General features: G+C 62.9%; 57 protein-coding genes and 6 tRNA genes (2 of these 63 cut by a window edge). 37 read left to right on the forward strand and 26 right to left on the reverse strand.

The features are described 5' to 3' along the window. The 8 genes from scpB to NOF55_RS10680 form a co-directional block, all read left to right on the forward strand. Positions 1–129: the final stretch of an SMC-Scp complex subunit ScpB gene (gene scpB, locus NOF55_RS10645; protein WP_306411349.1), read on the forward strand. It extends 570 nt beyond the left edge of the window; 129 of the gene's 699 nt are visible here — the last part of the coding sequence; the start codon falls outside the window, past its left edge; its stop codon occupies positions 127–129. Between the two features lie 202 nt (positions 130–331). Further along, the gene (locus NOF55_RS10650) at positions 332–526 is read left to right on the forward strand and encodes a twin-arginine translocase TatA/TatE family subunit (RefSeq protein ID WP_306411350.1); all 195 of its coding nucleotides are present in this window, start codon (positions 332–334) and stop codon (positions 524–526) included. Between the two features lie 79 nt (positions 527–605). Beyond that, positions 606–1,274 (forward strand): Sec-independent protein translocase protein TatB, encoded by a 669-nt coding sequence (tatB, locus tag NOF55_RS10655; protein ID WP_306411351.1) that lies wholly within the window; start codon positions 606–608, stop codon positions 1,272–1,274. Beyond that, positions 1,271–2,098 (forward strand): twin-arginine translocase subunit TatC, encoded by an 828-nt coding sequence (gene tatC, locus NOF55_RS10660; protein WP_306411352.1) that lies wholly within the window; start codon positions 1,271–1,273, stop codon positions 2,096–2,098. The genes tatB and tatC overlap by 4 nt, the downstream gene beginning before the upstream one ends. A gap of 88 nt (positions 2,099–2,186) precedes the next feature. After that, complete coding sequence (gene serS, locus NOF55_RS10665) at positions 2,187–3,470, forward strand: serine--tRNA ligase (protein WP_306411353.1); 1,284 nt, start codon at positions 2,187–2,189, stop codon at positions 3,468–3,470. Between the two features lie 15 nt (positions 3,471–3,485). Then, positions 3,486–4,259, forward strand: a complete 774-nt coding sequence (surE, locus tag NOF55_RS10670; protein WP_306411354.1) for a 5'/3'-nucleotidase SurE — start codon at positions 3,486–3,488, stop codon at positions 4,257–4,259. Positions 4,260–4,267: 8 nt separating this feature from the next. Next, the gene (locus NOF55_RS10675) at positions 4,268–4,909 is read left to right on the forward strand and encodes a protein-L-isoaspartate(D-aspartate) O-methyltransferase (protein ID WP_370868969.1); all 642 of its coding nucleotides are present in this window, start codon (positions 4,268–4,270) and stop codon (positions 4,907–4,909) included. A gap of 147 nt (positions 4,910–5,056) precedes the next feature. Then, entirely contained in the window at positions 5,057–6,649 is a 1,593-nt protein-coding gene (locus tag NOF55_RS10680) for a peptidoglycan DD-metalloendopeptidase family protein (protein ID WP_306411356.1), read from the forward strand. Between the two features lie 83 nt (positions 6,650–6,732). Here the strand turns inward: NOF55_RS10680 and NOF55_RS10685 are convergent, their stop codons facing one another. Then, entirely contained in the window at positions 6,733–7,602 is an 870-nt protein-coding gene (locus NOF55_RS10685; protein ID WP_306411357.1) for an ATP-binding protein, read from the reverse strand. A gap of 264 nt (positions 7,603–7,866) precedes the next feature. Here NOF55_RS10685 and yajC point away from each other — a divergent pair, with 264 nt between their 5' ends. The 5 genes from yajC (at position 7,867) to NOF55_RS10710 (ending at position 12,741) form a co-directional block, all read left to right on the forward strand. Then, a complete protein-coding gene (gene yajC, locus NOF55_RS10690; RefSeq protein ID WP_306411358.1) occupies positions 7,867–8,220 on the forward strand; it encodes a preprotein translocase subunit YajC in 354 nt (117 codons plus the stop codon). A 130-nt stretch (positions 8,221–8,350) separates the two neighbouring features. Next, positions 8,351–10,909: a protein translocase subunit SecDF gene (secDF, locus tag NOF55_RS10695; RefSeq protein ID WP_306411359.1), complete on the forward strand. Its 2,559-nt coding sequence runs from the start codon at positions 8,351–8,353 to the stop codon at positions 10,907–10,909. Between the two features lie 15 nt (positions 10,910–10,924). Further along, positions 10,925–11,302 carry an Mth938-like domain-containing protein gene (locus tag NOF55_RS10700; RefSeq protein WP_306411360.1) on the forward strand — a complete coding sequence of 126 codons (378 nt, stop codon included), beginning with the start codon at positions 10,925–10,927 and terminating at the stop codon, positions 11,300–11,302. 21 nt (positions 11,303–11,323) lie between these two features. After that, a complete protein-coding gene (locus NOF55_RS10705) occupies positions 11,324–12,187 on the forward strand; it encodes a phytoene/squalene synthase family protein (RefSeq protein ID WP_306411361.1) in 864 nt (287 codons plus the stop codon). 95 nt (positions 12,188–12,282) lie between these two features. After that, on the forward strand, positions 12,283–12,741 hold the full coding sequence (locus NOF55_RS10710) for a hypothetical protein (RefSeq protein WP_306411362.1): 459 nt from the start codon (positions 12,283–12,285) through the stop codon (positions 12,739–12,741). A gap of 12 nt (positions 12,742–12,753) precedes the next feature. Here NOF55_RS10710 and trmFO read toward each other — a convergent pair whose 3' ends face one another. The 3 genes from trmFO to NOF55_RS10725 form a co-directional block, all read right to left on the reverse strand. Then, a complete protein-coding gene (gene trmFO / locus NOF55_RS10715) occupies positions 12,754–14,166 on the reverse strand; it encodes a methylenetetrahydrofolate--tRNA-(uracil(54)-C(5))-methyltransferase (FADH(2)-oxidizing) TrmFO (protein ID WP_306411363.1) in 1,413 nt (470 codons plus the stop codon). Positions 14,167–14,308: 142 nt separating this feature from the next. Then, positions 14,309–14,452, reverse strand: coding sequence for a DUF1127 domain-containing protein (locus tag NOF55_RS10720; RefSeq protein WP_306411364.1), 144 nt, complete (start codon positions 14,450–14,452; stop codon positions 14,309–14,311). Positions 14,453–14,760: 308 nt separating this feature from the next. After that, the gene (locus NOF55_RS10725) at positions 14,761–14,907 is read right to left on the reverse strand and encodes a DUF1127 domain-containing protein (RefSeq protein ID WP_306411365.1); all 147 of its coding nucleotides are present in this window, start codon (positions 14,905–14,907) and stop codon (positions 14,761–14,763) included. A gap of 1,058 nt (positions 14,908–15,965) precedes the next feature. Between NOF55_RS10725 and NOF55_RS10730 the strand changes: the two genes are divergently transcribed. From NOF55_RS10730 to tig, 4 genes are all read left to right on the forward strand, one after another. Beyond that, positions 15,966–17,066, forward strand: a complete 1,101-nt coding sequence (locus NOF55_RS10730) for a DUF2157 domain-containing protein (RefSeq protein ID WP_306411366.1) — start codon at positions 15,966–15,968, stop codon at positions 17,064–17,066. Between the two features lie 14 nt (positions 17,067–17,080). Further along, positions 17,081–17,644, forward strand: coding sequence for a GDYXXLXY domain-containing protein (locus NOF55_RS10735; protein WP_306411367.1), 564 nt, complete (start codon positions 17,081–17,083; stop codon positions 17,642–17,644). A 123-nt stretch (positions 17,645–17,767) separates the two neighbouring features. After that, positions 17,768–17,852: transfer RNA gene (locus tag NOF55_RS10740), tRNA-Leu, on the forward strand. Positions 17,853–18,036: 184 nt separating this feature from the next. After that, a complete protein-coding gene (gene tig / locus NOF55_RS10745; protein ID WP_306411368.1) occupies positions 18,037–19,524 on the forward strand; it encodes a trigger factor in 1,488 nt (495 codons plus the stop codon). 174 nt (positions 19,525–19,698) lie between these two features. On the opposite strand, the gene NOF55_RS10750 is transcribed toward tig, so the two are convergent. The 6 genes from NOF55_RS10750 to sfsA form a co-directional block, all read right to left on the reverse strand. After that, a complete protein-coding gene (locus tag NOF55_RS10750) occupies positions 19,699–20,277 on the reverse strand; it encodes a YceI family protein (RefSeq protein ID WP_306411369.1) in 579 nt (192 codons plus the stop codon). A 50-nt stretch (positions 20,278–20,327) separates the two neighbouring features. Beyond that, positions 20,328–21,200 (reverse strand): hypothetical protein, encoded by an 873-nt coding sequence (locus NOF55_RS10755; RefSeq protein ID WP_306411370.1) that lies wholly within the window; start codon positions 21,198–21,200, stop codon positions 20,328–20,330. Between the two features lie 197 nt (positions 21,201–21,397). Then, positions 21,398–22,810, reverse strand: coding sequence for a Si-specific NAD(P)(+) transhydrogenase (gene sthA / locus NOF55_RS10760; protein ID WP_306411371.1), 1,413 nt, complete (start codon positions 22,808–22,810; stop codon positions 21,398–21,400). A gap of 112 nt (positions 22,811–22,922) precedes the next feature. Further along, complete coding sequence (gene radC, locus NOF55_RS10765) at positions 22,923–23,738, reverse strand: RadC family protein (protein ID WP_306411372.1); 816 nt, start codon at positions 23,736–23,738, stop codon at positions 22,923–22,925. Positions 23,739–23,741: 3 nt separating this feature from the next. After that, positions 23,742–24,578 carry a type I methionyl aminopeptidase gene (map, locus tag NOF55_RS10770; RefSeq protein ID WP_306411373.1) on the reverse strand — a complete coding sequence of 279 codons (837 nt, stop codon included), beginning with the start codon at positions 24,576–24,578 and terminating at the stop codon, positions 23,742–23,744. A 33-nt stretch (positions 24,579–24,611) separates the two neighbouring features. Next, complete coding sequence (gene sfsA, locus NOF55_RS10775; RefSeq protein WP_306411374.1) at positions 24,612–25,331, reverse strand: DNA/RNA nuclease SfsA; 720 nt, start codon at positions 25,329–25,331, stop codon at positions 24,612–24,614. A gap of 139 nt (positions 25,332–25,470) precedes the next feature. On the opposite strand from sfsA, the gene NOF55_RS10780 reads away from it, so the two are divergent. From NOF55_RS10780 to recJ, 5 genes are all read left to right on the forward strand, one after another. Then, on the forward strand, positions 25,471–25,869 hold the full coding sequence (locus tag NOF55_RS10780) for a hypothetical protein (protein WP_306411375.1): 399 nt from the start codon (positions 25,471–25,473) through the stop codon (positions 25,867–25,869). 293 nt (positions 25,870–26,162) lie between these two features. Next, positions 26,163–27,380 carry an LL-diaminopimelate aminotransferase gene (locus NOF55_RS10785; RefSeq protein WP_306411376.1) on the forward strand — a complete coding sequence of 406 codons (1,218 nt, stop codon included), beginning with the start codon at positions 26,163–26,165 and terminating at the stop codon, positions 27,378–27,380. Between the two features lie 79 nt (positions 27,381–27,459). Then, on the forward strand, positions 27,460–28,779 hold the full coding sequence (locus NOF55_RS10790) for a homoserine dehydrogenase (protein ID WP_306411377.1): 1,320 nt from the start codon (positions 27,460–27,462) through the stop codon (positions 28,777–28,779). Between the two features lie 158 nt (positions 28,780–28,937). After that, a complete protein-coding gene (locus NOF55_RS10795) occupies positions 28,938–29,132 on the forward strand; it encodes a hypothetical protein (protein WP_306411378.1) in 195 nt (64 codons plus the stop codon). Positions 29,133–29,223: 91 nt separating this feature from the next. Beyond that, on the forward strand, positions 29,224–31,026 hold the full coding sequence (gene recJ / locus NOF55_RS10800) for a single-stranded-DNA-specific exonuclease RecJ (protein ID WP_306411379.1): 1,803 nt from the start codon (positions 29,224–29,226) through the stop codon (positions 31,024–31,026). A gap of 19 nt (positions 31,027–31,045) precedes the next feature. Here the strand turns inward: recJ and NOF55_RS10805 are convergent. From NOF55_RS10805 to gloA, 5 genes are all read right to left on the reverse strand, one after another. Continuing rightward, positions 31,046–31,120, reverse strand: a tRNA-Glu gene (locus tag NOF55_RS10805). A 151-nt stretch (positions 31,121–31,271) separates the two neighbouring features. Beyond that, positions 31,272–31,346: transfer RNA gene (locus NOF55_RS10810), tRNA-Glu, on the reverse strand. Between the two features lie 151 nt (positions 31,347–31,497). After that, a tRNA-Glu gene (locus NOF55_RS10815) sits at positions 31,498–31,572 on the reverse strand. Positions 31,573–31,702: 130 nt separating this feature from the next. After that, positions 31,703–32,203 carry a hypothetical protein gene (locus NOF55_RS10820; protein ID WP_306411380.1) on the reverse strand — a complete coding sequence of 167 codons (501 nt, stop codon included), beginning with the start codon at positions 32,201–32,203 and terminating at the stop codon, positions 31,703–31,705. A gap of 105 nt (positions 32,204–32,308) precedes the next feature. Then, positions 32,309–32,749 carry a lactoylglutathione lyase gene (gene gloA, locus NOF55_RS10825; RefSeq protein WP_306411381.1) on the reverse strand — a complete coding sequence of 147 codons (441 nt, stop codon included), beginning with the start codon at positions 32,747–32,749 and terminating at the stop codon, positions 32,309–32,311. A 199-nt stretch (positions 32,750–32,948) separates the two neighbouring features. Between gloA and NOF55_RS10830 the strand changes: the two genes are divergently transcribed. The 6 genes from NOF55_RS10830 (at position 32,949) to NOF55_RS10855 (ending at position 36,363) form a co-directional block, all read left to right on the forward strand. Further along, complete coding sequence (locus tag NOF55_RS10830; protein WP_306411382.1) at positions 32,949–33,527, forward strand: cold-shock protein; 579 nt, start codon at positions 32,949–32,951, stop codon at positions 33,525–33,527. A gap of 17 nt (positions 33,528–33,544) precedes the next feature. Next, complete coding sequence (locus NOF55_RS10835) at positions 33,545–34,030, forward strand: DUF192 domain-containing protein (protein WP_306411685.1); 486 nt, start codon at positions 33,545–33,547, stop codon at positions 34,028–34,030. 97 nt (positions 34,031–34,127) lie between these two features. Beyond that, positions 34,128–34,204 (forward strand) — tRNA-Pro (locus tag NOF55_RS10840). A gap of 81 nt (positions 34,205–34,285) precedes the next feature. Further along, positions 34,286–34,591, forward strand: a complete 306-nt coding sequence (locus tag NOF55_RS10845) for an ETC complex I subunit (RefSeq protein WP_306411383.1) — start codon at positions 34,286–34,288, stop codon at positions 34,589–34,591. A gap of 54 nt (positions 34,592–34,645) precedes the next feature. Continuing rightward, positions 34,646–34,722, forward strand: a tRNA-Arg gene (locus NOF55_RS10850). A 993-nt stretch (positions 34,723–35,715) separates the two neighbouring features. After that, positions 35,716–36,363, forward strand: coding sequence for a hypothetical protein (locus tag NOF55_RS10855; RefSeq protein ID WP_306411384.1), 648 nt, complete (start codon positions 35,716–35,718; stop codon positions 36,361–36,363). 69 nt (positions 36,364–36,432) lie between these two features. On the opposite strand, the gene NOF55_RS10860 is transcribed toward NOF55_RS10855, so the two are convergent. From NOF55_RS10860 to NOF55_RS10875, 4 genes are all read right to left on the reverse strand, one after another. Continuing rightward, on the reverse strand, positions 36,433–37,206 hold the full coding sequence (locus NOF55_RS10860; RefSeq protein ID WP_306411385.1) for an amino acid ABC transporter ATP-binding protein: 774 nt from the start codon (positions 37,204–37,206) through the stop codon (positions 36,433–36,435). 17 nt (positions 37,207–37,223) lie between these two features. Then, a complete protein-coding gene (locus NOF55_RS10865; protein WP_306411386.1) occupies positions 37,224–38,384 on the reverse strand; it encodes an amino acid ABC transporter permease in 1,161 nt (386 codons plus the stop codon). Position 38,385: 1 nt separating this feature from the next. Beyond that, positions 38,386–39,579 carry an amino acid ABC transporter permease gene (locus tag NOF55_RS10870; protein WP_306411387.1) on the reverse strand — a complete coding sequence of 398 codons (1,194 nt, stop codon included), beginning with the start codon at positions 39,577–39,579 and terminating at the stop codon, positions 38,386–38,388. A gap of 99 nt (positions 39,580–39,678) precedes the next feature. Continuing rightward, positions 39,679–40,707 carry an amino acid ABC transporter substrate-binding protein gene (locus NOF55_RS10875; RefSeq protein ID WP_306411388.1) on the reverse strand — a complete coding sequence of 343 codons (1,029 nt, stop codon included), beginning with the start codon at positions 40,705–40,707 and terminating at the stop codon, positions 39,679–39,681. Positions 40,708–41,045: 338 nt separating this feature from the next. Between NOF55_RS10875 and NOF55_RS10880 the strand changes: the two genes are divergently transcribed. Next, complete coding sequence (locus NOF55_RS10880; RefSeq protein WP_306411389.1) at positions 41,046–42,236, forward strand: cystathionine beta-lyase; 1,191 nt, start codon at positions 41,046–41,048, stop codon at positions 42,234–42,236. Between the two features lie 59 nt (positions 42,237–42,295). On the opposite strand, the gene NOF55_RS10885 is transcribed toward NOF55_RS10880, so the two are convergent. Beyond that, positions 42,296–43,453: an FAD-dependent monooxygenase gene (locus NOF55_RS10885; protein WP_306411390.1), complete on the reverse strand. Its 1,158-nt coding sequence runs from the start codon at positions 43,451–43,453 to the stop codon at positions 42,296–42,298. A 66-nt stretch (positions 43,454–43,519) separates the two neighbouring features. After that, positions 43,520–43,765 carry a zinc-finger domain-containing protein gene (locus tag NOF55_RS10890; RefSeq protein WP_306411391.1) on the reverse strand — a complete coding sequence of 82 codons (246 nt, stop codon included), beginning with the start codon at positions 43,763–43,765 and terminating at the stop codon, positions 43,520–43,522. Between the two features lie 160 nt (positions 43,766–43,925). Between NOF55_RS10890 and NOF55_RS10895 the strand changes: the two genes are divergently transcribed. Beyond that, a complete protein-coding gene (locus NOF55_RS10895; protein WP_306411392.1) occupies positions 43,926–44,708 on the forward strand; it encodes an alpha/beta fold hydrolase in 783 nt (260 codons plus the stop codon). Positions 44,709–44,714: 6 nt separating this feature from the next. Here NOF55_RS10895 and NOF55_RS10900 read toward each other — a convergent pair whose 3' ends face one another. Next, positions 44,715–45,521 (reverse strand): enoyl-CoA hydratase-related protein, encoded by an 807-nt coding sequence (locus tag NOF55_RS10900; protein ID WP_306411393.1) that lies wholly within the window; start codon positions 45,519–45,521, stop codon positions 44,715–44,717. Between the two features lie 76 nt (positions 45,522–45,597). On the opposite strand from NOF55_RS10900, the gene cysE reads away from it, so the two are divergent. From cysE to NOF55_RS10930, 6 genes are all read left to right on the forward strand, one after another. After that, positions 45,598–46,419, forward strand: a complete 822-nt coding sequence (gene cysE / locus NOF55_RS10905; protein WP_306411394.1) for a serine O-acetyltransferase — start codon at positions 45,598–45,600, stop codon at positions 46,417–46,419. Positions 46,420–46,783: 364 nt separating this feature from the next. Beyond that, a complete protein-coding gene (locus NOF55_RS10910; protein WP_306411395.1) occupies positions 46,784–46,987 on the forward strand; it encodes a DUF3126 family protein in 204 nt (67 codons plus the stop codon). A 286-nt stretch (positions 46,988–47,273) separates the two neighbouring features. Continuing rightward, positions 47,274–47,627 carry an ATP-dependent Clp protease adapter ClpS gene (gene clpS / locus NOF55_RS10915; protein ID WP_306411396.1) on the forward strand — a complete coding sequence of 118 codons (354 nt, stop codon included), beginning with the start codon at positions 47,274–47,276 and terminating at the stop codon, positions 47,625–47,627. Positions 47,628–47,637: 10 nt separating this feature from the next. Further along, positions 47,638–50,142, forward strand: a complete 2,505-nt coding sequence (clpA, locus tag NOF55_RS10920) for an ATP-dependent Clp protease ATP-binding subunit ClpA (protein WP_306411397.1) — start codon at positions 47,638–47,640, stop codon at positions 50,140–50,142. Between the two features lie 75 nt (positions 50,143–50,217). Continuing rightward, positions 50,218–50,952: an AzlC family ABC transporter permease gene (locus NOF55_RS10925; RefSeq protein WP_306411398.1), complete on the forward strand. Its 735-nt coding sequence runs from the start codon at positions 50,218–50,220 to the stop codon at positions 50,950–50,952. Beyond that, on the forward strand, positions 50,949–51,281 hold the full coding sequence (locus tag NOF55_RS10930; RefSeq protein WP_306411399.1) for an AzlD domain-containing protein: 333 nt from the start codon (positions 50,949–50,951) through the stop codon (positions 51,279–51,281). Before NOF55_RS10925 ends, NOF55_RS10930 begins: the two co-directional genes overlap by 4 nt. On the opposite strand, the gene NOF55_RS10935 is transcribed toward NOF55_RS10930, so the two are convergent. The 4 genes from NOF55_RS10935 to NOF55_RS10950 form a co-directional block, all read right to left on the reverse strand. Next, a complete protein-coding gene (locus NOF55_RS10935) occupies positions 51,269–51,706 on the reverse strand; it encodes an HIT family protein (protein WP_306411400.1) in 438 nt (145 codons plus the stop codon). The two genes, NOF55_RS10930 and NOF55_RS10935, sit on opposite strands and share 13 nt — an antisense overlap. Positions 51,707–51,803: 97 nt before the next feature. Next, complete coding sequence (locus NOF55_RS10940; RefSeq protein ID WP_306411401.1) at positions 51,804–52,988, reverse strand: GNAT family N-acetyltransferase; 1,185 nt, start codon at positions 52,986–52,988, stop codon at positions 51,804–51,806. After that, entirely contained in the window at positions 52,985–53,716 is a 732-nt protein-coding gene (locus NOF55_RS10945) for a glycerophosphodiester phosphodiesterase (RefSeq protein WP_306411402.1), read from the reverse strand. The genes NOF55_RS10940 and NOF55_RS10945 overlap by 4 nt, the downstream gene beginning before the upstream one ends. Before the next feature lies 1 nt (position 53,717). Next, a complete protein-coding gene (locus NOF55_RS10950; protein ID WP_306411686.1) occupies positions 53,718–54,182 on the reverse strand; it encodes a RidA family protein in 465 nt (154 codons plus the stop codon). Positions 54,183–54,311: 129 nt separating this feature from the next. Between NOF55_RS10950 and NOF55_RS10955 the strand changes: the two genes are divergently transcribed. Beyond that, positions 54,312–54,974, forward strand: the 5' portion of a protein-coding gene (locus NOF55_RS10955) for a cell envelope integrity EipB family protein (protein WP_306411403.1). The gene runs 174 nt beyond the window's last position; the window shows 663 of its 837 coding nt (coding positions 1–663); it begins with the start codon at positions 54,312–54,314; its stop codon lies off the right edge, out of view.

Below are 54,974 nucleotides of genomic sequence, written 5' to 3' on the forward strand. Positions count from 1 at the left end.
ATACCGCCCGGCCTTTCCGTCCCGCGTCCGCCGTCCGACGACGGATTTTCCGACGACGAGGACCCGATCACCCAGATGGATCTGGAGGAACTCGGCCTGCTGGCGCCGCGCGCGGAAGACGAGGCTTGAGCGGCGCGGATCGGGCAAATCCTTGGAAAGCCGGATTTCATTCGCGAATGTATTTGAAAAAAAGCCTCAATGGTCTTACATCCTTGCGCATCGAGCGGTGCAGCGCGCTGCGTCCGGGTGCAGTGAAAGCTGCGTAATTCATTTTGGTTGCATTGCTTTCGTCCTGCCGGATCAGGGAGCGAGCAGAGCCGAGGAGCGGAGTATGGGTTCGTTTAGCGTATGGCATTGGCTGATTGTTCTGGTCATCGTGCTGGTCCTTTTCGGACGCGGCAAGATTCCGGAACTGATGGGAGACGTTGCCAAGGGCATCAAGAGCTTCAAGAAGGGCATGTCCGACGACGATACGCCCCAGGAAACGGCAAAGACCGTCGACCACCAGGCTGAAGAAAAGAAGTAATCGCCTTTCATGGGGTGCCGGAGCAGGCCGTCTTCCGGCGTGCCCGGCTTGCCTTTGCCGTTAGCGGCGGGAGTGTTTAATGCTGGATATCGGCTGGAGCGAGCTTCTGGTCATCGCTATCGTCCTGATCGTGGTCGTCGGTCCCAAGGACCTGCCGCCCATGCTCAGGGCCTTCGGCAAGATGACGACGAATCTCCGGCGGATGGCGGGCGAGTTCCGCTCGCAGTTTGACGAGGCGCTGCGCGACACCGAGCTGGACGAGGTTCGCAAGACCATCGCTGACGCGAAAAACCTGAACCCCACCAACAGCCTGCGCGACGCGTTGAACCCGATTCGCCAGATGGGAGAGGACATCAAGTCCGACCTCTCGAAAGTCACGAAGCCCCCGGTAACGCCGGCACCGGCGCCCGAAGCCCCGGCGGAACCGCTCGCGCAGCCGGGCGATGCCGAAACCGCCGCGCCTGTAACGCCGCCGCCGCAACCGCTTCCCGATGCCGGCGCATCCGCTCCGCCGGCCGAAGTGAAGCCGGCGGTCGCGCCGGCGCCCGTCGCCGCTCCGGTGGCGAAAGCGGCAGCCAAGCCGAAGCCGGTTCGCAAGCCGCGCGCCGCCGCCGCTGTGAAGGCCGACGAAAAGCCAGCGGCCAAGCCGAGCAGGACCTCGGCAAAGACGCAGACCGACGGCACCGCGGTGAAGAAGGCGCCCACGCGCAGGAAGAAGACTGCTGAACCCGGGAAGGACCAGGCATGAGCAGCGAACTGGAAGACAAGCCCCAGCCGCTGATCGAGCACCTGATCGAGCTGCGCACGCGGCTCATCTGGTCGCTGGTCGCGTTCTTCGGTGCGTTCCTCGTCTGCTTTGGCTTCGCAAAGCAACTCTTCAACGTGCTGGTCATTCCTTACAAGTGGGCGGTGACATGGGCCGGGCTCGACCTCGCCAAGGCCGAGCTGATCTACACCGCGCCGCAGGAATTCTTCTTCACCCAGATCAAGGTGGCGGCCTTCGGCGCCACGGTCATCGCGTTTCCGGTGATCGCCACGCAGATCTACAAGTTCGTGGCGCCGGGTCTCTACAAGAACGAGCGGGCGGCCTTCCTGCCGTTCCTGGTCGCTTCTCCGCTGCTGTTCCTGCTCGGTGCGACGCTCGTCTATTTCTTCTTCACGCCGATGGTCATGTGGTTCTTCCTGGCCATGCAGCAGGCACCGGGCGAAGGCGAGGTAGCGATCTCGCTGATGCCGAAAGTTTCGGAATATCTCAGCCTCATCATGACGCTGGTCCTGTCCTTCGGCCTGGTGTTCCAGCTTCCGGTCGTCACGACGCTTCTGGCGCGCGTGGGGCTCGTGACCGCCGACGGGCTGGCACGCAAGCGCAAGTTCGCCATCGTTGCCGCCTTCGTCGTTGCGGCCGTCCTCACCCCGCCCGATCCGTTGTCCCAGATCGGTCTTGCGCTGCCCGCGATCCTTCTCTACGAGATTTCCATCTATGCCGCGCGAGTCATAGAAAAAAAACGTGCCAGCGAGGCGTCTTCCTCCGAAGTTGCCGCGGTTGGCGACGGGGAGTCCGGCGGGGCCTGAGCCCAGGTCCGGGAAACTGATCCGCGCGTCCTCCCGGCCCGCGGATATTGCAAGCGGGCCGGTCAATACATGAACATATGGAACGGCCATGCTCGACATAAAATGGATTCGTGAAAACCCCGAGGCACTCGATGCCGCGCTTGCCAGGCGCGGGGCGGCCCCGGTTGCTGCCGAACTCGTGGCGCTCGACGAGAAGCGCCGGGCCGTCGTGCAATCCCTTCAGGACATGCAGTCGCGCCGCAACACGGCCTCGCGGGAAATCGGTGCGGCGATGGCGCAGAAGAACGCCGAACTGGCCGAAAGGCTGAAGGCCGAGGTCGCCACGCTCAAGGAAACCCTTCCGCAGGCGGAAGAGGAGGAACGCGATCTCACGGCGCAGCTCAACGACGCCCTGTCGCGCATTCCCAACGTTCCTTATGACGATGTGCCGGTCGGCAAGGACGAGACCGAGAACGTCGTCACCCGCGTGGTCGGCCAGAAGCCCGGCTGGAACCATGCGGCGAAGGAACATTACGACCTCGGCGAGGCATTGGGCTATATGGATTTCGAGCGTGCCGCCAGGCTGTCGGGCGCCCGCTTCACCGTCCTGACCGGGCCGCTGGCGCGGCTCGAACGGGCGCTCGGTCAGTTCATGATCGACCTGCATACGAACGAGCATGGCTACACCGAGGTGTCGTCGCCGCTGATGGTGCGCGACGATGCCATGTACGGCACCGGCCAGCTTCCGAAGTTCGCGGAGGATCTGTTCAGGACCACCGACGGACGCTGGCTCATCCCGACCGCCGAGGTGACGCTGACGAACCTCGTTTCCGGCGAAATCCTTGCCGAGGAGAAGCTGCCGCTGCGCTTCACCGCGCTGACGCCCTCGTTTCGCTCGGAAGCCGGTTCGGCCGGGCGCGACACGCGCGGCATGCTGCGCCAGCACCAGTTCTGGAAGTGCGAACTCGTGTCGATCACGACGCAGGAGACCTCGCTCGACGAGCATGAGCGCATGACCGCCTGCGCGGAGGAGGTGCTGAAGCGTCTCGGGCTGCATTTCCGCACGGTCACGCTCTGCACCGGCGACATGGGCTTCGGCGCCCGCAAGACCTACGACCTCGAGGTCTGGCTGCCGGGGCAGGACACCTATCGCGAGATTTCCTCGTGCTCGGTCTGCGGCGATTTCCAGGGCCGGCGCATGAATGCCCGTTATCGCGGCAAGGACGACAAGGCGACCAAGTTCGTCCACACGCTGAACGGCTCCGGCACGGCTGTCGGGCGCTGTCTGATCGCGGTCATGGAAAACTACCAGAACGAGGATGGCTCGATCACCGTCCCGGATGCGCTTCAGCCCTACATGGGCGGCCTGAAGCGCATCGAAAAGGGGGCCTGAGACGGGAGCCTGGCCATGCGCATTCTGCTGACGAACGACGACGGCATTCACGCCGAGGGACTGGCGGTGCTGGAACGCATCGCCCGCTCCCTGTCGGATGACGTCTGGGTCGTCGCGCCCGAGACGGACCAGAGCGGGCTTGCGCATTCGCTGACGCTTTCGGAGCCGTTGCGGCTGCGCAAGGCGGGCGAGAAGCGCTATGCGCTGCGCGGCACGCCGACGGATTGCGTCATCATGGCGGTCAGGGAAATCCTGCCGGAAAAGCCGGATCTCGTGCTGTCCGGCGTGAATGCCGGCGGCAACATGGCGGATGACGTGACCTATTCCGGCACGGTTGCCGGCGCCATCGAGGGCACCTTGCAGGGCGTCCGCTCGATTGCCCTGAGCCAGCTTTATGATTACGCGAATGGCGAACGGGTCGTGTCCTGGGAGGTGGCGGAGACGCTGGCTCCGAAGCTTTTGCAACGGCTCGTCGGCGTGGAGCTTCCGCCCGGCACGTTTCTGAACGTGAATTTCCCGCGTTGCGCTCCGGCCGAGGTGCAGGGCGTGGAGGTGACATCGCAAGGCAAGCTCGACTTCGGCCTCGAAGTCGATGAGCGCCGGGACGGCCGCGGCTTTCCCTATTACTGGCTGCGTTTCGGGGACCGGGGCAGCAGGTTCCGTGATGGCACGGACCTCAAGGCCATTCAGGACAACAAGATTTCGGTTACGCCGCTCAAGCTCGACATGACCGACTACACCGTGCAGGACCGCGTGGCGCAGGCGCTTGGCTTCGGAGGCGGGGATTGAGGCAGGGAATGGCCGAAAAGGAGGGATTCGCCGCGCTGGTGCTCCGGCTGCGGGCGAGCGGCGTGTCCAGTCTCGACGTCCTGACGGCGGTGGAGCAGACGCCGCGCTCGCATTTCGTGCCGCCGCAATTCGCAGCCGATGCCTATTCGTCGCGGACCATCCCGATCGACTGCGGCTCCTTCATGGAAGGGGCCGATCTGGCCGTGCGGCTGCTTGATGCGCTCCAGATCAGGCCGGGCCATCGCGTTCTGGAGGTCGGAACGGGCAGCGGCTTCACCGCCGCCGTGATCGGCCGGCTGGCCGAACGTGTGATTTCCATCGACCGCTACAAGTCGCTCATCACCGCCGCGCAGGCACGCATGGAGGCGCTGTCGATCCGCAACGTGATCCTGCGGCAGGCCGACGGCTCGGCCGGCCTGAGCGGCGAGGGCACGTTCGACCGTATTCTGGTGACGGCCGCATTCCAGGCGGTGCCGCGTTTCTACGCCGATCAGCTCGTCGCCGGCGGCTCGCTCATCGTGCCGCTGATGACGGATAGTGAAAACTGCATCATGGTTCGCCTGACCAAGACCGGCAGCCGATTCGAGCGCGAGGACCTTTTTTCCGCTCCCTATCTGCCGCTCGTGCCCCACACTGCCGCTTATCTCTGAGGGGAATGTCCGCGTTTCCGGCGGCTGGTCCGGAACGGGTGGCTGCATGGTTAAAAACTTTTGACTGCCCGCAGGCGCTTTAACGGCGTGGTAACACTAACGCGCTTTAATCATCGGCACATGAATTGCGTCAGTGCGGGTTGAGTCATGCGTAAGAAATCAGTGCCGAATATCGCCAAGTCTGTCGTCCGTTTCGCGGGCGCTGCGCTTCTGGCCAGCGCGGCTACCGGCTGTAGCTCCGACGTTTCCCGCTTTGCCGGGGGCGGGCTCTTCTCGAAGACGGATAATCTCACGACCGCTTCCATTCCCGCACGCGGGCAGGAGATCAACGGTTCCGTTCCCGTCCCGAGGGCGGATGTCGCCAATGGCGGCTATGCCGGCGGCGGTTATGCGGCTGCCGGGCCGGCTGCGCCGACCTATCCGGTCGAGAGCGCTCCCGTCTATAACAACGGCGTGGCTTCGTCTTCCGCCCGCTCTGCCTCGCGCCCCGTGGCCGTCGAGCGCGCTTCGCTCGAACCGCCGGCCGATCCGGCGACGCGAAGCCAGACGATGGCCCAGCCGCTTCCGCCGCAAGTCCCGGCTGCGGCCGATCCGATGCCCACGGGCACGGTCCGCCAGCGCCTGTCGAACGGCTGGTCGACCGAGAACGCGCCGTCCGTGACGCTGCGCCAGGGAGAGAGCATCGCCGCGCTGTCGAACCGGTACGGCGTGCCCGAGAAGGAAATCCTGGCGGCGAACGGCCTTTCGTCCGGCTCCGCCGCACGTCCGGGCCAGACGATCCTGATCCCGACCTTCAGCACCAATGTCAACGCCGCGCGCGCCGCTGCCAGCACCGGCGATCTGCCGGTGAACGACAACCGGCCGCAGCTTCCCGATCAGCCCGGCCAGAAGGCGGCGGTCATTCCGAACGCCCCTCAGCTGCGCGACAAGTCCCAGGCGACGACCACCGCCGCCACCTCCAAGGCGACGCCCGGCGCCGGCAAGCCGCAGGGCGATGCCTATGTGGTGAAGCAGGGCGATACGCTGACGAAGATCGCCCGCGCCACCAATACTTCGGTCGCTGACCTCAAGGCCGCCAATGGCATCACCGACGGACATATCCGTATCGGCCAGGCACTCAAGCTGCCGTCCGGTGCGAATGCGCAAGCCGCCGCCGACAATGTCAGGACGGCATCGGTGCCGCAGGCTGCGACCGCAGCCGGGGCAGCGCCTGCCGACACCAGGTCGCAACAGGCTGCCGCCAGGCCGCAGCCGGCGGAAACCGCCAGCACGCCGTCTCCCTACAAGCCGCCGGTCGCCACGCAAAGCGTCGAGGATGTCGAGAAGAAGTCGGAAGTGACGGCAGCGGCCCCGGCAGGCACCGGTATCGAACGGTATCGCTGGCCGGTGAACGGCGCGGTCGTGACGCGCTTCGGCGACAATGTGGCGGGCAAGCGCTCGGACGGCATCGCCATCTCCGTTCCGGAGGGCACGCCGGTCAAGGCGGCCGAGAACGGCGTCGTGATCTATGCCGGCAACGGCCTGAAGGAACTGGGCAATACCGTTCTGATCCGCCACGACGACGGCAAGGTCACGGTCTACGGCAATGCGTCCACGCTCAACGTGCAGCGCGGCCAGAAAGTGCAGCGCGGCCAGACGATCGCCGCGTCCGGCATGAGCGGCAACGCGACCCGTCCCCAGCTTCATTTCGAAGTGCGCAAGGATGCATCCCCGGTCAATCCCTCGACCTTCCTCGAATAGAAGAATTTCCCGACCTTGTAGCGCGTATCGGGAGAAGGAAAGCCCGGCTTCGGCCGGGCTTTCCTGTATCTGGCGGATGGCGATCAGGACGAGAGCGTCTTCTTTTCCCGACCGGCGGCGTCCTGAATGAATTGCCATGCGACGCGGCCCGAGCGGCCGCCGCGCGTCGTCGCCCATTCCAGCGCCTGCGCGTGGAGTGTCTCGCGCTCCGTCTCCAGACCGAAATAGGCGGCGTAGGAATCGATCATCAGCAGATAATCCTCCTGGCTGCACTTGTGGAAACCGAGCCACAGGCCGAAACGGTCCGAAAGAGAGACCTTTTCCTCGACCGCCTCGGAGGGATTGATGGCGGTCGATTGCTCGTTTTCCATCATGTGGCGCGGCAGCAGATGACGGCGGTTGGACGTCGCATAGAACACGACGTTTTCCGGACGCCCCTCGATGCCGCCGTCGAGCGCCGCCTTCAGAGACTTGTAGGAGGTGTCGTCATGGTCGAAGGAAAGGTCGTCGCAGAACAGGATGATGCGGGCGGGTGCGGCACGCAGGACCGGCAGGAGGTCGGGAAGCGTGTCGATGTCCTCACGGTGGACTTCGACCAGTTTCAGCACCGAGCCCGTCTGCGCGCGGACGTCCTCGTGGACGGCCTTGACGAGCGAGGATTTTCCCATGCCCCGCGCGCCCCAGAGCAGCACGTTGTTGGCGGCGAATCCCTCGGCGAATCGAAGCGTGTTCTCGTGCAGGATGTCCCGCACGTGGTCTACGCCGCGAATGAGTGCGAGGGCGATGCGGTTCGGGCGGGCGACGGGCGTCAGTTCCAGCCGCGCTGGCGACCAGACGAAACAGTCGGCGGATGTCCAGTCCGTTTCCACCGGCTTCGGCCCCGATAATCTTTCGACGGCTTCGGCCAGCCGGCGGACCTCCTCCAGCAGGGCGTTGAGCTTCTTGGACCCCATCGGTATTTCTCCCTTTTCGTCACGCATTCCGGCCCTTGTGATGGCGGGCAGGGGCGCTTGGGTCAAGGTCGGTGCGGCATCGATCCGTTCGCATCGCCCGTTTCGGCTTCCGGTTCGCGGATTTTGCTCACACAATTATGTAATAACCCGCGGAAATGCCGGGATTCCGGGCACTTGCTGTTGCAATCACCCCCCTCGCCATTATATTCCGGCGGCTTGAAACCGGGCGGTTCCTTATAAGCACGGTAATCCGAGGAGTTTTTGATGTTCATTACTGAGGCATTCGCACAGGACGCGGCGGGCGGTTCTTCCGCAATGGGCTCCGGCCTTGAAATGCTCCTGTTGTTCGCACCGCTGATGGTGGTGTGGTATTTTCTTCTTATCCGTCCGCAGCGCCAGCAGATGAAGAAGCGCACGGAAACGCTTTCCAACATCCGCCGCGGTGACCAGGTCGTTCTGGGCAGCGGCGTTGTCGGCAAGGTGACGAAGGTGATCGACGACAAGGAACTGGAAGTTGAAATCGCCGAGGGTGTGCGTGTCCGTGCCGTGCGCAATTTCGTCGCCGAAGTGCGCGTGAAGGGGGAGCCGGTCAATACCGAAGCGCCTGTGAAGTCCTGAATCTGCGGGAAGCTGCGGCTTCCCGTTCGCACGAGAGTGATCGGCCCGGCGGGCATGCACAAGCGTGGCTGGCGGGTAGTGTCAATGCCGTCCCGTGTCGTCGGGGCCGAACCCGAATGTCGAGAGCTTCATGCTGTATTTTTCCCGCTGGAAGACCTTTCTGATCTGGTTTGCCGTTGCGGTTGCCGCGTTTATCGCCGCTCCCAACCTTTTCAGCGACGAACAGCTGGAAGCCTTGCCCTCGTGGGTGCCGCACAAGAAGGTGACGCTCGGCCTCGACCTTCAGGGCGGTTCGCACATCATGCTCAAGATCGAGCGCGGCGATATCGTCAGGGAACGGCTAGAGACGGTGGTCGGCGATGTCCGCACGACGCTGCGCGACGCCAATGTCCGCTATAGCGGCCTTTCCGGCTCCGGCCAGACCGTGCAGGTCCGCATCACCGATCCGGCACAGCTTCAGGCGGCGCGCGCCGCGTTGCAGCCGCTGACGGAGCCGGTCAGCGGCGGCGCGCTCATGGCCGGTTCCGTGACGGAACTGACGCTGAGCGACGACGGCAGCAGCGTCATTCGTCTGGTGCTGACGGACCAGGGCATCGACTATCGCATGTCGTCGGCCGTCGGCCAGTCCATCGAGGTGGTGCGCCGCCGCGTCGACGAACTCGGCACGACCGAACCGCTGATCCAGCGGCAGGGCACGGACCGCATCATCGTTCAGGTTCCCGGTCTTCAGGACCCGGAGCGGCTGAAATCCCTCCTGAACCAGACCGCCAAGCTGACGTTCCGCATGGTGGACGTGAGCATGTCGGCGACGGATGCGATCAACTCGCGTCCTCCGGCGACCTCGGAAGTGCTCTATTCGACCGACGACCCCGCCATCCCCTATCTGATCGAGCGGCGCGTTCTGGTTTCGGGCGAAAACCTCGTCGATGCGCAGGCGAGCTTCAACCAGCAGAACAACGAACCGGTCGTGACCTTCCGCTTCGATTCGCGCGGCGCCCAGCGTTTCGCGCAGGCCACGCAGCAGAATGTCGGGCGGCCCTTCGCCATCATTCTCGACAACCAGGTCATTTCCGCCCCGGTGATCCGCGAACCCATCATCGGCGGTTCGGGCCAGATTTCCGGCAATTTCTCCGTTCAGGGCGCCAACGATCTCGCCGTTCTGCTTCGAGCCGGCGCCTTGCCCGCCACGCTGACGGTGGTCGAGGAACGGACCGTCGGCCCGGGCGTTGGCGCGGATTCGATCCGTGACGGGGTGATGGCGAGCATTATCGGCGCCGTCGGCGTCGTGGCCTTCATGCTGATCTTCTACGGAAGCTTCGGCATCATGGCCAACATAGCGCTTGCCGCCAACGTGATCATGATCCTGGCCGTCCTGACGCTGATCGGGTCGACGCTGACCCTTCCCGGCATCGCGGGCATCGTCCTGACGATGGGCATGGCCGTCGATTCCAACGTGCTCGTCTACGAACGAATCCGCGAGGAGGTGAGGTCGGGCCGGCCGCTGTTGCAGGCCATCGATTCCGGCTTCTCGCGCGCCTTCGCGACGATCATCGACGCCAACCTGACGACGCTGATCGCCGCCGTGGTCCTGTTCTATCTCGGTTCCGGCCCCGTTCGCGGCTTTGCCGTCACCCTGTCGGTCGGGGTCATCACGACGATCTTCACGGCCTTCACCATGACCCGCTGGCTGATTGCCGCGTGGGTCAGGCGATACCGCCCGAAGCACCTGCCGAAAAGCATCCGCACCGGCATCTTCGACGCCCAGAACGTTCGCTTCATGTCGATCCGGCGATATGTGTTCGCACTGGCGGCGACGCTGTGCGTGGCCGCGGTCGTTGGATTCGGCACGATCGGCCTCAATCTCGGTATCGATTTCAGGGGCGGCTCGATCATCGAGGTGCGGGCGAAGCAGGGCGAGGCCGATCTGGCCGAGATCCGAAGCAGGCTGAGCCAGTTGAACATCGGCGAGATTCAGGCGCAGGGCTTCGGCGACAGTCAGACGGCGCTGATCCGCGTTCCGACCCAGGATGGCGGCGACAATGCCGAGCAGTCGGCGCTGTCGATGGTGCGCGGCGAACTGGCGGACCAGTATGAATTCCGTCGTGTCGAGGTTGTCGGTCCTGCCGTTTCCGGAGAGTTGACGCGAAGCGCAACCATTGGCGTCATCGCCTCGATGCTGGCCATTCTCGTCTACATCTGGGTTCGTTTCGAATGGCAGTTCGCCGTCGGCGCGATCATCGCGACCCTGCACGATGTGATCCTCACATTAGGCCTTTTCATCTTCACCGGCATGGAGTTCAACCTCACCAGCATCGCGGCGATCCTGACGGTGGTGGGCTATTCGCTGAACGACACGATCGTGGTCTACGACCGCGTGCGCGAGAATTTACGACGTTACAAGAAGATGCCGCTTCCGGTGCTGATCGACGCCTCGATCAACCAGACCATGTCACGCACGGTGCTGACGGGCCTGACGACGCTGCTGGCCTTGTGCGCCCTGTATTTCTTCGGCGGAGAGGTCATCGCCTCCTTTACGCTGGCCATGCTGTTCGGTGTTCTGGTCGGCGTGTTCTCGTCGATCTACATTGCCGGTCCCCTGCTGATCTCGTTCCGCCTGCGTCCGGATATCTTCGACAAGGAAGAGGAAAAGAGCGAAAAGGAAGGCGTGGCTTCCAAGGCCAGCGCCTGACGGGAGGCCCAGAGGATGGAACTTCGCAAGGCTCATTTTCCGGGAAGTTCGCCCATCGATGCCTATGGCAATGGCGGCTTCCGCTTCGCGGACATGTCGCATCGCGGCTCGCTTCTGTGTCTGCCCTCCGGCATCCACGGCTGGGAAGCGACCGAGGAAAGCGCACTGACGCTCGATCTTTTCGCCAGGGTTCTGGCCGAGAAGGAGGGCAGCATCGAGGTTCTCCTGATCGGCACCGGCAGGGAGATGCGGTTCATTCCGCCGGACCTGCGGGCCGGCCTGCGCGAACGCGGTATCGTCTGCGATCCCATGAACACCGGGGCGGCGGTCCGCACCTACAATATCCTGCTGGCGGAATCCCGTGCCGTTGCGGCTGCGCTGATTGCCGTCTGATTGTTTTCCGGAGAGCGAGCGATGAGCGACGCCAGTGCCGAAACGCCCTCGGTCGGCCAGATCTGCCTCGATACGCTTCGCGAGACGGATCGCGACCGCTATCTCGCCTGCCTGCTCTCTCCCGAGGACAAGCGCGCCGACCTTGCCGCGCTTTATACCTTCAATGCCGAACTCGCGCGCGTCCGCGACCTCGTGCATGAGCCTCTGCCGGGTGAGGTGCGCATGCAGTGGTGGCGCGACCTCATCGAGGGCAATCCGCACGGATCGAGCGAGGCGAACCCGCTTGCGGCAGGCCTTCTGGGCGCGGTCGCGCGACATCGTCTGCCGGTCGCGCCGCTGACGGAGATGATCGAGACGCGCATTTTCGATCTCTACGACGATCCGGTCGCCAATCGCGTCGAGCTGGAAGCCTATGCCGGGCATACGGCTTCGACCCTGATCCAGCTGGCCAGCCTGATTCTCGATCCCGAGACGGCGAAGGCAACGGCCGAGGCGGCCGGACATGCCGGCGTCGCGCAGACCGTCGCCGGGCTTATCCTGCTGATGCCGCAGCATCGCCGGCGGGGCCAGCTCTACCTGCCGCTGGACATCCTCACCGCCACCGGCCTCGACCGCGACCAGTTTCTGGAGGGCAAGGACCTGCCGCGTATTTCGGCGGCCATCGAGGCGTTCGCCGGGCTGGGGCGGGAGCATCTGGCGAAGGCGCGCGCCGCGGGCGCCATTCAGCCATCCGTCTTCCCGGCCTTCCTGCCGGTGTCACTTGCCGCCCCGGTTCTGGACCGGGCAATGAAGGCGGGCGCCGGCCTTTTCGAAAAAACGCTGCAACCGCCGCAATGGCGCCGGCAGATGCGCATGGCGCTTGCCGCTTTCACGCGCCGGTTCTGAGCGTCGCGCGATGTTCGCGCAAGCCTCGCCTGATAAGGGGAACGAATGTGCGCCCCTCAGGGTTGTGCATGACGGCAACGGCTGGAGGGAAGATCATGGATATCTTGAGCTGGTCTATCATCGGGGTTCTCCTCATTCTTCTGGCTTTCTATTCGAGCCGTCTGGCGCACAACGATGACGAGGGCAAGAACGATATTGGCCTCGCCCTTCTCGATTTCGGCCGCGCCTTTCCGAACGAGGCGATTCGCAGCCTTCATTTCACCAACGAGGGAGCCGCCGTCTTCGTGCGCCTGTTCGACAACAGGGCCGGTTTCATGCGCAAGGTGAGGGGTGGACACTATGCCTGCCGACTGATCGCGCCGGGGGCGGTGCGCGTGCAGCCGCTGGAAAACGGGCGCGGCTTCGCCGTCGATTTCACCGACGATCCGCCCTATAGCGGCACATTCGAATTCGCATCGGCCCCCGAGGCGGCCGAGGTGTCTCTCTGGCTTCTGGAAAACTACGTGCATCCGGAAGACCGGGAGGAACCCGCCCCGTCCGCGGAGCGGGCATAAGCCCGCCGGCCGCTACGTGCGGCCGAGCCAAGCGGCGCAATCGGTCAAGGCGCGCTCCGCGATCAGCCGGCGCTTGGCCTGCGCCTTTTCCTTGCCGCGAAAGCGCTTCACACCCTCCGGCTTGACGATGGCGCCCGGCTCCAGTTCGGGAAACAGGCCGAAATTGATGTTCATCGGCTGGAAGGAACGCTTGCCCGGCTCCTCGTCGCTGACGAGGTGGCCGCCGGTGATATGGCCGAGCAGCGAGCCGAGCGCCGTGGTGGCCGGCGGAAGCAGGACGGCTTCGCCCTTCCGTTCGGCGGCTGCGAATCGTCCGGCCAGAAGGCCGATGGACGCGCTTTCGACATAGCCTTCGCAGCCGGTGATCTGCCCGGCGAAACGCAGGCCGGGGCGCGATTTCAGGGTGAGCGACCGGTCAAGCAGCAGCGGCGACTGGATATAGGTGTTGCGGTGGAGGCCGCCGAGGCGGGCGAACTCGGCGTTCTGAAGACCGGGAATCATCCGGAAGATTTCGGCCTGTGCCCCGTACTTCAGCTTCGTCTGGAAGCCGACCATATTGTAAAGCGTGCCGAGGGCATTGTCCTGCCGAAGCTGTACGACCGCATAGGGCTTGACCGCCGGGTTGTGGGCGTTCGTCAGCCCCATCGGCTTCATCGGCCCGTGGCGCAGGGTTTCGCGGCCTCTGGCCGCCATGATCTCGATCGGCAGGCAGCCGTCGAAATAGGGCGTGCCTTCCCATTCATGAAAACCGACCGTATCGCCGGCGATCAGCGCGTCGATGAAAGCGTTGTACTGCGCCTCGTCCAGCGGACAGTTGATGTAGTCCTTGCCGGTTCCGCCCGGCCCCACCTTGTCGTAGCGCGACTGGTACCAGCAAATATCCATGTCGATGCTGTCGCGATGGACGATCGGCGCTATGGCGTCGAAGAAGGCCAGCGAATCCTCGCCCGTCTCGTTCTGGATGGCTGCGGCGAGATCCGGCGAGGTCAGCGGCCCGGTGGCGACGATGGCGAGATCCCAGTCCCGGGGAGGAAGCGCGGAGACTTCCTCGCGAACCACCGTGATCAGCGGGTGATCGTGGATCGCCTGCGTGACGGCGTTCGAGAAGCCTTCGCGGTCGACGGCGAGCGCGCCGCCCGCCGGCACCTGGCTCCTGTCGGCGCACGCCATGATCAGCGAGCCGGCCAGCCGCATTTCGGCATGAATGACGCCGACCGCATTCGAGGTGGCATCGTCGGAGCGAAACGAGTTGGAACAGACCAGTTCCGCCAGCCCATCGGTGCGGTGCGCCTCGGTCGGGCGCACGCCGCGCATTTCGTGAAGAATAACGGGCACATCCGCGCTGGCGATCTGCCACGCGGCCTCGCTGCCGGCCAGGCCGCCGCCGATAATGTGGATGGGGGAATAGGAGCTTGCGTTCGTCATGCCCGGTTCCATATCGCAAAGCGCGGCGAATGGAAACCGGCAGACCGGCATCGGCCGCAGGCGAAAACAGCGGAAGGCCGCGCACCCGTCAGGATGCGCGGCCTTCGATCATCATCGCCGCTTTTCGTCGCGCGAAGAGCGATTAGCGGTATACGCGGGCCGCGATGTCGCGGATGTCGTAGCGGGTCAGGCCGATATCGTTAAGGGCCTGATTGGACAGACCGCCGAGTTCGTTCATCGTGCGGCGATAGGCAAGCCACTTCTTGGCGATATGGATCGGGTTCATGGGTGTTTCCTCGCAGTCTCTTTTTGAATTCTGTTCAGCCGGTTATTCGTAACCGGTGGTTGACCCGTATATAGGCCAGAGAGACGAGGACTTGGAGTGCAAATTATAGGCCACTGCCATGCATTTGTGCAGTGAATAGCCCATATTGTAGCCTTTGATGAAAATATATGCGGAAAAATCGGCGTGTCTTAATGTGTATGGCGAAAATATAACCACATCACCTATACACGAAAAAGCGCGGCTGAGAAGCCGCGCTTTTTTCATTTCAATCGATTTGTCGAGCCGTATCCGTCGCCGGACCGGATCGGTCAGGCGGCTGCGGCCTGACGGGCGATGCGGTTGATTTCCGAACGGCCGATGCCGAGATCGCTGAGCTGACGGTCGGTCATGCCCTGGAGTTCGGAAACGGTACGACGGTAGGTGCGCCAGTAACGGAGCTTGTTTGCGATGTTCATTGTCTTGCCTCTTCTTTTGCTTGCCCGCCGCGTTCATCGCGGCCTGGGGCGCTCCGTTTCTTCGCCAGGTTTCTCGCAGTCTTGGGAGGATCTGTGCGGACGCTGGATCGGTTTGGAAACGCCTCAATCTCTATGGCCCCGAATATACGCCTTTCGTTGATTTCCGTTAGATGGGAAGACGTATGGCACCTATGCGATTTGCGCATGTGTGGGCGGTCTGTGGCAGGGAAGTGGCGACGATTTGTGCAAATGGAGCGTATTCCGCATCCTGCCACACGCAAATGCGGGCTGAAGCGGCCTCAAGCCGGGCCCGATTTGACCGAAACGAGTTTAACTCCATGTCGAAATGACGGTAAGACCTTGGAAATGCGTCAATTTGTCCCAAGGGGGAGAACTGCCCGCCGGCAGCGCCGTTGGCTTTCGTCAAAAAGGGAAAGGGGCACCGCTCTCCGTCGAGGCATATCGCGATGGAAAGGACGGCATCCGGCCCGCTTTGTGACCTGTCTTCCCGGATACGTCCGAATGCAGGCTGCCGGTTTCGGGAGGTATGACGGGAGGGAGAGGAGGCCGGAACGAGGATCGGTTGCGCCAGCTTAAGCGGGCACCGAATGCTTGGCTCCGCGAAAATGGTACGTAAACAAATGGTTAATAAAAAATAACGCCCACCGGGGGAGGAGATCCGGTGGGCGTCATTTGTAGGGGCTGGCGGCTTGGGAGGAGGAGAAGCCTTGCCAGCCATATCGAAGCAGCGCAGGGAGGAGGAGCGCGCGACTTCGAAACTCCATGCCATCGAGTGGCATCAATTCATAAACAGGCCGATCTCTCGGCTCTCATGCGACGTTGACCGGGTTTGGACGCTTCCCTTTAACGCTCTTGCATAATGTCAACATAAGGAGTGTCTGTGTAAAAAAACAGTGCAATGTGGACATGGAAGGCATGTGCATCGTGCATGGCTTGCATGGTCCCTGGCCGGGCGGCCCGAACGGCCGGGCAGGTGTGCGTTGAGTTCCCTGAAGTCGCATGCGATAACCGGTGCCGCAATGCCCGGAGTGACGACCATGTATGTAAAGAGAGTAAAGCGGCAGCTTTCCGAATGGGCGGATGCCGGATTGCTGCCGCCGGAAACCGCGGCGGTGCTGGCCAGGGACCTGGACAGTCGCGCCAGCCGTATCGGCATCGCGCAGGTGCTTCTGGTGCTGGCGGGAATATTTCTGTGCGTCGCCTTTCTTCTGTTGGTCTCGGCAAACTGGGAACTCATACCGCGCATCGTGCGGCTCGGCGCCGTCGTCGCGCTGATCTGGGCCACCCATCTGGCGGGGGCGCTGTTCATCAGGGCGGGGCGAACCACCCTGGGCACGGCGGCCCTGCTTTTGGGAACCGCGTGCTTCGGCGGCGGACTGTCGCTGGCCGGGCAGATGTACCATATCTCCGGCGACATGGTTTCGATGTTCACGGTCTGGTTTCTGGCCGCGGCGCTGACCTCGGTTCTCTTCCGGTCCGGCGCGGTCGCGGTTGCCGCCGGTTTCGTGTCGATGGCGCTGTGCTGGTCGCTCATCGATGTATCCGGCGGGACGATCACCTCCGGAAATCTGTGGGTTCCGCCGGCTCTGGCCGTTGCGATGGCTCTTCTCGCCTGGCTGAGCGGTCAGGAAAAGGTGGCGCATTTCTCCTTCCTGCTTCTCATCGGCTGGGCCGTCTGGCTTTACGGCGAAAACGACACGGTCTTCGTCGCGGCCGTGTTCGTCGCGCTCGGCTTTGCGATTTTCACCGCGCTGGCGTTAAAGGGGTCGCCTTTTGCCCGTTGCGGCGAGGCGCTCGGCGGCGCGCCGATGATCTATGCGCTCGTCCTGAGCGCGATCGGCCTGTTCCTTCTGCATATCAGTCTGCAAGGCGGCGGGCTGGTCGGCGCGGCCGTCGTCGGGCTTGGTCTTTCGGTTGCAGCGCTGGCGCTCGCCGGCAGCGAGCATGGCGGCGTCCGGTGGCTGTGCTATGCCATGATCGGCGCCATCGTCTTTTATCTCTGGATGGAAACCGTTGGCAGCATTCTCGGCACGTCGGGCTTCTTCCTCGTCGCGGCGCTGGTGGCCGGGGCGCTGGCCTTCGCCATCGTGCGCCTCGAAAAGCGTCTTGCCGGACCAAGGAAGAGGACCTCCCCGTGAAGGATCTTCGTTTCATGTCCCGCTTTCTGATCCCGGCGGCGGTCTTCGTCGCCCTCCTGCAAAGCGCGGTTCTTTTCCATGTCGTTGCCAGCCGCGCCGCGGTCCTGCGCGACGGCACCGAGATCCGTCTGGAGACGGCGCCGGTCGATCCGCGCGATCTGCTGCGCGGCGATTATGTGACTCTCAACTATACGATAGGCCGCGTCATGTCGGCCAGCATCGTCGGGCCGTGGCCTGCGGAGCGGGGACGCCACACGATTTACGTCAGGCTCGTGCCGGGGGCAGGCGGGTTCTGGTCCGTCAGCGAGGCGTCTTTCCAGCCGCTGGCCGCGCAGGAGGGGTCGGTGGTGCTGAAGGGAATCGCCGGCAGGGTCGGGAGCAGGCCACCCGGAGGCTTCATCCTGGCCAGCTACGGCATCGAGCGCTATTATGTGCCGGAAGGTGAGGGCAAGGCGATCGAGAACGCTCGCAATGACGGGCGCATCAGCGTTGCCGCGCGCGTTTCGAAGGACGGTGTCGCCCGTATCCGGGCGCTGCTTCAGGATGGCGAGCCGCTTTACGAGGAACCGCTCTATTGAGTGCGGCACCACTGTTGCAGCCTTGTCGCAAAAGCCTCATTTTTCCTTTGCGCCGCTGGAAACGGATGGTATAGAGACGCGCGCTCCGGAAGGGCTTGCGTTCCACGGTGCCGCTTTGCGGGCGCGGGTATGGTGAAATTGGTAGACACGCCAGATTTAGGTTCTGGTGCCGCAAGGCGTGGGAGTTCAAGTCTCTCTACCCGCACCAGAAGCGATGCGACGTGATGGCGGAAGGCCACTTGGGTCTTTCCCGGAACGGCGGTCCGAGCGCCATTTTGCTGCGCAAGATGTCTTGAATTCTGAAAGGCCGCGTGCGGACCCAGATCCGGCGTCGTGCTCACTGAAACGAACGGGTGCCCGGGCACGGTCGCCACGAGATGAAGGTTAGAAACATGCAGGTTATCGAAACGCTCGCTGAAGGGCTGAAGCGCGAAATCAAGGTGGTCGTTCCGGTTGCGGAACTCCAGGAGCGTCTGGATGAGCGTCTTGCCGACGTCAAGGACAAGGTGCGCATCAACGGCTTCCGTCCGGGCAAGGTGCCGCCGGCCCATCTCAAGAAGGTCTACGGCAAGTCCATCGTCGCCGAGCTCGTCAACGATCTCATCCGCACCAAGCCGACGGAAATCCTCAACGAGCGCGGCGAGAAGTCCGCGACCCAGCCGGAAGTCGCCATGACCGAGGACACGGACGAGGCCGAGCGCATTCTCGCTGCCCAGGCCGACCTCGAATTCTCCTTCTCCTACGAAATCATTCCGACCTTCGACGTCCAGGCGGTCGATGGCATCAAGGTGGTTCGCGAAGTCGTCGAGATTCCGGAATCGGAAGTCGAGGAGCAGGTTCTCAAGATCGCCGAAAGCGCCCGCACCTATGAGACCAAGGACGGTGCAGCCGAAAACGGCGACCGCGTGACCATGAACTATCTCGGCAAGGTCGACGGCGTCGCCTTCGAAGGCGGCACTGCCGAGGATGCAGAACTGGTTCTCGGCTCGGGCCGTTTCATCCCCGGCTTCGAAGACCAGCTCGTCGGCGTTAAGGCCGGTGACGAAAAGGTCATCACGGTGACGTTCCCGGCCGAGTATCCGGCTGCCGAACTTGCCGGCAAGGACGCCACCTTCGACATCACCGTCAAGGAAGTCGCCGGCCCGGCCTCTCTGGAAATCGACGACGAGCTTGCCAAGAAGCTCGGCCTCGAGTCCGCCGAGCGCCTGCGCGAGATCGTGCGCGAGCAGCTCGAAGGACAGTTCGGCTCGATTACCCGCCAGAAGGTCAAGCGCCAGATTCTCGACCAGCTCGACGAGCAGTATTCCTTCGAGGTCCCGCAGGGTCTCGTGTCCGCCGAGTTCGAAAACATCTGGCGGCAGGTCAACACTGACCTCGAGCAGGCCGGCAAGACCTTCGCCGACGAAGATACGACCGAAGAAGATGCCCGCGCCGAGTATCTGAAGCTCGCCGAGCGCCGGGTGCGCCTTGGCCTCGTCCTTTCGGAAATCGGTGCCAAGAGCGGCGTCGACGTCACCGAGGAAGAAATGCAGCGCGCGCTCTATGAGCAGCTTCGCCAGTTCCCGGGCCAGCAGAAGGAAATCCTGGATTACTTCCGCAACACCCCCGGCGCATCCGCTTCCCTGCGCGCGCCGATCTTCGAGGAAAAGGTCATCGACCAGCTTCTTTCCGAGATCTCCGTCACCGACAAGACCGTGACGAAGGAAGAGCTTCTGGCCGAAGACGACGAAGCCGAAGGGGAAAAGGCCGAAGAGAAGAAGAAGGCCGCTCCGAAGAAGAAGGCTGCGGCCAAGGCTGAAGCCGCCGAGGGCGAGGAAGCCCCGGCTCCGAAGAAGAAGGCCGCTTCCAAAAAGAAGGCTGCCGAAGACACCGCCGAGTAAGGCGCCCTTCACCCTCAAAGCTATTCGAAGCCCGCCGCGACAACCTCGCGGCGGGCTTTTCGTATCCGGCTTCCCCGGCGCTTTGCGGACAAGGAAAACCGCCCGGCCTGAACGGACCGGGCGGTTGAACTGTTCATACGAAAGAAGCGATTGGCGGCCTGTGGCCGGAACCGGTTACTTCTTTACGGCTTCCAGATCGATATCGAGCGTGAAATCCGGTCCGAGGCCGAAATCGGCCAGCTTGGTGATGCCGAGTTCGACGCCGTTGAAGCTGCCGGTTGCCGAGAAGCCGGTTTTCAGCGTGTTGGCATCCCACGGCAGCGGCGCTTCGGCGTTCCAGGTGACGTCGAGCGTCACCGGCTTGGTGGTGCCGGCGAGCGTCAGGTCGCCCGTGACCTTGGCCGTCTTGTCACCGGTCTTTTCGATGGCCGTGCTGGTGAAGGTGATTTCCGGGAATTCCTCGACATTCAGGAAGTCCGGGCTCTTGAGATGCGTATCGCGCTGCTCGTGGTTGGTGTCGATCGACGCGGCGTCGATCGTCAGCGTGATCGAGCTTTTCGTGACGTCTTCCTTGTCGAAGGAAATCTCGCCCGCAACGGACTTGAACGTGCCGTGGGCATTGGCCCAGCCATTGTGGTTCGTCTTGAAGCTGACCCAGGCGTGGGCGGGATCGACTTCGTAGCTGTCTGCGGCAAAGGCGGTTCCTGCCATCAGCAGTCCGGCAAGTGCGGCGGTTGTCGCAAGAAGTTTCATTCTGATGTCTCCTTCAGGGTTGCATCCGGCTTGCCGCCGGCATGGTTGGCTCATCCCGCGAAGTGCAGGCTGGCGATAAGAATGCCGGCAAGCGCCGGAACGGCGGCGATGAGGCCCGTGATCAGGGGAAGAAGGGCACGGGGCGCATGCGCCATGCGTGGGCCGTAAAGAGCGGCCAACGGCGTCAGGGCCGGGGTCAGCGCGGTCGCGACAAGCGCGGCCGAAGAGGCTTTCGGGGCGGAGATCGCCGTGACGAGGACGCCGGCGAACGCGACCCAGGCGAAGGCGAGAGCACCGCCGCCGGGCAGGCGGAAGGCATTTTCGTCGCCGCGCAGATAGCGGATATAGGTGACGAGCAGGAAGCCGCCGGCAAGCGCTGCCAGCGCTCCGTTGAACATCGCCATTCCCATGTAGCCGCCGAGGATGGCGACGATCGCGCCGGCGACGGATGTCGCGAACAGCGCCTGCGGCAGGACCTGGGCCTGTGCCATTTCGGCGGATGTATTGCGGCGCAGGGCCTGCCAGGCGACCCCGACCACGGCGATGACGAAGAGGACGGCGACGACGGTCGCCTTCTGCGAATTGTTGGCCAGAATGTTGCGGCCGAGCCACCAGGCGGGAAGCGCGATCGCGATGGCTGCTGCAAGCGCGGTAAGACCGGCATGGGCCTTGCGAACCGAAAGCGCCGCGACGGCGAAGACGACCGCGCCGATGGCGAGCACATAGGGCACCTTGTGCGCGGCGCGAACCGGCGGGAAGGCAGGCCAGCCGTCGATGCCGATCAGGATGGCGCTGGCGAAGAGGGGAATGAGGAACGCGATGGCGGCGGCCTTCCGGCTGCCTGCCGCATTCGCGACGAGCGCGGCGACGACGCCCAGCGCAAGCGGAATGACGGCGATCGTCAGGATCATGGTCTGAAGCACGAGCGGTTCACCTTGTGAGGAACGGTCTCGTAACGAACCGGATCGAGGCCGGTCCGTTACAGCGCAGACGCTATGTCGAGCCTCATATCGAGCGCAATCCGTGGGGCGCGAAAAAGACCGTCACACTATTGTGAGACGATACTAAACAACAAGTTACACATTGTTTCCAAATGGTGAACGGTTGTGCCGGAAGCCGTTCAGGCTTTCTGCACCTTCTGCAATTCGCCCATCCGGTTCCACGCGTCGAGCCCGGCGATCTTGTAGGCTTCCGCGAGCGTCGGATAGTTGAAGGTGTTTTCGACGAAATATTCGACCGTTCCCTTCAGGTTGAGCACGGCCTGCCCGATATGGACGAGTTCGGTCGCGCCTTCGCCGACGATGTGAACCCCCAGCAGGCGGCGGGTCTTCAGCGAAAAGACCATTTTCAGCAAGCCGCTTTCCAGGCCCATGATGTGGCCGCGCGAGGTTTCGCGGAAATGCGCGACGCCGCATTCGTAGGGAATGCCGCGCTGGATGACTTCCTCTTCGGTCAGTCCGCAGGTCGAGATTTCCGGAACGGCGTAGATTCCGTAAGGGAAATATTGAGGTGGCTCGTTGGCCGGCGCGCCGACGGCATGGCGGGCGGCAATGCGCCCCTGCTCCATCGAGGTCGAGGCGAGGCTCGGGAAGCCGACAACATCGCCTGCCGCGTAGATGTTCGCGACATCGGACTGGAACGTCTCGGGATCGACCTTGATGCGGCCGCGATTGTCCGCCTCCAGCCCTGCGGCGGAAAGACTGAGCGTATCGGTGGCGCCGACGCGGCCGGCGGCGAACAGGACCATTTCCGTCACCACGATGCGCCCGTTCTTGAGCACGATGCGACACTTGCCGCTTTCGTCGCGTGAAACGTTTTCGATCGCCTGTCCGAAGATCAGCTTCATGTTGCGGTCGCGAAGCTGGTAGGTGAAATCCTCGACGATTTCCTTGTCGATGAACTCGAGCATCGTCTCGCGGCTTTCGATGACCGTGACCTGCGTGTCGAGCGTGGAGAAGATCGTGGCATATTCGATGCCGATGACGCCGGCGCCGATCACCGCCAACGAGCGCGGAACCTCCTTGATTTCAAGGATCTCGTCGCTGTCGATGATGGCCTCGCCGTCGAAGGGGATGTGCGCGGGGCGATAGGGGCGGGTGCCGACCGCGAGCAGGACGGACGTGCCCCTGACCCGCAGGACTTCGCCGTCGTTGCGGGTGACTTCGAGCGTGTTCGCGTCGATGAAGGTGGCCGTGCCGTGCATTTCGCTGACGCGGTTGCGGGCGAACTGGTGCTCCAGGACGTCGACTTCGTGATCGAGCGTAATCAGCATGCGCCTTTGCAGGTCCGCGGCGCTGATGTTCTGCTTGACGCGGTAGGAACGGCCATAGAAGCCGCGTTCGCGCCAGCCGGTCAGGTTGAGCGCGGTCTCGCGCAGCGTCTTCGAGGGAATGGTTCCCGTGTGAACCGACACGCCGCCGACACGGCGCCCCTTTTCGATGACGAGAACCGATTTTCCCAGCTTGGCCGCCTGCACCGCAGCACGCCGTCCGGCAGGCCCGCTGCCGATCACGATGAGATCATAGGAATTCATATATGCGCCCCGAATGATATGAATTGACCGCGGTCTTCTCGCCGCCCGCCGAGCATATCAGGGGATTCTGACCGATTTCGTAACGGGTTCAAGATTTCGCATATGCGAAATGTCAGATCAGCCGCAATCCCTTGAAACTGACATGGCCGTCCTTGCCGACGATGATATGGTCGTGGACGGTGATGCCGAGCGGCTTCGCGGTGGAAATGATCGTGTGCGTCATATCGATGTCGGCGCGCGAGGGCGTCGGGTCGCCGGACGGGTGGTTGTGGACCAGGATGATCGCCGTCGCCGAAAGCTCCAGCGCGCGCCGCACCACCTCCCGGGGATAGACGGGCGTATGGTCGACCGTGCCTTGCCCCTGCACCTCGTCGGCGATCAGCGTGTTGCGCTTGTCGAGAAACAGGATGCGGAACTGCTCGCGTGGTTCGTGGGCCATCGCGCTGTGGCAATAGTCGATGACGGCCGACCAGGAGCCGAGAACCTGCTTGCCCCTGATCTCGCTTTTCAGCGTGCGGCGCGAAAGTGCCGCGACGAGCTTGAGGTCGAGCGCCACCGCCTCGCCTATGCCGCTCACTTCCTGAAGCAGTGGCGCGGGCGCGCCGAGCACGCCGCCGAGCGTCTTGAACCGGTCGAGAAGGGCCTTTGCGATAGGCTTGGTGTCGCGGCGGGGGATAAGCCGGAACAGCAGGAGTTCGAGAAGCTCGTAATCGGCGAGCGCGGCATCGCCGCCTTCGCGGAAGCGGTTGCGCAGACGCTCCCGATGGCCGTGGTAATGGGCCTGCTTTTCCCGTCCGGCCTCATCGACGGTGACGGGTCCGGCCTCGTTCAGCGCAAAGAAGCGGCGCTCGTCGTCCGGCGGGAAAAGGTCGTCGCCCGGCGGGGCGCTCCGGTACTCGTCCTGCGGCGGGCCGGGGCGTTTCGTCATGTCTCAGACCGTCAGCGGCGGAAGGCCCGGCCGGTCGAGCCCCTTCGAGGAGAGCGTGAAGATCTCGCAGCCGTCGGACGTCACGCCCACGGTATGTTCGTACTGCGCCGTCAGCGACCGGTCGCGGGTGACGGCGGTCCACCCGTCCGACAGGACCTTCACATGCGGCTTGCCGAGATTGATCATCGGCTCGATGGTGAAGATCATGCCTTCGCGGATTTCCGGGCCTTCGCTGGCGCGGCCGTAATGGAGGATGTTCGGCGTATCGTGGAAAAGCTGGCCGACGCCGTGGCCGCAGAAGTCGCGCACGACGGAACAACGCTCCGCTTCCGCATAGGTCTGGATCGCCTGGCCGATGGCGCCGGTGCGTGTGCCGGGCCGCACGGTGGCGATGCCGCGCAGCAGGCACTCATAGGTCACTTCCAGCAGGCGTTCGGCGGCACGCTTGATCTGCCCGACCGGATACATGCGGCTCGAATCGCCGTGATAGCCATCCACCCAGTAGGTCACGTCGATATTGACAATATCACCCTCGCGCAGCGGCTTGTCGTCGGGAATGCCGTGGCAGACGACATGGTTGATCGAGGTGCAGACCGATTTCGTGTATCCGCGGTAATTGAGCGTCGCCGGCAGGGCGCCGTGGTCGAGCCCGAACTGGAAGACAAAACGGTCGATCGTGTTGGTGGTGACGCCCGGCTTGACGATGTCGGCCAGCGCGTCGAGACAATCGGAGGTGATGCGGCACGCCTTGCGCATGCCCTCGAACGCCTCCGGGCCGTAGATGCGGATGGCGCCGGTATTCTTCATCGGCGCGCTTGCCGCTTCAATGTAATTCACCATGATCGCCTGCTTTCATTTCGTTCGTATTCTGTCTTAACCAGAGCGGGCACGGTCGTCCATCGCGACGGTCGCCTCGGCGCGAATTTCCCGCGGCGTTATCGCGCATTTTACTGCCCTGACCTCGACACCGCGCGAAAGCGCCCGGTCGTAGGCGGCGGCGTAGACGGGATCGAGGTCCCCCGCCACGGCGAAACGATCGCAATCCGGACGCTGGATGAGATAGAGCATGACGGCGCGATGGCCGGCCTCCACCATGTCCCCCAGCTCCTTTAGATGCCGCGCGCCGCGGGCGGTGGCCGTGTCCGGAAACTCCGCCAGCCCGGCCGAGCGGATGAAATGAACGTTCTTCACCTCGACATAGGCATCGGGAAGTCCGTTGCCGGAGAGCAGGAAATCGATTCGCGATTGCCTGCCGTATTTCTGTTCGCGCCGCAGGATATCGTAGCCTTCCAGACCGGGCACCAGCCCGGCCACGAGGGCTTCCTCGGCGAATCGGTTGGCCATTCCCGAATTGATGCCCGCGACGATGCCGCCGACTTCGATCAGTTCGAAACGGTAGCGGTATTTCCGCGCCGGTCCCTCGTCGTGCTGCGAAAGCCAGATGCGCGAGCCGGGCTCCGTCAGGCCGCGCATCGAGCCCGTGTTCGGGCAGAAGCCGGTGATCGGCGTGCCGTCTTCCAGAACGGCATCGAACAGAAAACGCTTGTAGCGGCGCACGAGCGTCGCGGCGATGAGGGGAGGATCGAAGATCATGCAGGGGTTTTGCCGCCTTTGGATGAATGAAGCAAGCCGAACCGTTGTTCTTTTGAACCGCCCATGCTTTAAGGTGTGCCGGTAACGATCGACGGGACCGAGCCTTAGGCGGGTCCCGCAGGAATTGAGCGAGGCAGGGATGAAACCGGTCGGAAATCTGGCGCTTGCAGTGCGTGCCGCCGCCGTTGCGGCCATTTGTGCGGCCGCTGCCGGTTGCGCCAGCAACAATGTCGGAACTGAATCCGGACCGATGGCGACGCCGCAGGTGGTGACGGTGGTTCCCGGTGTGCCGAGCGGCCCGGCTCCGACAGGCCCGCAGAAGACCGGTTATTATCCCGGCTTTGCCGAGCCGCTGACATCGGCGGCACTCCAGATGACGAACGAGGAAGCCGCGACGCAGCAGCAGCAATTGAGCGCGCTTGGCGCCGCCCGCCGCCGCGGCGCGATCTCGGAAGCCGAATACAGGCGCCGTCAGGAGGAACTGCGCAGGCTCGCCACGCAGCACGGCGAGGACACTTTGAACCAGATTACCAACTAACCGCATTTCCGCCCTCAAGGGACGCCATGATCCCGGTGAGGGGCGAACGGGCGAGAAAACCCGTCTTCCCCGAGCGCCTGCGGCCGATTTGGGCTTGCCTTTCGGCGGGTTTGGTCGCAAAGCACTCGAATGACGGCGGGAGGCGATGTGTCGCGCCGCCCGTTTCATGCCGGCCTGTGATGGTCCGGCAGCGAGTGACCCCGCGATTTCAGGAGGTTCGTGTCGCGGTGGCCGTGATGAGAGACGAATCCCGGCGTGGCCCGCCGAGGGCCGATGATTCCATGAGGAAAGAGATGGAAGAGTTTCACAAAGTCCGCAGACTGCCGCCCTATGTTTTCGAACAGGTCAACCGACTGAAGGCGGCAGCGCGAGCCGGTGGCGCCGACATCATAGACCTCGGCATGGGCAACCCCGATCTTCCGACCCCGAAGGGCATCGTCGACAAGCTCTGCGAAGTGGTGCAGGATCCGCGCTCGCACCGTTACTCGGCTTCCAAGGGCATTCCCGGCCTTCGCCGCGCCCAGGCTTCCTATTACGCCCGCCGCTTCGGCGTGAAGCTCGACCCGGACACGCAGGTCGTGGCCACGCTCGGCTCCAAGGAGGGCTTCGCCAACATGGCGCAGGCCATCACCGCGCCGGGCGACGTGATCCTGTGCCCGAACCCGACCTATCCGATCCATGCGTTCGGCTTCCTGATGGCCGGCGGCGTCATCCGTTCGCTTCCGGTCGAGCCGGACGACAGCTTCTTTCCGCCGCTGGAGCGCGCCATCCGCCACTCCATCCCGAAGCCGATCGCGCTCGTCATCAACTATCCGTCGAACCCGACGGCGCATGTGGCGAGCCTCGACTTCTACAAGGAGGTCGTGGCCTTCGCGCGCAAGCACGAGCTGTTCATCCTTTCCGACCTTGCCTATTCGGAAATCTATTTCGACGGCAATCCGCCGCCTTCCGTCCTGGAAGTGCCCGGCGCCATCGACGTGACCGTCGAATTCACCTCGATGTCCAAGACCTTCTCCATGCCGGGCTGGCGCATCGGCTTCGCGGTTGGTAACGAGCGTCTGGTCTCGGCGCTGACGCGCGTGAAATCCTATCTCGACTACGGCGCCTTTACGCCGATCCAGGTGGCCGCCACGCATGCGCTGAACGGCGACGGAACGGATATCGCCGAGGTGCGCAATGTCTACAGGCGTCGCCGCGACGTGATGGTCGATGCCTTCGGCAAGGCCGGTTTCGAAGTGCCGCCGCCCGCCGCGACGATGTTCGCCTGGGCGAAGATTCCCGAACCCTTCCGCCATCTCGGCTCGCTGGAATTCTCCAAGCTTCTGGTGGAGAAGGCCGATGTCGCGGTCGCGCCGGGCATCGGATTCGGCGAGCAGGGCGACGAATACGTCCGCCTCGCGCTGGTGGAGAACGAGCACCGCATCCGTCAGGCCGCCCGCAACATCAAGAAGTTCTTCTCGACGGCGGACGAGACCATGCACAACGTCATTTCGCTGAACGCCCACCGTTAAGCGAGACCTTTCGCCGTTCCACGGGCGGCCGCCTTCGCCGGCCGCCTTTTCCAAAAGACCATATCCAGGACTATTTCTCATGGCAGATGCCCTCAGGATCGGCATTGCGGGCCTTGGCACCGTCGGTGCCTCGCTCGTAGCCCTGTTGCAGCAGCGCAAGAACGAACTGGCCGTTACCTGCGGCCGCGCGATCGAAATCGTTGCCGTCTCCGCACGCAACCGCAACCGTGATCGGGGCATCGATCTGACGGGGATCGACTGGTTCGATTCCGCCGTCGAAATGGCTGAAAAGGCCGATATCGACGTTTTCGTCGAACTGATCGGCGGTGCCACCGGCACGGCCGACGAATCCGTCCGCGCCGCACTGGCCCGGGGCGTTCACGTCGTGACGGCCAACAAGGCTCTGCTGGCCCGCTGCGGCGTCGAACTGGCCTCCCTTGCCGAAGACAAGGGCGCGCTTCTCAATTTCGAGGCGGCGGTCGCGGGCGGCATTCCCGTCATCAAGGCGTTGCGCGAATCGCTGACCGGCAACCACGTCAGCCGCGTCTACGGCATCATGAACGGCACCTGCAATTACATCCTGACCCGTATGGAGAAGGAGGGGCTTTCTTTCGAGGATTGCCTCAAGGAGGCGCAACGCCTCGGCTATGCCGAAGCCGATCCGGCCTTCGATATCGAGGGCAATGACACGGCCCACAAGCTCGCCATCCTGACGACGCTCGCTTTCGGCACGCAGATTGCCGCCGACGACATCTATCTTGAAGGCATCACCAATATCTCGATTGAGGATATCCGCGCCGCCGCCGATCTGGGCTATCGCATCAAGTTGCTGGGCGTCGCGCAGACGACCGGGACCGGCATCGAGCAGCGGGTTCACCCGACGATGGTGCCGCTCGACTCGGTCATCGCGCAGGTGGACGGCGTGACCAATGCCGTCGCGATCGAATCCGACATTCTCGGGGAATTGCTGATGGTCGGTCCGGGCGCCGGAGGCAATGCGACCGCCTCCGCCGTGCTGGGCGACATTGCCGATATCGCCAAGAGCCGCCCGGGCGCGCAGCGCGTGCCGGCCCTCGGACGCCCGGCGGCATCGCTCGATCCCTATTGCCGCGCGCGCATCCAGAGCCATGAGGGCGGCTATTTCATCCGCCTGACGGTGGAAGACCGGGCAGGGGTGTTCGCCGGGATCGCCACACATATGGCGGCCAACGGCATTTCGCTGGAATCGATCGTGCAGCGTCCCAAACCGCGGGGCGAGACCGGTCCGCAGACGATCATCCTCGTGACGCATGCGACCCGCGAGGATTCGCTGCGCAAGGCGGTGGCGGCCGTGTCCGCCGACGGTTATCTCCTCGGCGCGGCCCAGGTCATTCGTATCGAGCGCCCCAAGACCGTGTGATTCCGGCGCATCGCGCACCAGGGTTCAACCCGGAACGCTCCATTGACGCGAAGCGGGTTTATCCGACAATTCATCGGTGCATTCCTTGGCTTGCATTAGAATCGATTTAATGTTGTGATCGTGCATTAGCGAACATTGCAAGCGAGGGAGGCGCTTTGATGATTTCGACTACCCTGCACGATACCAATACCGTTCTGGAACTGACGAACCGGCGTTCGTCGAAATCCGTTTCGAACAGTTGCGTCCGCCGGAAGAAACGCACGCGTAACTGGACACTTCTGCTGGTGTTTCTCGTATCGCCGGCAATCATGTTCTGCATCGGCATCGTCGGTCTTGTCGCTCTGCTGAATTGAGGGTGTTTCTGCGGGTACGGTTTCAAACCGCGTTCATATATGCCAAGGAAGAGGAGACTTGGCATAGATATGAGGCGGATAGATTGTTTTCATGACCGCACCCGCAGATCCCGTCACGAGATCGTTCCTGAACGTCGACAGGTCCGTTTCGGGCCAGCGCTGGTCGGCGCGGCTGGATCAGGCCGGCCTGAACCGGGCCCTGGCGATATCCCAGACACATGGGCTTTCGGAAATCGTCGCGCGCGTGCTGGCAGGCCGTGGCGTGGGGGTGGACGAGGCGCCCGCCTTTCTGGACCCGACGATCCGCGGGCTCATGCCGGATCCCTCCAGCATGACCGACTGCGACAAGGCAGCCGCGCGGATCGCCGCCGCTGTCGAAGCCGGCGAGAAGATCGCGATCTTCGGTGACTACGATGTGGACGGAGCCGCGTCGTCGGCGCTGCTGTGCCGGTTTCTTCGTCACTTCGGTATCGAAGCCGAGATTTATATTCCCGATCGTATTTTCGAGGGATATGGCCCCAATCCGTCCGCCATCCGTCAGTTGATCGAGAACGGTGCGCAATTGATCGTGACGGTCGACTGCGGCTCGACCAGTCACGAATCGCTGGCCGTGGCCGCCGACCTCGGCGTGGACGTGGTGGTGATCGACCATCACCAGCTTGGAGCCGACCTGCCGCCCTGTCTCGCCCTGGTCAATCCGAACCGGCAGGACGATCTTTCGGGGCAGGGGCATCTCTGCGCGGCGGGCGTGGTTTTCCTGGTGCTGGTCGCCACGACGCGGGTGCTGCGCATGGCGGGCGATCCGCGGGCGAAAACGCTCGATCTTCTTTCCTGGCTCGATCTGGTCGCGCTCGCGACGGTTTGCGATGTCGTGCCGCTGAAAGGGCTGAACCGCGCCTATGTCGTCAAGGGGCTGGTCGCGGCGCGCCACATGCTCAATCCGGGGCTGGCGGCGCTGTTCCGTACGGCGGGCCTCAACGGCCCGGTCACGCCCTACCATCTCGGCTTCCTGATCGGCCCGCGCATCAATGCCGGCGGGCGCATTGGCGATGCGGCCCTCGGCAGCCGCCTTCTGACGATGGATGATGCCGCGCGCGCGGGTGAAATCGCCGTCCGGCTTGATGAATTGAACAAGGAGCGCCAGGCGATGGAAGCCGCGATGCTGGCCGAAGCCGAAGCGGAGGCCATTGCCGAATACGGCAATGGCGAGGGCGCTTCCGTCATCGTGACGGCGAACGACCGCTGGCACGCCGGCATCGTCGGTCTTCTTGCTTCACGCCTGAAGGACAAGTTCCGCCGCCCGGCATTCGCCATCGCCTTCGACGCCAACGGGCGGGGCACCGGTTCCGGCCGCTCCATCGGTGGGTTCGATCTCGGGCGCATGGTGCGCGCGGCGGTGGAAAACGGCCTTCTCGTCAAGGGCGGCGGGCATGGCATGGCCGCCGGCTTGACGGTCGAGCGAGCCAATCTGGGGCGCCTGCGTCACTTCTTCGAAGAAAGCGCGAAGGGAGCCGTCGCCTCGCTCGTGGCCGATCCTGCGCTCAAGATCGATGCCGCCGTTTCAGCTTCCGGGGCAACGCCGGCCCTCATCGAAAAGCTCGAGGCGGCCGGTCCCTACGGAGCGGGGCATCCGCAGCCGGTCTTTGCCGTGCCGGCCCACCGGTTGCGCGATTCGCGGCCCGTCGGAACGACGCATGTGAAGGTGACGCTGGAAGCGATGGATGGTGCCCGGCTGGAGGGCATAGCCTTCCGCGTTGCCGAGACGCCGCTCGGCGATTTTCTACTGAAGGAGCGCGGTTCGATGATTCACGTTGCCGGCTCGCTGTCGCTCGATCACTGGCAGGGCGCGCAACGTGTGCAGCTCCGTGTCACCGATGCGGCACGGGCGATCTGAGCAAATCGATGCGAGGAAGTGGCACGCCCTAGGGGAATCGAACCCCTCTTTCCAGAATGAAAATCTGGCGTCCTAACCGATAGACGAAGGGCGCGTGTGAGGGGCCTTATAGTCAGGCCCGCCGGTGAGCGCAAGCGGTCGAAACGACTTTTTTGACGGTTTTTCAACAGGCCAGATCCGGGCGTGCGTTATGCGGGCGAGAACATCGCATTCACGGCGGCGGCAGGTATTTCTGTTAAGGAAAGTGGCACGCCCTAGGGGAGTCGAACCCCTCTTTTCAGAATGAAAATCTGACGTCCTAACCGATAGACGAAGGGCGCGTGTGAGGGGCCTTATAGTCAGGCCCGCCGGTGAGCGCAAGCGGTCGAAACGACTTTTTTGACGGTTTTTCAACAGGGCCGATCCGGTCGTGCGTTATGCGGGCGGGAACAGCGCATTCACGGCGGCGGCAGGTATTTCTGTTGGGGAAGATGGCACGCCCTAGGGGAGTCGAACCCCTCTTTTCAGAATGAAAATCTGACGTCCTAACCGATAGACGAAGGGCGCGTGTGGGCGCCCTTATAGTCAGGCATTCAGGACTGCGCAAGCGCCAAATTGCGCTGTGCCGCAAAAAATCGCCGCGCGATGAAAAGAGGCGGAACCTTGAAGGAAATATTCGCGAAAACAAGAGGATGGGTTAGTCGAGCGGCGGCTGCGGCGCGCCGGTTGGAACGCTACCCGTGCCGTAGACGCTGTAAAGCGTCGCATTGATGCCGGGGGCAGGCGAATAGGCGGCGGCCGGAAGCAGTGCGCCGTCCTCGCCGCGAGGCGCTGTCGCGGGATCGGATGCGATGCCTGTGGAGAAGATGCTGGACTGGCTGGCCCTGACGCCAGTCGGCTGGGTGGCGAGCCCGGCGATGTTGGCGGCCGGTTCTTCCGAACCGGGCAATGTCCGCGCTTCCGCGGTCGCTTCCGGGTTTTCGCCGTTCGTGGCGACATAAGGGTCCACATAGGCCGTGCCGGAACCGGTTTTCGCCGAAGACGCGGCTTTGGTATCGTCTGACGCGGAGGCGAGGTCCGCCTCCGCCGTCTTGCCCGCGAAGGACAGGGTCTTGCAGCCGCTCAGCGGCAGAACGGCCAGAACGCCGATGACGGCAAGACGGGTGAGGGCGCGGCCTGTCGATATCATATCGGGCATGTTTTTCCCCTTGGCGCGATTGGGCAGCGCCGCGCGCATCACGCGCGCAGCTTGAGGGGAATCTAGCCGGACGGCCTTGCGCGGAGCATGCCGTCCGGTCGGTCGTTACCAGCTACCGGTATTGGGCATCGAGACCCAGGGTTCTGCCGCCGGCAACGGCTCGCCCTTTTGCAGAATTTCGATCGAGATGCCATCGGGAGAGCGCACGAAGGCCATGTGGCCGTCGCGGGGCGGACGGTTGATGGTCACGCCGTTCTTTTGCAGGTGGTCGCAAAATGCGTGGATATCGTCCACTTCATAGGCGAGATGGCCGAAATTGCGTCCGCCGGTATAGTCCTCAGGGTCCCAGTTGTAGGTCAGCTCGAGGCAGGGTGCCTTGTCCGCCTTCGCCTTTTCGAGATCGCCGTCCGCCGCGAGGAAGACGAGCGTGAAGCGGCCCTTTTCGCTGTCGACCCTCCTGAATTCCTTGAGGCCGAAGAGCCTCGAATAGAAGTCAAGCGATGTATCGAGGTCGCGAACGCGAACCATTGTGTGAAGATAACGCATGGCATTTCCTTTTTTTGGTGCGGGAAAGCCGGCTTTTTATGCCCGTCGAGCCAGTTCGGTGCAAGCCACGTGTGAGAGGATGGGAATCGGTAATAATGGAAACTAGGGCTTGCGCTGTTCCGTTAACACGATGTTAATCTACTGGTCGGGAATCAGTTGACCGTGTGAATGTGAAGCGTAATCGAGGGGCTGACACGAAATGGCGGATAGAATGTCATCGAAAGGGGTCGACAGCTTCGAGGACTTTGTAGCCGATCCGATCGACCTGATCGAGATCACCGGCGTCGTGAAGTGGTTCGACGTCGCCAAGGGCTTCGGGTTCATCGTTCCCGACAACGGCATGCAGGATGTCCTGCTGCATGTGAGCTGCCTGCGGCGCGACGGCTATCAGACGATTCTGGAAGGAACGCGCATCGTCGCCCTCGTCCAGAGGCGGGACCGCGGTTTTCAGGCCTTCCGTATCCTTTCGATGGACCAGTCGACGGCGGTGCATCCCTCGCAGCTTCCTCCGGTTCGCACGCATGTTCAGGTGACGCCAACCAGCGGTCTGGAACGGGCTATCGTGAAGTGGTTCAATCGCACCAAAGGGTTCGGCTTCCTGACCCGCGGCGAAGGCACCGAGGATATTTTCATCCATATGGAAACCCTGCGCCGTTTCGGTCTTGCCGAACTGCGGCCCGGTCAGGTCGTTCTCGTGCGCTATGGCGATGGCGAGAAGGGGCTTATGGCCGCCGAGATTCACCCTGACAATCCGCTTCCGCTCGGCCGGTCTCATTGAAGCCGGGGCGATCGATGATGAGCGGGCAGGGTAGTGTCACGGTCTGGAGAAGCGCCCTGGTGGCGCTTTTTTCGTTGTTTGCGCTGGTGACTTTCGCGGCGGACGACGTTCGCTTCGAGCACGGCCGCCTTGCCATTGAAACCGCCGATGGCCGCAAGGTGGCGTTTTCCGTCGAGCTTGCGGTAAGCGATGAGCAGCGCATGCGCGGCCTCATGCACCGGCAGTCCATGCCGGACGATCACGGCATGTGGTTCGATTTCGGGGCAAGCCGGCTGGTGACGATGTGGATGAGGAATACGGTCTTACCGCTCGATATGCTCTTCATCGATGAGCAGGGCGAGGTGAAGCATATTCGCGAACGTGCCGTTCCCTTCTCGGAGGAGCTGATATCGTCGGGCGGGCCGGTTCGTTACGTGCTTGAACTCAACGCGGGAACCGTGGAACGCCTCAGGATCGGCACCGGAAGCCGGGTCGATCTCGAAAGCATTGAAAAAAGCGACTGATTGATCGTTTCACAGGCTTGAAATTCACCGGCGCAAACCGGATGTTAGGAGTTGAAGTCGAAGGTCGAAGCGTGTATCTCCGCAACGTCGTCGGTCACGGAGTGTAGCGCAGCCTGGTAGCGCATCTGGTTTGGGACCAGAGGGTCGGGAGTTCGAATCTCTCCACTCCGACCACGTCGACGAAGGTGGTTGCACCGGAGAGGCAGCGAGATCGCGAGGGCGGGATTCGCCCTTTTGGGGTATTACGGAGCAAGCATGTCCGCCAAGATTTACAGACCCGCCAAGACCGCCATGCAGTCTGGAAAGGCGAAGACCCATCGTTGGGTTCTCGAATTCGACCAGTCCGTGCCGCGCAAGGTCGATCCCGTATTCGGTTACACGTCCTCGAGCGACATGTTGCAGCAGGTCAAGCTGACGTTCGAAACGCAGGAGCAGGCGGAAGAATATGCCACGCGCAAGGGCATCGAATACCGTGTGATTCTGCCCAAGGAAGCCACCGTGAAGAACGTGTCCTATCCGGACAATTTCCGGTACACGCGCACGCAACCCTGGACGCACTAAGATTCGCGCATCCCCGATTGCGGGAGTGTCGTTATCTTCCGCACATTGTGAACCGGCCCCTTAGCTCAGCTGGATAGAGCACCTGCCTTCTAAGCAGGTTGTCGTAGGTTCGAGTCCTACAGGGGTCGCCAGCACTCCATTTAACTGACTGATTTTATTGATGGTTGATTTCTGACGGCCCGCTGCCGGTCGCCTTTTTGATTTACGAAATCCCGAGGGTGTTCTTGCCGTTAATCCAGAATCGTCGGCGGTAGCAGAGAACCATCGTCTGGCCGAACGACTGCGTGCTCTGTTTCGAACAGAACGATGCTGAGCACAACAGCGACCAGCGCACATAGCAGTATCACGAAGACGATGCCCGACTTGTCCATAAGAGGCATTGTAACGGGTAATGCGTGGAAATTTGAGGCGACGCCTCAACGATTATCACAAAGGCGCAAACCGCTGAATTGGCTCATTCTCGTCCTTCTTCATTGGCTAACGGAATTTAAATGCGATTGAACGCCACCGCTGGAAACCGGGAAACGGCCCGAGCTTATTCTACCGCAAGAGTTGAAGGTTGTGCCCGCCTGCGTCGGTTATATTCCCGTGGTACGAGGAGATAATACGGAGTCGTCCCGTTTGTACAAAGACGGATTTCCTCAAACGAAATTTGGGTTAACCATCATAAACGGAAACGTGAGATCGCCTGATAACAGAAGGTTTGCCTCGCCCCTTCTAAGCAGGATGTCGTACGTTCGAGGTGTGCGGAGGTCGCATGCGTTTCTTTAATTATCTGATTTTTCTGGATTATTATTGGATCGTTTCCCCTGCCGCGTGACGATTCCGGTTGCGGGGATCGATTGTCGCCATCTTCTCGATCAGGGCTGTTTCCGGCAGGATTTGCTTCTCTCCCCAGCACCGAAAACGGCAGCTGAACCGCTGGGTGTTTTCTATAGGCGGGAAAACTGCTATGATTTGCGTGTGTATCGAAATGCGCACTCTGCCCGCCTGTCGGGCGGGTGACTGTTCCGCCTTCTCCAGAGTTGACCGGATTTATCGGGAACCGTTCACCGGGGCTGGCGTGGTTATTTGCGGTGCCGCGAGCGGGAGGATAGCGGTCGTTTCCCACGGGAGAAACGGGTATGGAAAAGCAGACAAGGAAACGCGGAGCGTCGCTGTTCGCTGCTTTCATGGCCTCCTCGCCAGCTGTTGCGCAGGAACAGGCCCTGATATGGCAACCGTCGCGCATCGGGAAAAGTGCCTATTCCTTGCGGGTGGGCATGAACCTGCCGCAGGAAACCGGCACGAAAGCCGGCATCGATTTCGATGTACGGGCCAATGACAGCGGCGCCGTGCGCGAGGTTCCGACCCGCCTGTGGAGTTCCTGGAGTCATCAGACGAATGATGCGCCCGGCAAATCGCTGCGACGCAATCTCAACATGGATTTCAGCGTCTTGAGCGGAAGCGGGACGGTGAGGCTGTCTTCTCTGCGCACGTGGATCGCCACACCCGCGATCGATATGGAGGTGGAGCAGTCTTACTCCTCATTCTATAACGGAGAGCATAATACGTGGAATGGCGTCAACACGTCGCATTCCGTCCAACTGGCGACGGATAAGGGAACACGGTTCATCTTGCGTGGCGTGACGACGGGTGATCTTGACGATGTGCGTACCGGTGTCGGTATCGAGCAGAAGCTCGGATCGAATATCACCATCCGCAGCGACTTCGACCATTCGGCCGACACGCTGAACACAAGTGTCAGCGCGCGCTATACGACCAAATGGTGAAAACGGCGCCGTAAAAAAATCGCCGCACCGGTTCCGATGCGGCGATTGAGTGTTTTGGCGTCCAGCGTTTCAGTGGAGGATCTGGCTGAGGAACAGCCTGGTACGCTCGTGCTGGGGGTTGTCGAAGAATTCGGCCGGCGCATTCTGCTCGACGATCTGACCCTGGTCCATGAAGATGACGCGGTTCGCGACCTGGCGGGCAAAGCCCATTTCATGGGTCACACACATCATGGTCATGCCTTCTTCGGCGAGACCGACCATCGTATCCAGCACTTCCTTCACCATTTCCGGGTCGAGCGCCGAGGTCGGCTCATCGAACAGCATGATCTTCGGCTTCATGCACAGCGAGCGGGCGATCGCCACGCGCTGCTGCTGGCCGCCGGAGAGTTGTCCCGGATACTTGTTGGCCTGTTCCGGAATCTTGACGCGCGTCAGGAAGTGCATCGCGATTTCCTCGGCCTCCTTCTTTGGCATCTTGCGGACCCAGATCGGCGCAAGCGTGCAGTTTTCAAGGATCGTGAGGTGCGGGAACAGGTTGAAGTGCTGGAACACCATGCCGACTTCGCGGCGCACTTCGTCGATCTTCTTCAGGTCGTTGGTCAGTTCCGTGCCTTGTACGAAGATGTTGCCCGACTGGTGTTCCTCCAGACGGTTGATGCAGCGGATCATGGTCGACTTGCCGGAGCCGGAGGGGCCGGCGATGACGATGCGTTCGCCGCGCATCACCTTGAGGTTGATGTCGCGCAACACGTGGAACTCGCCGTACCACTTGTTCATGTTGATGATTTCGACGGCGACGTTGGTGGTCGATACCGTCGGTTCCACGGGGTTGGCTTCTGCCATGATGACTCCCTTGTCCCTTATCGTTTGTGCCCGGTGTCGAGGTGCCGTTCCATGAAGCCGGAATAGCGCGACATGCCGAAGCAGAAAATCCAGAAGACGAAACCGGCAAAGATCAGCCCGGTCAGCGGTGTGACCGGCGAGGCCCAGCTCGCGTCGGTAAAGTTGAGGCGGACGATGCCGAGCAGGTCGAACATGCCGATGATCGAAACCAGGGACGTATCCTTGAACAGGCCGATGAAGGTGTTCACGATGCCCGGAATGACGAGTCTGAGCGCCTGCGGCATGACGATCAGCAGGGTCTTCTGCCAGTAGGAAAGGCCGAGCGAATCGGCACCTTCATATTGGCCCTTCGGAATGGCCTGGAGGCCGCCGCGAATGACTTCCGCCATGTAGGCGGAGGAGAAGATCGCCACGCCGACGAGGGCGCGCACGAAATTGTCGACCGTCCAGCCGGTCGGCAGGAACAGCGGCAGCATGACGTTCGCCATGAACAGCACGGTAATCATCGGCACGCCGCGGATCACCTCGATGAACGTGATGCAGGCCGTGCGGATCACCGGCATGTTCGAGCGCCGCCCGAGCGCCAGAACGATGCCGACAGGCAGCGATACCGCGATGCCGACGAAGGACAGGATGAGCGTCACCATCAATCCGCCCCACAGCGACGTCTGCACGACGCGAAGACCGAACCCGCCATGCAGCAGGAAAAAGGCGACGACGGGGAAGATGACGAAGAGCGCAAGCGCGTTCAGGCCCTTGTGCGGCGCCTTCGGGATCAGGAGCGGAGTGAGCAGGGCGATGAACATGACCGCGACCAGCAGTGGACGCCAGCGTTGGTCGATCGGGTATCGCCCGAACATGAATTGCTGGAAGCGATCGGAGACGAAGGCCCAGCAGGCGCCGCTCCAGCCGTCCGGCTGGGCTCCGCCCTGAACGATGGTTGCACAGACGGAACGGTCGGAGCCGGTCCAGCTCGCCTGGATGAAAAGCCAGTTGATGATGCCGGGAACCGTCCAGACCAGCACTGCCAGCGCCAGGATCGTCAGTAGCACGTCCTTGGGCGTTGCCAGAAGATTGGTCTTGATCCAGCCGGAAACGGTATTCTCGCTGACCGGCGCCGGGAGGGGAGGCAGGATTTCCGCCCGGACGAAAGGTGCATTTCGGGTCGATGCTACCATGTTACCTCTCCACCAGGGCCATCTTGGCGTTGAACCAGTTCATGAACAGCGAGGTCAGGATACTGATGGTCAGATAGACGACCATCCAGATCGACACCACCTCGACGGCCTGGCCGGTCTGGTTGAGTGTCGTGCCCCCGGTCGAAACCAGTTCGGGGAAGCCGATCGCGACGCCGAGCGACGAGTTCTTCGTCAGGTTGAGATACTGGCTGGTGAGCGGCGGGATGACGATGCGCATCGCCTGCGGCACAACCACCAGCCGCGTCGTCTTGCGCGGGTGCAGCCCGAGCGCCGCGGCAGCCTCGGTCTGGCCCTTGGGAACGCCGCGTATGCCCGCCCGGATGATTTCGGCGATGAAGGACGCGGTATAGAAGGACAGCGCCAGATAGAGCGCCACGAATTCCGGCGCGACGACGCTGCCCCCGGTCAGGTTGAAGCGCCCCTCGACGGGAACGTCGAAGGTGATCGGCGCACCCGCGGCCAGGAAGGCGATCAGCGGCAGCCCGACGATCAGCCCGATCGACGTCCACAGGATCGGAAACTGCTGTCCAGTCGCCATCTGCCGCCGGACCGCCCATTTGCGGACGGCAATGGCGGCAATGACCGCCACGATCAGCGCAACGGGAACAACCCAAGCGCCTTCGCCCCAGAGCGGCCGGGGAAACACAAGCCCGCGATTGTTGAGGAACATGCTGAACGGCAGGTGGATGGAGTCGCGCGGCTGCGGCAGCACGGCGAGAACGCCGGAATACCAGAAGAAGATGACCAGCAGCGGCGGAATGTTGCGGAACACTTCCACATAGACCGTACACAGCTTGGCGATCAGCCAGTTATTCGAAAGCCGGCCCACGCCGATGATGAACCCCAGGATCGTCGCTGTCACGATCCCCACGGAGGCCACCAGAAGCGTGTTCAGAAAGCCGACGAGCAGCGCCCGGCCATAGGTGGAGTTGCTGGAATAGTCGATCAGAGACTGTCCGATATCGAAACCGGAGCGGCTGTTGAGAAAACCGTAGCCCGAAGCCGTGTTGGAGCGGGCGAGGTTTGCCATCGTGTTGTCGACGATCGACCAGATCACGAAAACGAGAACGACGATGGTGAGCAATTGAAAGAAGATACCCCGGAACGTGGGGTCGTAGATCAGCGATTTCAGGCTGCGGCCGGAAGACGGCGCATGTGTGGCGTGATCTGTCATGCCTGGTCCTGTTTTCCCCGAATGGCCTGACGGCCTTTGTTTTTTTGTGGCGGACGAGGCGGCCGACGCCGCCCCGTCCGGTCGTTCAGTTTTCGACGATCAGCGGATCGGCGGAGCGTATTGCAGGCCGCCTTCCGTCCACAGTGCGTTGAGGCCGCGCTCGATCTTCAGCGGGCTGCCAGCGCCGACATTGCGGTCGAAGGCTTCGCCGTAATTGCCGACCTGCTTGACGATGTTGTAGGCCCAGTCGTTGGTGAGGCCGAGGTCGGTGCCGATCTTCGAATCGGCTTCGGCGCCGAGGAAGCGCTTGACGTCCGGATTGGTCGTCGTTTCCTTGATCTCATCGACATTCGCCGAGGTGATGCCGAATTCCTCGGCCTGGACCATCGCGTAATGGGCCCAGTTGACGATATCGAACCACTGCGAGTCGCCCTGGCGGACGGCCGGGCCGAGCGGCTCCTTGGAGATGATTTCCGGCAGAACGATATGGTCGTCCGGGTTGGAGAGCGTCAGACGGATGGAATAGAGACCCGACTGGTCGGTCGTGTAGACGTCGCAACGGCCGGCCTGATAGGCGGCATTGACCTCTTCCAGCTTTTCGAAGACCACCGGATTGTACTGGAGGTCGTTGGCGGCGAAATAGTCGGCGAGGTTCAGCTCGGTCGTGGTGCCGGACTGGACGCAGACGGCGGCGCCGGAAAGTTCCAGCGCCGAGGAGACGTCGAGGCTCTTCGGCACCATGAAGCCCTGGCCGTCATAATAGTTGACGGCGCGGAAATCGAGGCCCAGCGCGGTGTCGCGGCTGATCGTCCAGGTCGTGTTGCGCGAAAGCAGATCGACCTCGCCGGACTGCAACGCGGTGAAGCGGCTCTGCGCGGTGGTGGGCGTGTAGCGCACCTTGGTCGCGTCGCCGAAGACGGCGGCCGCAACGGCCCGGCAGACGTCCACGTCGAGGCCGGCCCAGTTGCCCGACGAATCCGGCGAGGCGAAGCCCGCCAGACCCGTGTTCACGCCGCACTGAACGAAGCCCTTGGCCTTGACGGTATCGAGCGTCGCAGCGGAAGCGGCCGACGCCATCGCGCCAAGTGCTGCTGCGCCAATCGCTGCGGACAGAAGCGTCTTTTTCATTTTTCCCAACCTTTATCCGTTGTTTTTATTAAGTGCGGCCGCTCCCCTGCATTCAAAGCAACTGCGGCCGGCCCGCAGCCCTCCCGGCGCGAACGTCGCTATCACAGTCGCAATTTACCGGATGGTCAAGGGTAGCCCATTCAAAATACCGGGACGAGAATGAAAAAGGGAAAGCATCGGTGAAAAATTGGGCAGAAATCTGGAAATGATGCAGACGCTGACTAAAATCGTATCGCGTTTGACGTGTACTATCCGGTACGTCGATCGGGCTTGACCGGGGCGCGGCTCCGTCCCACAAAGAAGCCGAACGGTCATGATCTCAAAGGTTTGGTACTCAGATGACAAAAAAGACGGACTTGCTCGACGAGGCGGGCGTCGATACGCGCCTTGCCCATCTCGGCAGCGATCCTTTCGCCTTTCACGGTTTCGTCAATCCTCCTATCTATCGCGGCTCAACGGTGCTTTTCCCGGACGCCGAAGTCCTGGAAAGCGAAGACCAGCAGTATACCTATGGTACGCACGGAACGCCGACGACCGATGCGCTCTGCACGGCGATCAACGCGCTGGAAGGCTCGGCGGGAACGGTTCTCGTGCCCTCCGGCCTGGCGGCGGTCACGGTGGCGTTTCTGGCCTATCTTTCGGCCGGCGACCACGCTCTGGTCGTCGATTCCGTTTACGGTCCGAGCCGGCGCTTCTGCAACAGGACGCTCAAGCGCTTCGGCATCGAGGTGGACTATTACGATCCGCAGATCGGCGCCGGAATCGAGGCGCTTTTCAAGCCCAACACGAAGCTCGTCCATCTGGAATCACCCGGCTCCAACACCTTCGAAATCCAGGACGTGCCGGCCATCTCGGAAGTGGCCCACCGGCACGGCGCCGTGGTGACGATGGACAATACCTGGGCGACGCCGCTCTATTTCCGGCCGCTCGACCACGGCGTCGACGTGTCGATCCATGCCGTCACCAAATATCCGGCCGGCCATTCCGATATCCTGATGGGGGCGATCTCGGCCAATGAGGCGAACTGGAAGGCTCTGGAGCGGATCAATCTCTATCTGGGTCTCAGCGCGTCTCCCGAGGATTCCTATCTGGTGCTGCGCGGCCTGCGCACGATGGGCATCCGTCTGGAGCATCATCGCAAAAGCGCCCTGACGCTTGCCGAATGGCTGGAGGGGCACGAGCAGGTCGCGCGCGTGCTGCATCCGGCCCTGCCGAGCTTTCCCGGCCACGATCTGTGGAAGCGCGACTTCAAGGGGTCGAGCGGCATCTTCTCCTTCGTGCTGAAGGCGAACGGCAAGGACAGGTTTCTTGCCACGGCGTCGGCCTTTCTCGACGCATTGCGGATCTTCGGCCTCGGTTATTCCTGGGGCGGCTATGAAAGCCTTGCGCTGAGGGTCAACCTGACCGACCGGACGATCACGAAGGTGCCGGAAGAAGGTCCGGTCATCCGGTTGCAGGTCGGCCTTGAGAATGTCGAGGACCTGCAGGCGGACATCGAGCGCGGTTTTGCCGCGGCCAAGGCCGTCTGACGCGGGCAGGGGACAGGCCCGCATGAGAGGCGGGGCCGCCCTGCTGCGTCCCGAAACCGTCAGGCGGCCCTGTATCCGTAGAGCCAGTCGAAACTGTCGCTGAGGGACTGCGGCGATCGCATCGACAGAACCACGTCCCGCGCGATCCTGACCGGTCCGCTTGCGTGATAGGCGAAGCGGTTGAAGGCGGCCTGCTTGCGCGCGCGGTCGATGCGCGGTTTTCTTTTGGCCTCGAAGGCTTCCAGCGCCGCGGGCAACGGCATGGCGCCGCCGGCGAACCGGGCCAGTTCGAACGCGTCCTCGATAGCCATTGCAGCACCCTGGGCGGCGAAGGGCATCATGGCATGCGCGGCATCGCCGATCAAAACCGTGTCGACCCCGTTGTGCCAATGGCCGTCGCTGGCCTGGTAAAGCGGCCAGAAGCGCGGTTCGTTCGCGGCTTCCAGCATTTTCCGGATGTCCGCGTGCCATCCCGAGAAGCGGCGAAGCAGGAGATCGAGCCGCACGTCACCGGCGGAGGCGTCCCATGTCTCTCCCGGTGAATTGCCCGCCGTGATCGCGACGACGTTGAAGCCGCCGATTTCCGTCAGCGGATAGGCGACGATATGCGCGTCCGGCCCCAGGAAGGCAGAGACGGCCGACAGGTCGAGGAAGGACGGCGCGTCCGCGCCGGGTATGGTGAAGCGCCAGGCGATGTTACCGGAAAATGCCGGGATCGGGCAGGAGGGGACGACAGCGCGCATGCGCGACCATACGCCGTCCGCGCCGACGACCAGTTGCGGTCTGCCGTCGCCGGCAGCCGGGGCACTGGCGACGGGATCGATCATGGTGTCCAGATGCAGCCGGCACGCCGGTTCGCGAAGGACCGCGGCCAGAAGGGCCTTCTGCAACGTCGCGCGGTGAAGCACGCCATAGGGCGCCCCCCACCGGTTGCGGGCATAGGGCCCGACCGGCACGCTTGCCAGCCGCTTCAATCGGATGCCGGACAGGAGGTCGATGCGCTCGGGCTCGTTCCACACGGATTCCAGATCGGCCAGAACGCCGAGGGTCGATAGGATGTGCGACGCGTTCGGCGCGATCTGGAGGCCGGCGCCGACCTCCGTGAGGTGCGGCGCCTTTTCGTAGATGTCGCTTGGGATTCCGGCCTTGGCGAAGGAAAGGGCGGCGCTCAGTCCGGCGATGCCGGCACCTGCAATGATGGCGTGTTCCACGGCCATGAATTCTGCCTGTTCTGCGACGCGGCCCGCCCTGGATGCCCCGTCGCTGTCATCGCACGATCCCGGTCAGGCGGCGTCGAATTGGAAGATGCAGCCCGGCGGAACGGTTTCTTCCGCCTTCAGGGCCGGATTGTAGCGATAGAGCGTCGAACAGTAGGAGCAGACCTTCTCGTTCTCGTCGCCCATGTCGATGAAGATGTGCGGATGATCGTAGGGAACGGAAGCGCCCGTACACATGAATTCCTTCACGCCGATCTCGATCACGCGATATCCGCCGTCGTTCTGGAAATGGGGAATGTTGTGGCCTGCCATTCTGGTCTCCGCGAGGTCATGTTTCGTGGGGTTCTGTTTAACCTCCTTCTTTGCAAATGTGTAGGGCCGTGTCGGGTGGAATTTGCGCGTGGCGCGCAGCTTCCCGCTTGGCCCGGAACCATGAAAACGTTTATGGTCCTTCGCAAAAAGGACTGCATTGATGAATCTCAATCCCCCCGCCTTCAATACATTTCAGAACGACGGACTGAATATTGCCTATTTCGATGAGGGCGATCCTGCCGGCGCACCCGTGCTGCTCATCCACGGTTTCGCGTCCTCCGCCATCGTGAACTGGGTCCACACCGGCTGGCTCAAGACGTTGGGAGAGGCCGGATACCGGGTCATCGCCCTCGACAATCGCGGCCACGGCGCGAGCGACAAGCCGCACGATCCGGAATTCTATCACCCCGAGACGATGGCGGGCGATGCCGTTGCGCTTCTCGACCATCTCGGTCTGCCGGCGGCCCATGTCATGGGCTATTCGATGGGCGCGCGCATCGCGGCGTTTCTCGCCATCGCCGATGGCGAGCGGGTGCGCTCGCTGGTGTTCGGCGGCCTGGGAATCGGCATGTGCGACGGTGTGGGCGACTGGGACCCGATTGCCGAGGCGCTGCTGGCGCCGTCGCTGGCCGACGTCACCCACGCCCGCGGCCGCATGTTCCGCGCCTTTGCCGAGCAGACGAAGAGTGACCGCTTTGCGCTTGCCGCCTGCATCGCCACCTCGCGCGACCTGGTGAGGCGCGAGGACATCGCCCGGGTGGAGGCGCCGACGCTGGTCGCCGTCGGGACGAAGGACGACATCGCCGGCTCGGCGGAGGAACTGGCGGTGCTGATGCCGAACGCGACGGCGCTCGATATTCCGAACCGCGATCACATGCTCGCGACCGGAGACCGCGTTTTCAAGGCCGGCGCCCTGGAGTTCTACGCCGGCCTTGCGGATTGACCGGCGTCATTCGCCCCTGAAGACGGGCTTGCGCCGCTCGGCGAAGGCGGCGCGGCCTTCGGCATAATCGGCGCTTTCGAAGGTGGACGTGCCCAGCACCTCGGCCTCGCTCATCAGCACGTTGTCGCTTTCGGTCACGGCGCGGATCGCCAGCTTGGAGGCGGCGATGGAGAGCGGCGCGTTGCCGGCGATCGACCCGGCCAGGGCGAAGACGGCCTTTTCCAGTTCCGCCACATCGGAGAAGGTCTCCAGCAGGAAGCCGCTCGTTTCGATCTCGCGGGCGGTGATGGGAAGGCCGGTGTAGAGAAGCTTGCGGGTCGTCTGGTTGCCGAGGGCCAGCACGATATCCTGAACCGCATCCGCGGGATAGGCGAGGCCGAGGCGCGCGGCGGGAATGGCGAAACGGGCGCTTTCGTCCGCCAGCCGCAAATCACAGGCGGCGGCGACGCCGAAACCGCCGCCGTAGCAGATGCCGCGAATGGCGGCGATGGTCGGCACGCGGACGGAGCGGATCGCCCGGAACGCGATGCTGTTGTCCAGTTCGTAGGCCCGTGCGGTTTCGGCATCCTTGCGCACCGTCGCGAATTCGGAAATATCCGCGCCTGCCGAGAAGTCCTGCCCGCCGGCGCCGGCGACGATGATGACCCGCGCGCCGGCGTCGACGCTGAGGAAGTGGAGCGCCCGGGGGATATCGCGCCACATGGCGGCGGTGATGGCGTTCTTGCGCTGTTCGTTGTGGAACGTCAGCGTGCCGATGCCCGCATCGGTGGCGGCAACCAGTTTTCCATCCGCGAATTCGTGCGTGCGGGTCATCTATTCCAGCCTCTATTTGTGTTTCGTTGCAATTTTCCTATATAATGCCGTCTCCAGGCAAAAGAGGAGACCGTCTATGGTCGCAAAAACGGAACTGCGCATCGACGATCAGATCAAGACCATCGACCCGATCTGGGACAGTCTGCGTCAGGAAGCGCACGCCGCCAGCGAGAACGATCCGCTTCTTGCTGCCTTTCTCTATTCGACGGTCCTGAACCACCGTTCGCTGGAGGAATGCGCGATTTTCCGGATTTGCGAACGTCTCCATCACCGCGACGTTCCCGCTGCCCTGCTGCGACAGGCGTTTCAGGCCATGCTCGAGGACTGGCCGGAATGGGGCAATGTCCTTCGCGTCGATATCCAGGCCGTCTATGATCGCGACCCGGCCTGCACGCGGTTTGTCGAGCCGATCCTCTACTTCAAGGGCTTCCATGCCATCCAGACGCACCGGCTGGCCCATTGGCTCTGGAACAACGGCCGCCGCGATTTCGCGCTCTACCTGCAAAGCCGCTCGTCGGGCGTGTTCCAGACGGACATCAACCCCGCTGCCCGCATCGGCAAGGGCATATTCCTCGACCATGCGACCGGCCTCGTCGTGGGCGAAACGGCCGTGATCGGCGATAACGTCTCCATCCTGCACGGCGTCACGCTCGGCGGCACCGGCAAGGACGACGCCGACCGTCACCCGAAGATCGGCAATGGCGTCCTGATCGGCGCCGGAGCGAAGATCCTGGGCAACATCACGGTCGGCGCCAATTCGCGCATCGCCGCCGGCTCGGTGGTGCTGAAGCCGGTCCCCCCCTGCATGACGGTCGCCGGCGTCCCGGGCCGCGTGGTGGGCGAGGCGGGCTGCGCCGAACCGGCGCGCGTCATGGATCAAGTGGTCGTGGCCGAGTGATCGGCTCGTGCTGGGCTCAATGTATTGATCAACTTTCTCCTTCGTCACCCTCGGGCTCGACCCGAGGGGCTGCGCGGCAAGCGGCGCGCCGGACGGCCGGGTCAGGTCCGACCGGGACGGAAGAGAGCGATACGCCCTTCGCCAGCAGTCTGAGCCCGGTACGTACCGGGCTTTTTTGTCGAAGGTGGGTGCCTTGCCTTTACACCGCCGCTTTCGGCATGCCACAAGCAGCCGGCCCGAGCGGTGATTTGCGCCGTTCGCCAGACATTTTCTTCGACCCGCGCGCGCGGTCCTTCCGGTGTCCGCCTTTTTTCGGCCGGTCGCTTTCCGCCGCGTTCAATGCATGTTCCTCATGGAGGCCAAGATGAAGCCCGACGAAATCAAGAAGCTGGACGCCTATCTGAAGCGCACCCTCAACCCGCAGGTCTCCGTGAAGGCGCGTCCGCGCAAGGACGACTCCGCCGAGGTCTACGTCGGCGACGAGTTCATCGGCGTGATCTTCCGCGACGACGAGGACGGCGACCTGTCCTACAACCTCTCGATGGCGATCCTTGCCGAGGATCTCTGATCCTTCGCGAGGACGACCGGGAGCGGTGCCGTTTTTGCGGCATCGCAGCACGCTTTGAAACGGGAAACCGGCATGGGACGACCCAGTGCCGGTTTTTTGTTGGTTTATGCCCCCGCTTTCCCGTAACCTTCGTGCAAGCGTGATTTGACTGAATGTGTGATCGAATCTCGGACTGCCTGGCCGAAAGGGGCTTAAAATCTGCGAACGATTGATTACATTAGTCGTTCCTGCCGAGACGAATGCAGGGCCATCCCGGTTCTCCGGGCACTCAAGGATTGAAATGACAATGATCGCTAGGCCGGTCGTGATGCAGAACGAAAAAGACGGTGACGGACACGGCACGGGCCGCGGCACGTCGGTGATAACGCGCACGAAGCCGAAAACGAAGAAGCCCAACCTGTACCGCGTTCTTCTTCTTAACGACGACTACACGCCGATGGAATTCGTCATACATATTCTGGAGCGTTTCTTCCAGAAGGATCGTGAGGCAGCGACCCGCATCATGCTTCATGTTCATAACCACGGCGTGGGCGAGTGCGGAATTTATACCTACGAGGTTGCCGAAACGAAGGTCTCCCAGGTGATGGACTTCGCGCGGCAGCATCAGCATCCGCTGCAATGTGTCATGGAAAAGAAGTGAGGAACTGAACGTGCCAACTTTTTCGCCCAGTCTGGAAAAAGCGCTTCATCAGGCTCTGACCCACGCCAATGAACGCCACCATGAATATGCGACGCTCGAGCACCTGCTTCTTGCGCTGGTCGACGATGCGGATGCTGCGGCCGTCATGGGCGCCTGCAACGTCAATCTCGATGAATTGCGCAAGACCGTGACCGATTACGTCGACAACGAACTGTCCAACCTCGTGACCGGTTACGACGAGGATTCGAAGCCGACATCCGGGTTCCAGCGCGTCATCCAGCGCGCCGTCATCCATGTCCAGTCCTCGGGCCGGGAAGAGGTGACGGGCGCCAACGTCCTCGTCGCGATCTTCGCCGAGCGCGAGAGCCATGCCGCCTACTTCCTTCAGGAGCAGGAAATGACGCGCTACGACGCCGTCAATTTCATCTCCCACGGCATCGGCAAGCGTCCGGGCTCCTCCCAGGCCCGCGCGCCGAAGGGCGCCGAGGAAAGCGAAGCGGAAAACAAGCAGCCGCGCCACGACGACGAGAGCGGCCAGAAGAAGCCGCAGGAAGCTCTCAAGGCTTATTGCGTCAATCTCAACGAGAAGGCCAAGACCGGCAAGATCGATCCGCTGATCGGCCGTCACGACGAGGTGAACCGCACCATCCAGGTGCTGTGCCGCCGCTCCAAGAACAATCCGCTCTATGTCGGCGATCCCGGCGTGGGCAAGACCGCCATCGCCGAGGGGCTCGCCAAGCGCATCGTCGAGGGCAAGGTGCCGGACGCGCTGAAGAACGACACGATCTTCTCGCTCGACATGGGCACCTTGCTGGCCGGCACGCGGTATCGCGGCGACTTCGAGGAACGTCTGAAGCAGGTCGTCAAGGAACTGGAAGAGTTTCCGGGCGCCGTGCTGTTCATCGACGAGATCCATACGGTGATCGGCGCCGGCGCGACCTCCGGCGGGGCGATGGATGCCTCCAACCTTCTGAAGCCGGCTCTGTCTTCCGGGGCCATCCGCTGCATCGGCTCGACCACCTACAAGGAATACCGCCAGTTCTTCGAAAAGGACCGGGCGCTCGTCCGCCGCTTCCAGAAGATCGACGTCAACGAACCGTCCATTGATGACGCCATCGAGATCATGAAGGGGTTGAAGCCCTATTTCGAGGAATATCACCACCTGAAATATTCGAACGACGCCATCAAGGCGGCCGTCGAGCTTTCGGCGCGCTACATCACAGACCGCAAGCTGCCGGACAAGGCGATCGACGTGATCGACGAGACCGGTGCGGCGCAGATGCTGCTTCCGGCCTCCCGGCGCCGCAAGCTGATCACCGAGCGTGAAATCGAGGCGACCGTCGCGACGATGGCGCGCATTCCGCCGAAGACCGTCTCCAAGGACGACGAGGCTGTCCTCGCCAACCTGGAGAAGGAACTGCGCACGGTCGTCTACGGTCAGGACACCGCCATCGAGGCGCTGTCCACCGCGATCAAACTGGCGCGTGCCGGCCTGCGCGAGCCGAACAAGCCGATCGGCTCCTACGTCTTCTCCGGCCCGACCGGCGTCGGCAAGACGGAGGTCGCCAAGCAGCTTGCCGCCTCGCTGGGCGTGCAGATGCTGCGCTTCGACATGTCGGAATACATGGAGCGCCATACGGTATCGCGCCTGCTCGGGGCGCCTCCCGGCTATGTCGGCTTCGATCAGGGCGGCCTCCTGACCGACGGCGTCGACCAACACCCGCATTGCGTCGTGCTGCTCGACGAGATCGAGAAGGCGCATCCGGATATCTACAATATCCTGTTGCAGGTCATGGATAACGGCCAGCTCACCGATCACAACGGCAAGAAGGTCGATTTCCGTAACGTCATCCTGATCATGACGACCAATGCGGGCGCGTCGGAAATGGCCAAGGCGGCCATCGGCTTCGGCTCGTCGCGGCGCACCGGCGAGGACGAGGAGGCGATCAACCGCCTGTTCACGCCGGAATTCCGCAACCGTCTCGATGCGATCATTCCCTTCGCGCCGCTGGCGCCGGAAACGATCCATCGCGTGGTGCAGAAGTTCGTCATGCAGCTCGAAACCCAGCTTTCGGAACGCAACGTCACCTTCGACCTGTCACCGGAAGCGGTGTCCTGGCTGTCGGTGCGCGGCTACGACGACAAGATGGGTGCGCGCCCGCTCGGCCGCGTCATTCAGGACTATATCAAGAAGCCCATTGCCAACGAGATCCTGTTCGGCAAGCTGAAGAAGGGCGGCGTCGTCCGCGTGACGACGGCGACCGGCGAGGACGGCAAGGAAACGCTCGCGCTCGAGTCTGTGTCCGAAACCGTCCCCGTGAAGCCGAAGCCGGAGGCCGAGGTCATCGAGGCCGAGGAGGTCGACGCCCGGGCGAAGGGCACCCGGCGCAAGGCCAAGGCTTCCAAGCCGTCCGACAAATCCGACAAGGATGACGCGGCGGTGGCTGCGGAGGCGGTCGATGTGCCCGAGGCTCCGAAACGCCGCAGCGCCGTTCCGAAGGTGCCGAAGAAATAAGGCCAGATTTTTCCGATGTCGTGCCGGGCCGAAAGGCCCGGCTCTTTTTTGTTGATCCTTTTGCAGACCGCCGCAATGTCCGCCCTTGTCAAATCGCCTTCCCTGTACTGGTTCCTGAAGGGAACGAAAGGCATTCTTTCGCTTCCGGCCTTCATCCTCATGGGCTCCTGTGCCGGTTTCGCCGCGCTGGCGCTTGAATCCGGCCTGACGCGCGGCCATGCCGTGCTGATGACCGTCGGCATATGGGCGCTGCCCGCCCAGATCATCCTGACCGGGGCGATGAGCACGGGCCTCAATATCGCGGCGGCGTTTCTGGCGGTGACGTTCTCTTCGATCCGCTTCATGCCGATGCTGGCGGCGCTGGTGCCGGAGCTTCGCAACGAGCGCACGCCGCTCTGGAAGCTTCTGACCGTTTCCCATTTCACCGCCATCACCTCCTGGGTCTTCGCGATCACGCATATTCGCGAGGTGCCGCGAGAATACAGGATGGTCTGGTTCACCGGCTTCGCGGTGCCGCTGACCATGATCAACACGGTGATCGTCGCCGTCGGCTATGGCGTGCTTTCGGCATTTCCGCCGATCCTCTCGGCGGTGCTCGCCTTCATGACGCCGGTCTACTTCATGCTGTCGATGTGGGGATCGGCGCGCGATGCCATGACCCGCGTGGCTTTCATCGCCGGCCTGGTGCTCGGCCCGGCCGTCACGCCCTTCGCGCCGCAATTCGATATCTTCTATGCCGGCATCGGCGGCGGCACGGCGGTCTATCTCCTCGACCGCTGGCGGCGCGCGCGGAAGGAGGACCGTTCATGAGTCCCGATCTCTGGTCCTACGTCTTCATTCTGGTGGCGGGCGTCCTTGCCACGGACATATGGCGCTGGCTCGGCGTTCTGGCCGGCAACAGGCTCAGGGAGGATTCGGAAGCGATGCTGTGGGTGAGGGCGGTCGCAACCGCACTGGTCGCCGCCGTCATCGCCCGGCTCGTTCTCTCCCCGACGGGTACGCTTGCGGAGATTCCCGTCTGGATGCGGGCTGGCGCGGCGCTTGCCGGCTTCGTTTGCTATATCGTGTCCGGCCAGAGAATTCTGGCCGGAATCGCTGTCGCGGTCGGCGTGATAACGCTGGCGTTCTACGCGGCCTGAGAGGCGAGCACGGCGCGGATCTTCTGGGCGTTGGTGGCCAGAACGGCCGCGTCTTCCATTTTGCCGTTATGCGGTTTCAGGTCGGTGCCCTGCTGGCGCGGAACGATGTGAAAGTGCAGGTGGAAAACGGTCTGGCCGGCTGCCGCCTCGTTGAACTGCGCAATGAATATGCCGTCGGCCTCGAACGCTTCCTTGGTGGCGCTGGCGATTTTCTGAACGACGGGGATCAGCTTGACGAGCACCGCCGGGTCGGCATCGAGCAGGTTGCGCGACGGTGTTTTCGGGATGACCAGAACGTGACCGGGCGCCTGCGGCATGACGTCCATGAAGGCGTAGGTGTCTTCGTCTTCGTGAACGGCGTGGGAAGGTATGTCGCCTTTCAGGATCTTCGCGAAAATGTTTTCGGGATCGTAAGCCGGGCTCATTTGGGAATCTCCTTCATTGAAAGACTTTGTGTAAAGCATTACACGGAGTTGTGAAAACATCTTATGGATGAATTCCCTCCTGAAAAAGGAGAGGGGATTAGTCGGCGTCGTCCGGACTGCCGCTCTTGCGGAAGGGGCTGTGCCCCGCGAGATAGCCGCCGGCGGCCTCGACTTCGGCGCGCTCGGCGACGAGATAGTCCGCCACGGCGCGGCGCAGGCCGGGATGTACGATATAGTGGGCCGAGTGGGTGAGGGCCGGCAGATAGCCGCGCGCCAGCTTGTGCTCGCCCTGCGCGCCGGCCTCGACGCGCTCCAGCTTTTTCTCCAGCGCGAAGTCTATGGCCTGGTGATAGCAAACCTCGAAATGCAGGTAGGGATGGTCCTCGATGCAGCCCCAATGGCGGCCGTAAAGCGCGTCCGAACCAATGAAATTGATGGCGCCGGCGATATAGCGGCCGTTCCGCTTCGCCATCACCAGAAGGATATCGTCCGCCATCCGCTCGCCGATCAGCGAATAGAACCGGCGGGTGAGATAGGGCCGGCCCCATTTGCGGCTTCCGGTATCCATGTAGAACGCGAAGAACTGGTCCCAGATATCCTCGGTCAGATCGCGGCCCGTCAGCCAATCGATGGAAATCCCGTCTTCCACAGCCGCGCGGCGTTCCTTCCTGAGCGCCTTGCGCTTGCGCGAGGCAAGTGTTTCGAGAAAGGCGTCGTGATCGGCATAGCCTTCGTTGAGGAAATGGAACTGTACGTCGGTCCGGTGCAGAAACCCCGCTTCCTCGAGCACTGGCAGTTCGTTCTCCGGCAGGAAGGTGACGTGGGCAGAGGATAGTTCCAGCTGCGCCGCCGCTTCGCGCAGGCCGGATGCCAGCGCCTGCCGGATCGCAGCCGCATCCCCGTCGTCCGTAAGGTGAAGCAGGCGGGGTCCCGTTGCCGGCGTAAAGGGAATGCTGGCCTGAAGCTTCGGATAATAACGGCCGCCGGCGCGCTCGAAGGCATCGGCCCAGCCCTGGTCGAAGACGTATTCGCCCCGGCTGTGGCTTTTCAGGTAGCAGGGCACGGCGCCGATCAGCGTGCCCGCGTCATCCTCCAGAAGAAGATGCTGGCCGAGCCAGCCGGTCCGCACCGTGGCCGAGCCCGACTCCTCCAGCGACGAAAGAAAGGCGTGCGACAGGAACGGGTTATAGGGACCGGACGCATTGCGGGACGTTCCGGAAAGCCTGTTCCAGCTTTCCGGTGAAATGCTGGCGAAGGATTTCTCCAGCCGCAGCGTCGTCATGCGGTGACTGCCGGACTTTCGCGTGGATCGAAGCCTTCGAAGGTCATCTGATCGGCGAATTCGAACGTATGCGCACGGGCGGCCTGGTCCCGCACCGTCCAGGTGATCACCGGAATGCCGCGCTGGCGCTGGGCGGTGATGAACGGGTTGGGCAGATGGGCGTAGTGGTAGGAGATGAAGTCGAGGCCGAGCTGCATCGCCTCGTCGTGCCGGAAGAACTGTTCGGGCCGGTTGCCCTCCGCCGTCAGGCCGACAGGGTAGGGCGATCCTGCCGCCTTCAGGTCCTTCAGCAGCCAGTGATCGAAGCTCATCAGCGCGACATGGCCGTTATAGCCCCGGAGTTCGTCGAGCACCGTTTCGGCAAAGCCGTCGTCGTCGCCCGGGCGGCCCTTGAGCTCGATCACCAGCGGCACCCTTCCCGCGACAAGCGCAAGAAGTTGCTTCAATGTCGGAATGCGTTCAGCGGTTCCGCCGATGGCGAGCAGGCCGAGTTCGGCTGAGGTCCGCTCCCGCACGTCGCCCTTGATGCCGCAAAGCCGTTCGAGCGAATCGTCGTGGAAAACCACCGGCACGCCGTCCGAGACATATTGCAGGTCGCATTCGATGGCGAAGCCTGCCTCGACCGCCCGCTTGAACGCCGCACGCGTGTTCTCCCAGACGGCATGGTTCATGTCGTGGAAGCCGCGATGGGCGACAGGTTGGGCGGTCAGCCAGTCGATGGCGCTCATGTCAGGCAATTTCCATGATCGCGTCGATCTCGACGGCGGCGTTCAGCGGCAGGGAGGCCATTCCGACGGCGGCGCGGGCATGGCGGCCGGCATCGCCGAGCACGGCGACCAGCAGATCGGACGCACCGTTGATGACGAGATGCTGTTCGGTGAAATCGGGCGTGGAGGCGACGAAGCCCTGGATCTTCACGATGCGGCCGATGCGGGAAAGATCGCCGAGCGCGGCCTGCGCCTGGGCCAACAGGTTGATGGCGCACAGCTCGGCGGCGCGCCTGGCGGCAGCCACGTCGACATCCCTGCCGACCAGCCCGGTGACGGCGAGCTTGCCGTTCTCCATCGGCAGCTGCCCGGAGAGGTGAAGCAGGTTGCCGCTGATGGTGTAGGGCACGTAGTTGGCGGCGGGAGCGGCTGCGACAGGCAGCACGATCCCGAGTTCGGCGAGCCGGCTTTCGATGGTATTCACGATTTCACTTCTCCAGCATTTGTTGATAAGACCGCAAGAATCCTGCAATGACGCAGGAGGTGATTGTCGGTGCGGTTCTTAACCTATTGATGACGGGCGGCAGCGGCAATAGCGACCGGCGGGGAGAGGTTTATGGTTGGCGGAAAACTTGTCTCTGTGGTGGTGCTGATCGCGGCGACGACCGGTGCGAGAGCCGAAAACGTGCCGGCGCCGCCCTTGCAGCCGCATCGGGCCGTTTACGATCTCGAATTGCAGGATGCGTCCGAACGCTCGGGAATCGACGCCATCTACGGACGCATGGTCTATGAATTCACCGGCGCCGCCTGCAAGGGCTATACGACGCGTTTCCGCTTCGCTACCCGGATCGTGTCGGGCGACGATCTTCGCCTCAGCGATCAGCGCCTGACCTCCTTCGAGGACGTTGCCGCCGGCACCTACCGGTTCGAGAACCAGGCCTTCACGGACGAGACGCTGGAGAAGGAAGTGAAGGGAACCGCAACGCGCGGGCCGGACGGCGTGACCGTCGAGCTGGAGGGCGACCCTTCGAAGACGGTAGAGCTGCCGCCGAGCATTTTCCCGACGGCCCATATGCAGGAAGTCATCGCCAATGCCCTGAAGGGCACGCCGCTGTTCGACGCCCGCACCTTCGACGGTTCGGAAGACGGCGACAAGGCGCTGCTCGTGACGACCATCATCGGCAAGCCGCAGACCGGCGGGGACGAAGAGACCGCCGATGCGAAGGCGGCCTCCGCCCTGTCGGCCAAGCCGTGGTGGCCCGTGACGGCATCCTACTTC

The sequence above is a fragment of the Ectorhizobium quercum genome (genome assembly GCF_026552795.1).
Classification (GTDB): domain Bacteria; phylum Pseudomonadota; class Alphaproteobacteria; order Rhizobiales; family Rhizobiaceae; genus Ectorhizobium; species Ectorhizobium quercum.

Coding starts and splice junctions, on each gene's coding strand:
- NOF55_RS10650 (WP_306411350.1), top strand. CDS start 332: ATGGGTTCGTTTAGCGTATGGCATTGGCTGATTGTTCTGGTCATCGTG.
- tatB (WP_306411351.1), top strand. CDS start 606: ATGCTGGATATCGGCTGGAGCGAGCTTCTGGTCATCGCTATCGTCCTG.
- tatC (WP_306411352.1), top strand. CDS start 1,271: ATGAGCAGCGAACTGGAAGACAAGCCCCAGCCGCTGATCGAGCACCTG.
- serS (WP_306411353.1), top strand. CDS start 2,187: ATGCTCGACATAAAATGGATTCGTGAAAACCCCGAGGCACTCGATGCC.
- surE (WP_306411354.1), top strand. CDS start 3,486: ATGCGCATTCTGCTGACGAACGACGACGGCATTCACGCCGAGGGACTG.
- NOF55_RS10675 (WP_370868969.1), top strand. CDS start 4,268: ATGGCCGAAAAGGAGGGATTCGCCGCGCTGGTGCTCCGGCTGCGGGCG.
- NOF55_RS10680 (WP_306411356.1), top strand. CDS start 5,057: ATGCGTAAGAAATCAGTGCCGAATATCGCCAAGTCTGTCGTCCGTTTC.
- NOF55_RS10685 (WP_306411357.1), bottom strand. CDS start 7,602: ATGGGGTCCAAGAAGCTCAACGCCCTGCTGGAGGAGGTCCGCCGGCTG.
- yajC (WP_306411358.1), top strand. CDS start 7,867: ATGTTCATTACTGAGGCATTCGCACAGGACGCGGCGGGCGGTTCTTCC.
- secDF (WP_306411359.1), top strand. CDS start 8,351: ATGCTGTATTTTTCCCGCTGGAAGACCTTTCTGATCTGGTTTGCCGTT.
- NOF55_RS10700 (WP_306411360.1), top strand. CDS start 10,925: ATGGAACTTCGCAAGGCTCATTTTCCGGGAAGTTCGCCCATCGATGCC.
- NOF55_RS10705 (WP_306411361.1), top strand. CDS start 11,324: ATGAGCGACGCCAGTGCCGAAACGCCCTCGGTCGGCCAGATCTGCCTC.
- NOF55_RS10710 (WP_306411362.1), top strand. CDS start 12,283: ATGGATATCTTGAGCTGGTCTATCATCGGGGTTCTCCTCATTCTTCTG.
- trmFO (WP_306411363.1), bottom strand. CDS start 14,166: ATGACGAACGCAAGCTCCTATTCCCCCATCCACATTATCGGCGGCGGC.
- NOF55_RS10720 (WP_306411364.1), bottom strand. CDS start 14,452: ATGAACCCGATCCATATCGCCAAGAAGTGGCTTGCCTATCGCCGCACG.
- NOF55_RS10725 (WP_306411365.1), bottom strand. CDS start 14,907: ATGAACATCGCAAACAAGCTCCGTTACTGGCGCACCTACCGTCGTACC.
- NOF55_RS10730 (WP_306411366.1), top strand. CDS start 15,966: ATGTATGTAAAGAGAGTAAAGCGGCAGCTTTCCGAATGGGCGGATGCC.
- NOF55_RS10735 (WP_306411367.1), top strand. CDS start 17,081: ATGTCCCGCTTTCTGATCCCGGCGGCGGTCTTCGTCGCCCTCCTGCAA.
- tig (WP_306411368.1), top strand. CDS start 18,037: ATGCAGGTTATCGAAACGCTCGCTGAAGGGCTGAAGCGCGAAATCAAG.
- NOF55_RS10750 (WP_306411369.1), bottom strand. CDS start 20,277: ATGAAACTTCTTGCGACAACCGCCGCACTTGCCGGACTGCTGATGGCA.
- sthA (WP_306411371.1), bottom strand. CDS start 22,810: ATGAATTCCTATGATCTCATCGTGATCGGCAGCGGGCCTGCCGGACGG.
- radC (WP_306411372.1), bottom strand. CDS start 23,738: ATGACGAAACGCCCCGGCCCGCCGCAGGACGAGTACCGGAGCGCCCCG.
- map (WP_306411373.1), bottom strand. CDS start 24,578: ATGGTGAATTACATTGAAGCGGCAAGCGCGCCGATGAAGAATACCGGC.
- sfsA (WP_306411374.1), bottom strand. CDS start 25,331: ATGATCTTCGATCCTCCCCTCATCGCCGCGACGCTCGTGCGCCGCTAC.
- NOF55_RS10780 (WP_306411375.1), top strand. CDS start 25,471: ATGAAACCGGTCGGAAATCTGGCGCTTGCAGTGCGTGCCGCCGCCGTT.
- NOF55_RS10785 (WP_306411376.1), top strand. CDS start 26,163: ATGGAAGAGTTTCACAAAGTCCGCAGACTGCCGCCCTATGTTTTCGAA.
- NOF55_RS10790 (WP_306411377.1), top strand. CDS start 27,460: ATGGCAGATGCCCTCAGGATCGGCATTGCGGGCCTTGGCACCGTCGGT.
- NOF55_RS10795 (WP_306411378.1), top strand. CDS start 28,938: ATGATTTCGACTACCCTGCACGATACCAATACCGTTCTGGAACTGACG.
- recJ (WP_306411379.1), top strand. CDS start 29,224: ATGACCGCACCCGCAGATCCCGTCACGAGATCGTTCCTGAACGTCGAC.
- NOF55_RS10820 (WP_306411380.1), bottom strand. CDS start 32,203: ATGCCCGATATGATATCGACAGGCCGCGCCCTCACCCGTCTTGCCGTC.
- gloA (WP_306411381.1), bottom strand. CDS start 32,749: ATGCGTTATCTTCACACAATGGTTCGCGTTCGCGACCTCGATACATCG.
- NOF55_RS10830 (WP_306411382.1), top strand. CDS start 32,949: ATGGCGGATAGAATGTCATCGAAAGGGGTCGACAGCTTCGAGGACTTT.
- NOF55_RS10835 (WP_306411685.1), top strand. CDS start 33,545: ATGAGCGGGCAGGGTAGTGTCACGGTCTGGAGAAGCGCCCTGGTGGCG.
- NOF55_RS10845 (WP_306411383.1), top strand. CDS start 34,286: ATGTCCGCCAAGATTTACAGACCCGCCAAGACCGCCATGCAGTCTGGA.
- NOF55_RS10855 (WP_306411384.1), top strand. CDS start 35,716: ATGGAAAAGCAGACAAGGAAACGCGGAGCGTCGCTGTTCGCTGCTTTC.
- NOF55_RS10860 (WP_306411385.1), bottom strand. CDS start 37,206: ATGGCAGAAGCCAACCCCGTGGAACCGACGGTATCGACCACCAACGTC.
- NOF55_RS10865 (WP_306411386.1), bottom strand. CDS start 38,384: ATGGTAGCATCGACCCGAAATGCACCTTTCGTCCGGGCGGAAATCCTG.
- NOF55_RS10870 (WP_306411387.1), bottom strand. CDS start 39,579: ATGACAGATCACGCCACACATGCGCCGTCTTCCGGCCGCAGCCTGAAA.
- NOF55_RS10875 (WP_306411388.1), bottom strand. CDS start 40,707: ATGAAAAAGACGCTTCTGTCCGCAGCGATTGGCGCAGCAGCACTTGGC.
- NOF55_RS10880 (WP_306411389.1), top strand. CDS start 41,046: ATGACAAAAAAGACGGACTTGCTCGACGAGGCGGGCGTCGATACGCGC.
- NOF55_RS10885 (WP_306411390.1), bottom strand. CDS start 43,453: ATGGCCGTGGAACACGCCATCATTGCAGGTGCCGGCATCGCCGGACTG.
- NOF55_RS10890 (WP_306411391.1), bottom strand. CDS start 43,765: ATGGCAGGCCACAACATTCCCCATTTCCAGAACGACGGCGGATATCGC.
- NOF55_RS10895 (WP_306411392.1), top strand. CDS start 43,926: ATGAATCTCAATCCCCCCGCCTTCAATACATTTCAGAACGACGGACTG.
- NOF55_RS10900 (WP_306411393.1), bottom strand. CDS start 45,521: ATGACCCGCACGCACGAATTCGCGGATGGAAAACTGGTTGCCGCCACC.
- cysE (WP_306411394.1), top strand. CDS start 45,598: ATGGTCGCAAAAACGGAACTGCGCATCGACGATCAGATCAAGACCATC.
- NOF55_RS10910 (WP_306411395.1), top strand. CDS start 46,784: ATGAAGCCCGACGAAATCAAGAAGCTGGACGCCTATCTGAAGCGCACC.
- clpS (WP_306411396.1), top strand. CDS start 47,274: ATGATCGCTAGGCCGGTCGTGATGCAGAACGAAAAAGACGGTGACGGA.
- NOF55_RS10925 (WP_306411398.1), top strand. CDS start 50,218: ATGTCCGCCCTTGTCAAATCGCCTTCCCTGTACTGGTTCCTGAAGGGA.
- NOF55_RS10930 (WP_306411399.1), top strand. CDS start 50,949: ATGAGTCCCGATCTCTGGTCCTACGTCTTCATTCTGGTGGCGGGCGTC.
- NOF55_RS10935 (WP_306411400.1), bottom strand. CDS start 51,706: ATGAGCCCGGCTTACGATCCCGAAAACATTTTCGCGAAGATCCTGAAA.
- NOF55_RS10940 (WP_306411401.1), bottom strand. CDS start 52,988: ATGACGACGCTGCGGCTGGAGAAATCCTTCGCCAGCATTTCACCGGAA.
- NOF55_RS10945 (WP_306411402.1), bottom strand. CDS start 53,716: ATGAGCGCCATCGACTGGCTGACCGCCCAACCTGTCGCCCATCGCGGC.